General features: G+C 34.3%; 64 protein-coding genes and 1 pseudogene (2 of these 65 running past the window's edge). 11 read left to right on the forward strand and 54 right to left on the reverse strand.

Annotation, left to right across the window (positions count from 1 at the left end; all coding sequences use genetic code 11):
* From B5X81_RS07350 to B5X81_RS07365, 4 genes are all read right to left on the reverse strand, one after another.
* Nucleotides 1-42: the 5' end (the start) of a phosphate butyryltransferase gene (locus B5X81_RS07350; RefSeq protein ID WP_079490582.1), read on the reverse strand. 870 nt of this gene lie to the left of the window's left edge; the window shows 42 of its 912 coding nt (coding positions 1-42); it begins with the start codon at nucleotides 40-42; the stop codon falls past the left edge of the window.
* Between the two features lie 211 nt (nucleotides 43-253).
* Nucleotides 254-1672 carry a Na+/H+ antiporter NhaC gene (nhaC, locus tag B5X81_RS07355; RefSeq protein WP_079490584.1) on the reverse strand — a complete coding sequence of 473 codons (1419 nt, stop codon included), beginning with the start codon at nucleotides 1670-1672 and terminating at the stop codon, nucleotides 254-256.
* A gap of 447 nt (nucleotides 1673-2119) precedes the next feature.
* Nucleotides 2120-4942 carry an S-layer homology domain-containing protein gene (locus B5X81_RS07360; RefSeq protein ID WP_079490585.1) on the reverse strand — a complete coding sequence of 941 codons (2823 nt, stop codon included), beginning with the start codon at nucleotides 4940-4942 and terminating at the stop codon, nucleotides 2120-2122.
* Between the two features lie 414 nt (nucleotides 4943-5356).
* Nucleotides 5357-5761 (reverse strand): hypothetical protein, encoded by a 405-nt coding sequence (locus B5X81_RS07365; RefSeq protein ID WP_079490587.1) that lies wholly within the window; start codon nucleotides 5759-5761, stop codon nucleotides 5357-5359.
* A 520-nt stretch (nucleotides 5762-6281) separates the two neighbouring features.
* Here B5X81_RS07365 and B5X81_RS28570 point away from each other — a divergent pair.
* The 11 genes from B5X81_RS28570 to dprA all read left to right on the forward strand — a co-directional run bounded on the left by B5X81_RS28570 (nucleotide 6282) and on the right by dprA (nucleotide 14900).
* Nucleotides 6282-6767 (forward strand): tyrosine-type recombinase/integrase, encoded by a 486-nt coding sequence (locus B5X81_RS28570; protein WP_208985007.1) that lies wholly within the window; start codon nucleotides 6282-6284, stop codon nucleotides 6765-6767.
* 12 nt (nucleotides 6768-6779) lie between these two features.
* On the forward strand, nucleotides 6780-7145 hold the full coding sequence (locus tag B5X81_RS28575; RefSeq protein WP_330397354.1) for a tyrosine-type recombinase/integrase: 366 nt from the start codon (nucleotides 6780-6782) through the stop codon (nucleotides 7143-7145).
* A gap of 14 nt (nucleotides 7146-7159) precedes the next feature.
* Nucleotides 7160-8053, forward strand: coding sequence for a hypothetical protein (locus B5X81_RS07375; protein ID WP_208985008.1), 894 nt, complete (start codon nucleotides 7160-7162; stop codon nucleotides 8051-8053).
* Nucleotides 8054-8348: 295 nt separating this feature from the next.
* The gene (locus tag B5X81_RS07380; RefSeq protein ID WP_079490588.1) at nucleotides 8349-9872 is read left to right on the forward strand and encodes a hypothetical protein; all 1524 of its coding nucleotides are present in this window, start codon (nucleotides 8349-8351) and stop codon (nucleotides 9870-9872) included.
* 267 nt (nucleotides 9873-10139) lie between these two features.
* Nucleotides 10140-10406: a type II toxin-antitoxin system prevent-host-death family antitoxin gene (locus B5X81_RS07385; protein WP_079490590.1), complete on the forward strand. Its 267-nt coding sequence runs from the start codon at nucleotides 10140-10142 to the stop codon at nucleotides 10404-10406.
* Nucleotides 10393-10713, forward strand: a complete 321-nt coding sequence (locus tag B5X81_RS07390; RefSeq protein WP_079490591.1) for a type II toxin-antitoxin system RelE/ParE family toxin — start codon at nucleotides 10393-10395, stop codon at nucleotides 10711-10713. The genes B5X81_RS07385 and B5X81_RS07390 overlap by 14 nt, the downstream gene beginning before the upstream one ends.
* Before the next feature lie 109 nt (nucleotides 10714-10822).
* Nucleotides 10823-11071 (forward strand): hypothetical protein, encoded by a 249-nt coding sequence (locus B5X81_RS07395; RefSeq protein ID WP_079490593.1) that lies wholly within the window; start codon nucleotides 10823-10825, stop codon nucleotides 11069-11071.
* A 65-nt stretch (nucleotides 11072-11136) separates the two neighbouring features.
* A complete protein-coding gene (locus B5X81_RS07400) occupies nucleotides 11137-11406 on the forward strand; it encodes a hypothetical protein (RefSeq protein ID WP_079490594.1) in 270 nt (89 codons plus the stop codon).
* A gap of 234 nt (nucleotides 11407-11640) precedes the next feature.
* A complete protein-coding gene (locus B5X81_RS07405; protein ID WP_079490596.1) occupies nucleotides 11641-12222 on the forward strand; it encodes a transposase in 582 nt (193 codons plus the stop codon).
* Between the two features lie 3 nt (nucleotides 12223-12225).
* Nucleotides 12226-13767 (forward strand): YifB family Mg chelatase-like AAA ATPase, encoded by a 1542-nt coding sequence (locus B5X81_RS07410; RefSeq protein ID WP_079490597.1) that lies wholly within the window; start codon nucleotides 12226-12228, stop codon nucleotides 13765-13767.
* A gap of 17 nt (nucleotides 13768-13784) precedes the next feature.
* Nucleotides 13785-14900, forward strand: coding sequence for a DNA-processing protein DprA (gene dprA, locus B5X81_RS07415; RefSeq protein ID WP_079490599.1), 1116 nt, complete (start codon nucleotides 13785-13787; stop codon nucleotides 14898-14900).
* 177 nt (nucleotides 14901-15077) lie between these two features.
* Here the strand turns inward: dprA and B5X81_RS07420 are convergent, their stop codons facing one another.
* The 50 genes and pseudogenes from B5X81_RS07420 to B5X81_RS07660 all read right to left on the reverse strand — a co-directional run.
* Complete coding sequence (locus B5X81_RS07420; protein ID WP_079490601.1) at nucleotides 15078-16763, reverse strand: hypothetical protein; 1686 nt, start codon at nucleotides 16761-16763, stop codon at nucleotides 15078-15080.
* A gap of 198 nt (nucleotides 16764-16961) precedes the next feature.
* The gene (locus tag B5X81_RS27760; protein WP_208985009.1) at nucleotides 16962-17138 is read right to left on the reverse strand and encodes a hypothetical protein; all 177 of its coding nucleotides are present in this window, start codon (nucleotides 17136-17138) and stop codon (nucleotides 16962-16964) included.
* Nucleotides 17138-17383, reverse strand: a complete 246-nt coding sequence (locus tag B5X81_RS07430) for a DUF2442 domain-containing protein (RefSeq protein WP_079490604.1) — start codon at nucleotides 17381-17383, stop codon at nucleotides 17138-17140. The genes B5X81_RS27760 and B5X81_RS07430 overlap by 1 nt, the downstream gene beginning before the upstream one ends.
* Nucleotides 17384-17394: 11 nt before the next feature.
* Nucleotides 17395-17661: a DUF4160 domain-containing protein gene (locus B5X81_RS07435; RefSeq protein ID WP_079490605.1), complete on the reverse strand. Its 267-nt coding sequence runs from the start codon at nucleotides 17659-17661 to the stop codon at nucleotides 17395-17397.
* 69 nt (nucleotides 17662-17730) lie between these two features.
* Nucleotides 17731-18486: a hypothetical protein gene (locus B5X81_RS07440; RefSeq protein ID WP_079490607.1), complete on the reverse strand. Its 756-nt coding sequence runs from the start codon at nucleotides 18484-18486 to the stop codon at nucleotides 17731-17733.
* A 12-nt stretch (nucleotides 18487-18498) separates the two neighbouring features.
* On the reverse strand, nucleotides 18499-19356 hold the full coding sequence (locus B5X81_RS07445; RefSeq protein ID WP_079490608.1) for a tyrosine-type recombinase/integrase: 858 nt from the start codon (nucleotides 19354-19356) through the stop codon (nucleotides 18499-18501).
* A gap of 146 nt (nucleotides 19357-19502) precedes the next feature.
* Nucleotides 19503-20186, reverse strand: a complete 684-nt coding sequence (locus tag B5X81_RS07450; RefSeq protein ID WP_079490610.1) for an N-acetylmuramoyl-L-alanine amidase — start codon at nucleotides 20184-20186, stop codon at nucleotides 19503-19505.
* Nucleotides 20179-20586 carry a phage holin family protein gene (locus B5X81_RS07455; protein ID WP_079490611.1) on the reverse strand — a complete coding sequence of 136 codons (408 nt, stop codon included), beginning with the start codon at nucleotides 20584-20586 and terminating at the stop codon, nucleotides 20179-20181. The genes B5X81_RS07450 and B5X81_RS07455 overlap by 8 nt, the downstream gene beginning before the upstream one ends.
* Complete coding sequence (locus tag B5X81_RS07460; protein WP_079490613.1) at nucleotides 20587-21672, reverse strand: siphovirus ReqiPepy6 Gp37-like family protein; 1086 nt, start codon at nucleotides 21670-21672, stop codon at nucleotides 20587-20589.
* The gene (locus tag B5X81_RS07465; protein ID WP_079490614.1) at nucleotides 21673-21888 is read right to left on the reverse strand and encodes a hypothetical protein; all 216 of its coding nucleotides are present in this window, start codon (nucleotides 21886-21888) and stop codon (nucleotides 21673-21675) included.
* Between the two features lie 10 nt (nucleotides 21889-21898).
* Nucleotides 21899-23449 carry a hypothetical protein gene (locus B5X81_RS07470; protein WP_079490616.1) on the reverse strand — a complete coding sequence of 517 codons (1551 nt, stop codon included), beginning with the start codon at nucleotides 23447-23449 and terminating at the stop codon, nucleotides 21899-21901.
* Between the two features lie 14 nt (nucleotides 23450-23463).
* The gene (locus B5X81_RS07475) at nucleotides 23464-24462 is read right to left on the reverse strand and encodes a hypothetical protein (protein ID WP_079490617.1); all 999 of its coding nucleotides are present in this window, start codon (nucleotides 24460-24462) and stop codon (nucleotides 23464-23466) included.
* Between the two features lie 14 nt (nucleotides 24463-24476).
* Entirely contained in the window at nucleotides 24477-25259 is a 783-nt protein-coding gene (locus tag B5X81_RS07480; protein WP_208985010.1) for a hypothetical protein, read from the reverse strand.
* 14 nt (nucleotides 25260-25273) lie between these two features.
* The gene (locus tag B5X81_RS07485; protein ID WP_079490619.1) at nucleotides 25274-26101 is read right to left on the reverse strand and encodes a phage tail family protein; all 828 of its coding nucleotides are present in this window, start codon (nucleotides 26099-26101) and stop codon (nucleotides 25274-25276) included.
* Nucleotides 26102-26110: 9 nt separating this feature from the next.
* Nucleotides 26111-29494, reverse strand: a complete 3384-nt coding sequence (locus B5X81_RS07490; protein ID WP_079490620.1) for a phage tail tape measure protein — start codon at nucleotides 29492-29494, stop codon at nucleotides 26111-26113.
* A gap of 49 nt (nucleotides 29495-29543) precedes the next feature.
* Nucleotides 29544-29699 carry a hypothetical protein gene (locus B5X81_RS27310; protein WP_170917320.1) on the reverse strand — a complete coding sequence of 52 codons (156 nt, stop codon included), beginning with the start codon at nucleotides 29697-29699 and terminating at the stop codon, nucleotides 29544-29546.
* An 11-nt stretch (nucleotides 29700-29710) separates the two neighbouring features.
* On the reverse strand, nucleotides 29711-30010 hold the full coding sequence (gpG, locus tag B5X81_RS07495; RefSeq protein WP_079490622.1) for a phage tail assembly chaperone G: 300 nt from the start codon (nucleotides 30008-30010) through the stop codon (nucleotides 29711-29713).
* A 1-nt stretch (nucleotide 30011) separates the two neighbouring features.
* A complete protein-coding gene (locus B5X81_RS07500) occupies nucleotides 30012-30578 on the reverse strand; it encodes a major tail protein (protein ID WP_079490623.1) in 567 nt (188 codons plus the stop codon).
* The gene (locus B5X81_RS07505) at nucleotides 30578-30904 is read right to left on the reverse strand and encodes a hypothetical protein (RefSeq protein ID WP_079490625.1); all 327 of its coding nucleotides are present in this window, start codon (nucleotides 30902-30904) and stop codon (nucleotides 30578-30580) included. Before B5X81_RS07505 ends, B5X81_RS07500 begins: the two co-directional genes overlap by 1 nt.
* Nucleotides 30901-31263, reverse strand: coding sequence for an HK97-gp10 family putative phage morphogenesis protein (locus B5X81_RS07510; RefSeq protein WP_244282032.1), 363 nt, complete (start codon nucleotides 31261-31263; stop codon nucleotides 30901-30903). Before B5X81_RS07510 ends, B5X81_RS07505 begins: the two co-directional genes overlap by 4 nt.
* Before the next feature lies 1 nt (nucleotide 31264).
* The gene (locus B5X81_RS07515) at nucleotides 31265-31591 is read right to left on the reverse strand and encodes a phage head closure protein (protein ID WP_079490628.1); all 327 of its coding nucleotides are present in this window, start codon (nucleotides 31589-31591) and stop codon (nucleotides 31265-31267) included.
* Nucleotides 31588-31875, reverse strand: a complete 288-nt coding sequence (locus B5X81_RS07520) for a head-tail connector protein (protein WP_079490629.1) — start codon at nucleotides 31873-31875, stop codon at nucleotides 31588-31590. The genes B5X81_RS07515 and B5X81_RS07520 overlap by 4 nt, the downstream gene beginning before the upstream one ends.
* Before the next feature lie 43 nt (nucleotides 31876-31918).
* The gene (locus B5X81_RS07525) at nucleotides 31919-33094 is read right to left on the reverse strand and encodes a phage major capsid protein (RefSeq protein WP_079490631.1); all 1176 of its coding nucleotides are present in this window, start codon (nucleotides 33092-33094) and stop codon (nucleotides 31919-31921) included.
* A 32-nt stretch (nucleotides 33095-33126) separates the two neighbouring features.
* Nucleotides 33127-33843: a head maturation protease, ClpP-related gene (locus tag B5X81_RS07530; RefSeq protein ID WP_079490632.1), complete on the reverse strand. Its 717-nt coding sequence runs from the start codon at nucleotides 33841-33843 to the stop codon at nucleotides 33127-33129.
* Complete coding sequence (locus tag B5X81_RS07535) at nucleotides 33818-35095, reverse strand: phage portal protein (RefSeq protein ID WP_079490634.1); 1278 nt, start codon at nucleotides 35093-35095, stop codon at nucleotides 33818-33820. The genes B5X81_RS07530 and B5X81_RS07535 overlap by 26 nt, the downstream gene beginning before the upstream one ends.
* A gap of 13 nt (nucleotides 35096-35108) precedes the next feature.
* Nucleotides 35109-36713, reverse strand: coding sequence for a terminase large subunit (locus tag B5X81_RS07540; protein ID WP_079490636.1), 1605 nt, complete (start codon nucleotides 36711-36713; stop codon nucleotides 35109-35111).
* Nucleotides 36714-36717: 4 nt separating this feature from the next.
* Complete coding sequence (locus B5X81_RS07545; protein WP_079490638.1) at nucleotides 36718-37194, reverse strand: phage terminase small subunit P27 family; 477 nt, start codon at nucleotides 37192-37194, stop codon at nucleotides 36718-36720.
* 128 nt (nucleotides 37195-37322) lie between these two features.
* Entirely contained in the window at nucleotides 37323-37784 is a 462-nt protein-coding gene (locus B5X81_RS07550) for a gamma-glutamylcyclotransferase family protein (RefSeq protein WP_079490640.1), read from the reverse strand.
* A gap of 110 nt (nucleotides 37785-37894) precedes the next feature.
* A complete protein-coding gene (locus B5X81_RS07555) occupies nucleotides 37895-38788 on the reverse strand; it encodes an amidoligase family protein (RefSeq protein ID WP_079490642.1) in 894 nt (297 codons plus the stop codon).
* A 96-nt stretch (nucleotides 38789-38884) separates the two neighbouring features.
* On the reverse strand, nucleotides 38885-39073 hold the full coding sequence (locus B5X81_RS07560; RefSeq protein WP_079490644.1) for a hypothetical protein: 189 nt from the start codon (nucleotides 39071-39073) through the stop codon (nucleotides 38885-38887).
* Nucleotides 39066-39758, reverse strand: a complete 693-nt coding sequence (locus B5X81_RS07565; RefSeq protein ID WP_079490646.1) for a hypothetical protein — start codon at nucleotides 39756-39758, stop codon at nucleotides 39066-39068. Before B5X81_RS07565 ends, B5X81_RS07560 begins: the two co-directional genes overlap by 8 nt.
* A 144-nt stretch (nucleotides 39759-39902) precedes the next feature.
* The gene (locus B5X81_RS07570; RefSeq protein ID WP_079490648.1) at nucleotides 39903-41141 is read right to left on the reverse strand and encodes a site-specific DNA-methyltransferase; all 1239 of its coding nucleotides are present in this window, start codon (nucleotides 41139-41141) and stop codon (nucleotides 39903-39905) included.
* Nucleotides 41142-41390: 249 nt separating this feature from the next.
* A pseudogene (locus B5X81_RS28665) lies at nucleotides 41391-41657 on the reverse strand (hypothetical protein); the annotation flags it as partial.
* Between the two features lie 190 nt (nucleotides 41658-41847).
* Nucleotides 41848-42267: a DUF1492 domain-containing protein gene (locus B5X81_RS07580; RefSeq protein ID WP_079490652.1), complete on the reverse strand. Its 420-nt coding sequence runs from the start codon at nucleotides 42265-42267 to the stop codon at nucleotides 41848-41850.
* Nucleotides 42257-42625 carry a hypothetical protein gene (locus B5X81_RS28090; RefSeq protein ID WP_244282026.1) on the reverse strand — a complete coding sequence of 123 codons (369 nt, stop codon included), beginning with the start codon at nucleotides 42623-42625 and terminating at the stop codon, nucleotides 42257-42259. The genes B5X81_RS07580 and B5X81_RS28090 overlap by 11 nt, the downstream gene beginning before the upstream one ends.
* Nucleotides 42626-42627: 2 nt before the next feature.
* Nucleotides 42628-43881, reverse strand: coding sequence for a DEAD/DEAH box helicase (locus B5X81_RS07590; protein WP_330397355.1), 1254 nt, complete (start codon nucleotides 43879-43881; stop codon nucleotides 42628-42630).
* Between the two features lie 103 nt (nucleotides 43882-43984).
* The gene (locus B5X81_RS07595; RefSeq protein WP_079490653.1) at nucleotides 43985-44272 is read right to left on the reverse strand and encodes a VRR-NUC domain-containing protein; all 288 of its coding nucleotides are present in this window, start codon (nucleotides 44270-44272) and stop codon (nucleotides 43985-43987) included.
* A 128-nt stretch (nucleotides 44273-44400) separates the two neighbouring features.
* Nucleotides 44401-46629, reverse strand: coding sequence for a phage/plasmid primase, P4 family (locus B5X81_RS07600; protein WP_079490655.1), 2229 nt, complete (start codon nucleotides 46627-46629; stop codon nucleotides 44401-44403).
* A complete protein-coding gene (locus tag B5X81_RS07605; protein WP_079490656.1) occupies nucleotides 46626-47024 on the reverse strand; it encodes a DUF7768 domain-containing protein in 399 nt (132 codons plus the stop codon). The genes B5X81_RS07600 and B5X81_RS07605 overlap by 4 nt, the downstream gene beginning before the upstream one ends.
* Nucleotides 47017-47763 (reverse strand): phage antirepressor, encoded by a 747-nt coding sequence (locus B5X81_RS07610; RefSeq protein WP_079490658.1) that lies wholly within the window; start codon nucleotides 47761-47763, stop codon nucleotides 47017-47019. Before B5X81_RS07610 ends, B5X81_RS07605 begins: the two co-directional genes overlap by 8 nt.
* A gap of 82 nt (nucleotides 47764-47845) precedes the next feature.
* Entirely contained in the window at nucleotides 47846-49861 is a 2016-nt protein-coding gene (locus B5X81_RS07615) for a DNA polymerase (RefSeq protein ID WP_330397350.1), read from the reverse strand.
* Nucleotides 49779-50324, reverse strand: a complete 546-nt coding sequence (locus B5X81_RS07620; protein ID WP_079490661.1) for a DUF2815 family protein — start codon at nucleotides 50322-50324, stop codon at nucleotides 49779-49781. The genes B5X81_RS07615 and B5X81_RS07620 overlap by 83 nt, the downstream gene beginning before the upstream one ends.
* On the reverse strand, nucleotides 50325-51440 hold the full coding sequence (locus tag B5X81_RS07625) for a DUF2800 domain-containing protein (protein WP_079490662.1): 1116 nt from the start codon (nucleotides 51438-51440) through the stop codon (nucleotides 50325-50327).
* Nucleotides 51433-51723, reverse strand: a complete 291-nt coding sequence (locus B5X81_RS07630; protein WP_139380271.1) for a hypothetical protein — start codon at nucleotides 51721-51723, stop codon at nucleotides 51433-51435. Before B5X81_RS07630 ends, B5X81_RS07625 begins: the two co-directional genes overlap by 8 nt.
* Nucleotides 51701-51910 (reverse strand): hypothetical protein, encoded by a 210-nt coding sequence (locus B5X81_RS07635; protein ID WP_079490666.1) that lies wholly within the window; start codon nucleotides 51908-51910, stop codon nucleotides 51701-51703. Before B5X81_RS07635 ends, B5X81_RS07630 begins: the two co-directional genes overlap by 23 nt.
* 77 nt (nucleotides 51911-51987) lie before the next feature.
* Complete coding sequence (locus tag B5X81_RS07640) at nucleotides 51988-52440, reverse strand: sigma-70 family RNA polymerase sigma factor (RefSeq protein WP_079490668.1); 453 nt, start codon at nucleotides 52438-52440, stop codon at nucleotides 51988-51990.
* 407 nt (nucleotides 52441-52847) lie between these two features.
* Nucleotides 52848-54710, reverse strand: a complete 1863-nt coding sequence (locus B5X81_RS07645; protein WP_079490670.1) for a helix-turn-helix domain-containing protein — start codon at nucleotides 54708-54710, stop codon at nucleotides 52848-52850.
* Nucleotides 54711-54829: 119 nt separating this feature from the next.
* Entirely contained in the window at nucleotides 54830-55072 is a 243-nt protein-coding gene (locus B5X81_RS07650) for a hypothetical protein (protein ID WP_079490672.1), read from the reverse strand.
* A 139-nt stretch (nucleotides 55073-55211) separates the two neighbouring features.
* A complete protein-coding gene (locus B5X81_RS07655; protein ID WP_079490674.1) occupies nucleotides 55212-55970 on the reverse strand; it encodes a hypothetical protein in 759 nt (252 codons plus the stop codon).
* A 107-nt stretch (nucleotides 55971-56077) separates the two neighbouring features.
* Nucleotides 56078-57671 carry the 3' portion of a hypothetical protein gene (locus B5X81_RS07660; RefSeq protein WP_079490675.1) on the reverse strand. It continues 470 nt past the right edge of the window, so the window shows 1594 of its 2064 coding nt (coding positions 471-2064); the start codon falls outside the window, past its right edge — the gene reads right to left on this strand; it ends in the stop codon at nucleotides 56078-56080.

Consider the following 57671-nt stretch of genomic DNA (forward strand, 5'->3'; position numbering starts at 1 on the left):
TTCTTTTGCCTTTTCAGCTATTTCTTTAAATATTTTTATCATTTTATCACCCCGATCTATTAGTTTTTTATGGTATATAAAATAAATAAGCAATTTCTATACCATTCTATTTAAACCTATAAAATCAAGGTTTTTAGATATAAGTATAAATGTATTGAATAATAATAGTTAAAATAATGAACATCGGCACTTATTTCTGTTAATTTTTTAAACAAAAGAATAAGCCTAGAGGTATACCTCTAGGCATTATATTTTAAGCTAATTCAGCCTTGCTAGAATCCTTTAACTCATCGTCTGTATATTTCTTTATGGAGAATCCGATATATGCAAATATTAATGCAATAACAGGGTCTATGAAGTTGAAGAAGGCAAATCCTACGTACTGACCATAGGAAACTTGCAGCATTGACATTGCAAACAATGCATTACTGTTCCAGGGAATTAATGGTGCTCCTAATGTAGAGGAGTCCTCTATAGTCCTTGACAGATTCTCAGGTTTTAGTTTCCACTTTTCATAAAGGGGAGACATCAATGTACCGGTCATAACTGCTGCAAAGCTCATGGAACCACCTATCATATTTGCCAAATATGCCACAAGCATGGTGCTTCCAACCAGTCCACCAACAGATTTGATTTTTTTAGCCATAACATCCAATATGGACTGAAGTATTCCACAATGTCTTAACATACCTCCCAGACCTAGACCTGAGACCATGATTGAAGCAATATTTGCCATGCTTAAAAGACCGCCTCGGTTTAAAAGCTTGTTTAGAAATTCGCTTCCAAAATCTCCGGAAAAGCCTGTATACAAAGCTTGAGCTGCATAGGCAGGCTCAAAGCCCTGGTATAAAGTAGCAACAACAAAGCCCGTTGCTGAACCGATTAGTATTGAAGTTACAGGTGATTGCCCCCTTATAAGTAGAATGATTACAAGGATTGCAGGTGCAAGGGATATAATTCCTATATTATATAAACCATCTAAGGAGTTTAAAATTTCTTTTATCATTGAAAGGTCTGCTGTATCACTGCCGTATCTAAAACCAAGGAATAAAAAGATAATAAATGTGATTATATAAGAAGGTACAGTAACATATAGCATATGCTTTATATGGGTTATGACATCTGTTCCTGAAACTGCTGGCGCAAGATTTGTGCTGTCGGACAGTGGAGAAAGCTTGTCTCCAAAGTAGGCACCACTTATTACTGCACCGGCAGTCATTCCAGCAGGAATTCCTAGGCCTGCTCCTATACCCATCATTGCAATACCACAGGTTCCCATGGTTCCCCAGGATGTTCCTGTAGCAAGAGAAACCAAAGAACATAGAATTAATGCAGTTACAAGAAAGAATCTGGGGGTAATTACCTTTAATCCATAATAAATCAGTGTAGGCACTGTTCCAGCACTAATCCATGCACCAACCAACATTCCAACAGCTAGAATAATGGATATTGCCTGCATTCCCTTCCGAACCATGTCATAGGCTGCCAATTCCAACTCGGAAAAAGAGTATCCTAATTTTTTAGCAAAGGGAACAATTATAAGCCATGATAAAAACATCATTACTTCTATTCTTACCTTTAAAAAGTTTATCCCCACTATCATAAAAAGAACTATTGCTCCTAAAGCCAGAAAAGCATATTTAGCAGAAGGCATTATCTTTTCATTTTTCATTAAGCTTTCCTCCTAATATTTTATTTTTCTCTCTATAAATAGATGTTTCATTCTTCTAATATTTTAATCGTTATAAAATTATCAATATTCTTTCTCTTTTTATCTATCTGATCTATAAGTCAAAATTGTAAGGAATATTGTGTCTTTATTTCATATGTCATGGATACGTTTTCCTCGCCTACATTATAATCAAATAAAAAACCCGGGCTATTATTTGTATTACTGATTCTCTAGATGCAATTTATATGCCACTTAATTGCAATAATTTAAATATTTATAAAACTCCCTTATTCCCTTAATCCTATCTTAATTAAAAAATTAGACAAAAAAATAAAGCACTAAGTAAATGTTAATAAATTTAACATTACTTAGTGCCTTGTTTAATTTATAAACTGTTTATGAAATTAATTTAATATTTATCTTAAAAGCAAATCTCCAAAAGTAGCATTAGTATATCCATGCCCTATATATTTCCCCTGTATCCCTATTGACTGCAAATTTTATCTTGTATTCTCCATTTTTTAAAGCTTCTTCCTCCAGAATATCTTCAAGAAATTCAGTAACACTTTTTTTGTCGTTTTCTATTTGAATATATTTTCCTTCATAAATATAGTCAATATACTCTTCCAATTGATATTCTTCTAAATCACCATCCACTTCAATGGTTAGGGATTCTTCTCTACTTGTATCAATTTCCATTAGTGTACCTTCTTCAAGCTTATAGTCTCTGTAATCGGGAGATGATATAATAACAGCCTTTGGATCATTAATGTATACGTCCACCCTATCACCTTTATCTAAAGAGCCTCGGCTTTTCATTTTATTTCCAACTAATATAATACTGTCATCTCTTATTCTATATTCTTCTCCATCTATAGTTATCGTATCTCCATCCATACCATCTATTTCATCGGATATAAACTGAAATTCTTCATCTTCCATAAGCTCCAGCTCATTATCAGTATTTATTTTAAACAATATAAGCCTTCCAGGATATATATTATACTGCCCCTCATGTAATGTATACTGCTTAACCTCTGAGCTGCCATGTCTAACTATATCAGCATAATATTCATGTCCCAATCTATAAATATTTTCCACATATCCTACCTCTGTCTTTTCCTGTATCTTATCCATATCATCCCAAATAACCAATAATTTTAATTTATCGTCATCATTTGCATATATTACCTCTACATCTCCTATTACCTTCTTATCCTGTAATCTTTCCCAATCAATTTTCTTCACATTGTAAGGATTATGATCTGTATAATCAAAATATATGGTATCACTATCCACCTCATATTTATCTCCTTCAATAGTTACAAAATCTTCTCCAAAGTCATCCCCAGCTTTTATAGTACTAGTTTCACTGGTCAATATAATACTTTCATATATATTTGGATCCAAATCCCTTAGTTTTTTAGATTTTCCTATGGAATATTTTATTATGCTTCCCTCAGGAATATCATCTTTTAATCTTTCATATTCTGAAGAATCCTCAAAGGCATATACCTTCCTTTTTCCGTCCTTATTATATATCTGTATTTCTCCCCTAACAGCATCTCCATATCTAACTAAAACGCCATAGGAATCAATCTCTAAATTGAAATTTCCTTCTATATAGGCTATATCCCCCTTATAATCAAGATATAAAGATACATTTTCTTCATAAAAATCCTTAAGATAATTTGTGGCGTTGTAATCATCTCTTTCTCCATTATATATTTTCTCACCATTTTTATAGGAGTATATAAATTCTTCAGCTAAATTATATTCCTTTGAAGGATCTTCTTTCAAAGTTATTTTTATATTCCTCCCATTATAGCCTCCATAGAGCTTATCAAATTTACCCTTAACAACATTTCTAAATGCCAGTATCATCTTTATATCTTTGTTTTCCTGATTATCAGTTATATTTATAATATCTCCCTTTGCCAGTTCTTCAAATTTAATCTCAGTTCTGTCAGCTCCATTGACTAAATAAAATTTATAATTTTCATCATCTTTATTCAGCTCAATTTTTCCATTAGTTCTTTTATCCATGCCTATATAATCAATAGTCTTTTCTTTTATATCTATAGCCTTCACATAATAATTCTCACTATCCCACTGTAGGATATTAGCATATATTAATTTCCCATCTTCAGTTCTAAAAACGCCAAATTGTCCATTTTTTAGATATCTTTTATGATTTTTCTTTTTAACTTCTTCATTATCTATATATATTTTACAGTCTTTATCTATATCTATAAAATCATCCATGCCATTTATCTTTATTTGACCTACGGGAGCTTCTTCATAGCCATTTTCGATAAAGCTATTTCCATATTTTCCATCTTCTCCGCTTTCACCGTTATTTTCACCTTTACTATTTTCAGCATATATTATAGTCTCTTCATCATTTATGTAAACATCCAGCTTATTCCCTGCCAAAAGAATATCTGAAACCTCAGGAACATATTTATATCTTTTTTTCTCCTCTTCCCCATCGATATTCATTCTAATATTAACATAATCTTTCTCGGATATAACTTCCTTGGAAAGAACATATGAATCTTCAAATTTAAATATTCCTAATCTGTCTTCTAAAATTATATCCTCGGCTTCTCTAAATTTCCCCTTTGGAAAACTTGGTATAAGCATCTTCTGATTTAATAAACGGTCAATAATCAATGCCACTTGTCCCCTATTAACTGCTACATCATTTTCCATGACAATTCCATCGATTATCCTAAGCTCCGATGCTTTAACAATAAAATTATTAGGCCAGTCCCCTTGTAAGACCTCGTCTTTATATCCTATTGACCTTAATGCTATTGCACAGGCTTGAGCAAAGGTTATGTTTTCATTGGGCTTAAATGTATTATCTTCATAGCCCTTGATGAATCCACTGCTAGATGCTATATATATGTATGGTGCCGACCAATCTTTAGCATCAACATCAGTAAAATTAAGCTTATCAACATTAATATCCACATATATATCAAGGGCATTTACTATCATTTTTGCAAATTCTGCCCTGGTTATATTCTGCTCTGGATGGTATTGTCCATCATCCTTCCCAGATGCAATACCAAAACCTACCAGTCTATTTACAGCCTTATTAATCTCTTTTTGGAGTTTAGAACCCTGCTGAGGTTCATTCTGCTGAGCAGCATTTTCCTGAGTAGTATTCTGCTGAGCAAAAACTAAACCTTCAAAAGATTGAGATATAATTGTAGCTGCTATTATTAGACAAACTAAAATTCTAAAGTTATTTTTGTTCATTATATACCTCCCAAATCCTATTTAAATAAAACACTATGTACTATTATATCATTTCATCGTGTCAAATTTAATAGGATTATATCAAATAATAAAGAAAATTTGGAGGTAAATTTTCAAAAAATAAATTGCCAAATAATTCTAATTTTATTAATATTCTCTGGCAATTTATTTAATTTAACTTGTTGTTCTTCGGAGTTTTTAATATTTCCTTTTCGTTCATGTAATAAACCTGTTTTTTTATTTAGTTTTGAATGGAAAAACAGGTTTATAAAAATCACTCAAATGAAATATTAAAAACTCTTAAATTGCATTTGAAATTAAATATTTAATTTCCTAGTACAACAGGCTAATTTATAAATCTTATATAGAACCAATAAAAAGGCACAAAAGAACTTTTTCTTTGTGCCTTTTATATTATTTTAAGCTTTTTTCAATACTTTCTTTTAATTCTTTTACAGTCTCTTCTTTAAAATTCTTTCCTGTTATTTTATTGTTGTACTGATTCCACAGATACATGAGATTGTTTTTTGTATCATTGAGCTGTGATACTTTTCCTTGGGCTTCTTCAGGTACATCTCCATTTAAATCTTCCATTGCTGCTCTCGTAAGCCTTGGCACCCAATCCTGGGAAAATGTATCCCAATCTTCTGGAGTCGGATTTTCAGCATATTTAGTTTCAATTTCATTGTACAATTCTTTTAGATCTGATTTGTATTGACCTATTTGTGGATATTTTTCCTCTATATTAGGAGCACATGAAATTGATAAAAGGCCTATTAGACTTAATAATATAGTTATGGATAATCTTTTTTTCTTCATTTAGAAATCAATTCCCTTCATAATATTTTTCTTTAGTATTATTTGTACTTTTTAAATATATTATGAAAAAATTGTACATAATTGTTCAAGAATAAAATAGGCCAATATAATGTTTCTTAAATCTATTGAATATAAAATCCAATTTGTATTCAAAATAATATATATAGTAAAACTTAGTTTGCAAATACTTATTAAAATTTATTAAACCTTAATGTTGTTTACCTTTAAGTTAAGTAACATTTTCTTGTTACAGTTACACAATCTCCCTGTCGTTATTTGAATATATTTGTCGAATATTGTAATTTTAGGTATTTCTTTCTGGCAATCTATTGCTATATTCTATATTACATATTATTATAATATTATGAATTACTGAAATTTAAACCTGTAAACCTATTTATTTTTCTTATTATTAAAGATAAACAATGCTTTTTTTCTTTAATAATTTTATTACTAAATACTTATAATATAATTATAATAAAATTCATTATAATATATGAAATCGAAGGGAGATATAGCAATGCTGCTTCATGAATCTATAGAAAAATATAAACAATATCTTATAACAATGGACAAAAGTAAGGAAACCATAAAGGGATATATGTCAGATTTGTCTTCATTCCAATACTTCCTTGAAAAAAAATATAATTGTCCTTTATATATAAATGAAATTCAAACTATAGATATTGAAGATTATCTATACTGGCTAAAAAAAGAAAAGCACCTTCAGTCAACAAGCAGAAGCAGAAATCTCTATACTTTAAAATCTTTTTGGAAATATGTCCACAACAAAGATTTTTGTATTAAAAATGTGGCTGCTCTATTAGAGCCCATTAAACTGCAAAAAAAGGAAAGGGTCTATTTATCGCCTGGCGAAGTAAATGAGCTTATTAATGCAATTGATCATCCATTGATCAAAGTAGTTTCTCAAACTTTGTATTATACAGGGATGAGAATAGGTGAATGTCTTAATCTCAAGCTAAAGGATGTAAGTCTTGATACATAGGTAATTCATATAATAAATGGCAAGGGAAAAAAGGATAGAACTATACCTATAAGTAATCACCTCATTAAAATATTTGAAAACTATTTAGATAATATTAGACCCGATGTGAATAGTGATAATTTTTTTGCCACTAAGAAAACAGGAAGCCTTAGCGCTGCATACGTTAATAGAGTATTAAACGATACTACTAAAAAACTTAGGTGGAATAAAAATATCAGCGCCCATATTTTACGTCACAGCTTTGCTTCCAATCTTATAAAGAACGGTGTCAATTTAGTCCATGTACAAAAGCTTTTAGGTCACTCCAACTTAAAGGTAACTTCAGTTTATACCCATGCAAATATGGAGGATTTAAATAGAGCTATTAATGTTTTATAAAACTGACTATCATTATGAAAGGCGTGAATTTTATGTCCGAAGACTACTATGATGAGGAATACTTAAAGGAAAATCTATACGATGAAATATCAAATGAAGAAATAGCCGCATCACAGGCTAATAACACAGCTTCCTATGATGAAAACTTTATACTTCAAAAACTAATGGAGGGTATATCAAGGGAAGAGCTTGCTAAAGAGCTTGACCATAAAAGCTATAGAACACTGGATATGTATATGCGTCGTCGTGGATATAAATGGGACAATTACAAGCAGATATATATATTAAAATCACAGTCAAATATTCCATCTGTACATTCCTCCAGCACCTCAAAGGTACAGAGAATATTATCTCTTTTTAAAGCTGATATTGATCCTAAAGAAGTTGCTAAAAGAGTGGGCCTTAAAGACCATAGAACAATGGCTGCATATATGAAATCCAAGGGATATATATGGTCAAGTGAAGATCAGAACTATACCCTTTTAAAGGGACCCATATCCTCTGGAGAAAATCAGGATAGCGCTAACAGCTCACAAACTACAGGGGAAAATCATGAACACAATAATAAGGATTATATTGAAGAAAAAAGAATTGATGCTTCTTCAGAAGGTAATTTATCTAAGCTTGATAGATTAAATAGACTTATACCAATGCTTGAAATGATAGAACGGAATAAGGATAAATTGACTCAGCTCCTTGCCATAAACGATGGAGGCACTATTCCCCGTTATGTTGTGGGTGGCATAACCATAACAAAATCTTTATGTATGTCCCATTCTCTATCGGAACTTGTGAAGGAATTCAGTAAAGAAAAAAACATAAGTCAAAAAGAGATTTTTGAAGTTGCAATAATAGAGTTTTTAGAAAAATATGGTTATGAAAATGAAATCAATGCTCTATTTACATAGTTTTAACTTTTAATTTATTTTACTATATATTATAAATTCTTTTCTGCAAAGACATTTTTTAATGTCTTTCTATTTTTACCATTTATTTTCCATTTTAATGAATAAATTGATTTATATTGCAAACAGTAACATATTATTAGTTATAAATTATAATAAAATTACAACATTGTAAGTAACTTAGTTAAATTATTAATGTTTTATTTAAAATACAATTTTTAATACTATATTAAAATAATATTTTAGTTACAAAGTAACTAGATATAGCAAGGCTTATAATGCTGATGTATACCCCTTTATGCATTTGGAAAAATATAGAATTATTTTTGGTAGAATATGTGCTATTACAGATACTGTAAAAAAAGCACCAGGTCAACAATTAGATTTTTCTATTAACAACGGAAAGGAAATTTCTATAGCAGAATTAAAGTTAGAGGGATATACAGTAGAATTCTTTACTACTGAATCTGCTACACCTAACGTTACAGGAGTAATTAATGCTAGTAGTTTAACTGAATTTGAATACCAAGTTGTAATAACAGACGGAGAAGGCAAAGAAGTTAAATCAGAATGGAAAGAAGTAACAGTAGTAGATGATGAAGCAATAGTAAACGTATCAGAAGTAGTAGTTAACAATGGAAGTGACAATGTAGATTTCATAACAGTTGGTGAAACTAGTAACGTCTTTGAAGTAACAAAAGTAAAACAACTAGATGGTGAAGTAATAAATGCTCCTTCATCAACTTATTCCGTTGATAAAGCTGTAAGCTCAAATACAGATCTAGCTTACTGGGATGGCACTAATATAATACCAGTGTCAGCTGGAACAGTAACATTTGATTTAACAATTAAAGATAATGCTTCACCAGCAAATGAATTTGAATATACAATTGATGTAGTTGTAAAAGCTGGGCAAAAAGTTACATCAGCAGAATTAAAAGATGCTACAGTTAAATATGACCAAGATACAGGTCAAGTAATAGAAATCTTAATCAAAGACCAAAATGGCGATGTTATGAAAGAAGCAACTACTAGTAGTTTAGTAGTAGAAGTTAATGGTGTAGTTGATTCAGCAGCTACTTCAGCTACTAATGGGTTATTAACTGTAACAGCAGATTTCTCAAGTGCTGAAGTTGGTAATCAAACAATAAAGGTATCACAAACAGTAGACAGTAAGAACGTAAAACTAGGCGAATTCACAGTTGAAGTAGTTGACACAGATGCTGTAGATATAGAATATGCATTCTCAGTCGATAAAGACAGTGAATTAGAAAAACTTGACTTATATAAGACTGAATCAACTGATATTGTAACAGTAGCGGTAAAAGCTACTAAAAGTGGAGTAGCAACAACTCCTGAAACTTTAGATGCTACACTAAAATTAGAAGTTAAAGATGGTAACAAAGCTCTAATTGTTAGTACTGATTGGGCAACTGAAGAAGAATTTACAGTAGCTTTAGATCCTGAGACAGAAGTTGGTACAGTAACAGTTGAATTAATTAGAGTAACTGGTGCAAAAGAAGAAGTAATCGAAAGCATAGATATTGCTGTAGAAAACACTGCACCTCAAGTTCTTGGAATAACTCACATTGCCTCAGAACCTGAGCTTGATGTTACAGATGTTACAGCAGTAACATCAGATGAATTACAAGGTTTTGTAGATGGTGGATTTATATTAGTAGAGATGAGTGAAGGTGAATTTGTTGCTTCTGATATGGTAGAAGATATAATCTATATTCTATCTAACAAAGAATTAAAAATCGAAGTTAAAGATTTATATGGTGGAGAAACTTTTACAATTAGCGATGTTACTTTAAAATAGAAAAAACAGGAAGAACCAAAAAACCAAAAGGTACCAACCCAAAGGTACCGGGTACCGCCCGAACCTTGTCGAAAATGAAATAAAGTAAGAAATAGGCACCTCACAGGTAGAAATATTTGTGGGGTGTTTTTCTTATGCATTCATTATTTTATAAGAATTACCTAAAAATACATTTAAAATATGTTGTGAACAATAGTAAAAATAGAAATTGAATTTCTAGCATAATAATGCTATAATTAAGGCATAATAAATCAAGGAGATGATTTTATGCCTCAAATTCGTCCAATAAAGGATCTTAGAAATACAACAGAAATTTCAAAATTATGTCATGAGTCAAAAGAACCAATTTTTATCACTAAAAATGGTTATGGTGATATGGTTGTTATGAGTATAGAAGCTTATGAAAAGTCATTGGCAAAATTAGAACTCTACCAGAAGCTTGCAGAAGCTGAAGCTCAGATTAAAAACGGGAACGAACTATTAGATGGAGAAGAAGTTTTTAAGAAGCTGAGGAGAAAATATGGTAGAAAATAGTTATAAGATTAAGATCACGCCTAAGGCTGACAATGATTTAGATGAGATTTATGGTTATATTACAAATGAACTTTTAAATGGAGATGCTGCAGAAAATCTTATGAATAAAATCGAAACAAGCATCATGAGGCTTAAGCAATTTCCTTTTTCATGTAGCCACGTAGAAGATGATGTGCTTAAAGATAAAGGATATCGAAAATTAATTATTAAAAATTATATTGTATTTTATATTGTAGATAAAATAGAAAAACAAGTTGTTGTTATGCGTGTACTTTATGGGCCACAGAAGTATCAAGATATTATTTAAGTAGTACCAAAGGTACCGAGTACCGCCCGAACCTTTTAATACAAAATGATTTTGACTGATATATGTATTGTCTGATATAATTAGACTAAATAAAGGGGGCGGAGTATAGATGGAGCAAGAAAAAATATTATCTATGATACTAAGCAAACTTGATAATATCGAAAAAGATCAGCAAGAAATGAAAAAAGACCTAAAGGATATGTCTGGAAAATTAGATACAGTTGAATTAAGATTGCATAGACTAGAAGAAGGACAAGAATCAATAAAAAAATTCATGTTTGAATCTGAAAAGGCATTTAAGAAATTTGAGCAAGACCATATATTTATTGAAAAGTTGAAAAAAGTTGTAGGTGAATAAACCCAAAGGTATCGGGTACCATACGAACCTTAATTAGACTAAATAAAAGGGGGCGGAGTATATATATGGAGCAAGAAAAAATATTATCTATGATATTAAGCAAACTTGATAATATCGAAAAAGATCAGAAGGAAATGAAAAAAGAACAGCAGAAAATGAATAATAGGTTTGATAAACTAGAACAAGGACAAGAAGTAATTAAGAAGGATATAAAAGAGATAAAATCAATACAGAAGACAATTCAAGAATTCATGCTAAGTACAGAAAAAGCTATAGAAAAATATGAACAAGACCATATATTTATTGAAAAATTTAAAAAAGTTGCAGGCGAATGAAAAAAACTAACAGGGAGATATCTGTTAGTTTTTTTCTTTTGCTTACCACCCATTCATTTACCTTCAAAAATGCTTTAACTCACCCTATATACCTCCTTCCTAAGCACTATTTCATTTTGATTAAAGGGGCTTTTATGCTTGTAAACAATAGGATAAAATGATAATATTTAACTATAAACAAAAATTGGAAAATATTATATAAAAACATCACATTTGGAAGAAGGAGGAAGAAAAATGGGGAAGAAAAAAAGGATATGGTATCCAGGGGCGGTTTATCATATTATGAATCGTGGTAATAGACGATCTGCCATATTTAAAGATAATGAAGATTACCAAGTATATTTAACGATTTTAAAAGAAACTATGGAAAAATATGAATATATATTATATGCTTATTGTCTTATGACAAACCATATACATATGCAAATAGAAACTAAAAATGTAGAGATATGGAAAATTATGAGATATATAAATTTATCTTATACTAAATACTTTAATAATAAATATAATTTTATAGGACATCTTTTTCAGGGAAGATATAGAGCAGGAATAATTGAAAGTGATGCATATAATCTTCAAACTAGTAGATATATACATCTTAATCCAGTAAAGGCTTCTATGGTAGAAAAACCAGTTGAATATAAATGGAGTAGTTATGGTGTATATATGGGAGAAATAAAAAATGATATTGTAATAGATGAAAAAATATTATCCTACTTTAGAAATAAAAGCAGAAAATTATATAAGGAATATGTGGAATCTAAACTTATGGATCAACAAATAAATAGAGAAATTGAAGAAAGAATGGGGGTATAAAAAATGGCCTCTATTATAAATAGCTTTGCTATATCAGGAATAGAAGGATATTTAGTAGAAATAGAAACGGACACAATATATGGACAACCTTCTATTTCTATAATTGGATTGGGAGATAGAGCCATAAAAGAAGCAAGCGAAAGAATACAAGCAGCTATTATCCATGAAGGCTATGAATTTCCCAAAATGAAAATTGTAATAAACTTGGCACCAGGAGATATAAAGAAAAAAGGATCGCATTTTGACTTGGGTATGGCTGTAGGACTTTTATTACAATCTAAACAATTTGCCCATAAGGATATGGACTTAGATAGTTTTGGCTTTATCGGTGAATTATCATTAAATGGAATAATTAGACCCTGTACTGGTATACTTCCTATGGTTATAGCAGCCAAAAAAGCTGGTATAAAGAATATAATACTTCCCTCAGAAAATGCCCAAGAAGCCTGTTTAGTTAGTGGAATAAATATATATACCTTTAAGGATTTAAAATCTACAATTAACTTTTTAAAGGGTAACAATCATACAAAGCCTATAGAAAAAAGCTTAGGTCTATCAGAAAACGCAAATCATATCCTTGATTTTGAAGATGTTAAAGGGCAAGATGCATTAATAGAATATATTGTGGTTGCAGCAGCTGGAGGACATAATATGCTCATGGTCGGAACTCCAGGATGTGGTAAATCAATGATTGCTAAAAGAATACCAACTGTTTTACCTAAAATGAGTGAAGAAGAAGCTTTAGAAGTAACTAAAATATATAGTGTATCGGGCTTATTAAAGGATAGAAATAACTTAATTACTCAGAGACCTTTTAGAGCACCACATCATAATTCATCATTAAATTCTTTAGTAGGTGGAGGAAACAATGCTATGCCAGGTGAAGTATCCTTAGCCCATAATGGAGTTTTATTTTTGGATGAGGTTGCAGAATTCAGTAAAAAGACATTGGATGCTTTAAGACAGCCTATGGAAGATAAAAAAGTAACTATATCTAGAGTAAATTCTACAAATATATATCCATCTAATTTTATGTTTATTGCAGCCATGAATCCATGTCCCTGTGGTTACTATAGCACCAATAAATGTAAATGTAGTGATTATGAAGTAATAAAGTATAGGCAAAAGATTTCAGGTCCAATATTAGATAGAATAGATATACAAAAATATGTACAACCAGTAAACTTCATTGAATTAACAGAAAATAAAAAAGGAATATCCTCAAAGGACTTACGTGAAAGGGTAGAAAAGGCAAGGAAAATACAAATAAGAAGGTATAAAAATATTAAAGGAATTAATTGCAATGGACAAATGACTCCAGATCTAATAAAAAAATATTGTAAGCTAGAAGATGATTCAAATAAACTTCTTAAAATAGCCTATGACAAATATGGGTACAGCGCTAGAACCTTTGATAAATTTTTAAAGGTTGCTAGAACCTTTGCTGATTTAGAGGGTTCAATTAAAATCCGAAAAAAAGATATTGCAAATGTGTTGTTATCAAGGGATTTAGACAAGGAAAAAACAAGGATGTACACTGTTTAAGTAAAGGAGATATACCAATGGTATATTGGATTTGGTTAACTCAAATAAAGGGAATAGGACCTAAAAGACAAAGAAGATTATTAGAAAAATTTAATACGCCGGAAAATATCTATAAGAAAACTTTAGAAGAATTATTGGAATGTGATGGGATAGGATATAATATGGCGGAAAAAATAATTAAAGAAAGATCATTGAAAAAGGCTGAAAAAATATTAAATAATGTAAAAAAGCAAAATATTAAATTATTGACTTTAAAAAATCCTTTGTATCCTACTGAAGCTAAAAATATTAAAGAAATGCCTGTTTTAATATATTATAAGGGAAATTTAATTGAAAATAGTATGGGGGTTTCTATTGTAGGATCTAGAAGATGCAGTCAGTATGGCAAAAAAGTGGCCACTGATGCTGGCGATTATTTAGCAAGAGAAAATATATGGGTAATTAGTGGAATGGCTAAGGGAATCGATAGTTATGCCCATACTTCATGTATAAAAGCAGGGGGCTATACCATAGCAGTATTAGGAAATGGATTAGATATATGCTATCCACAAGAGCATATAGAACTTATGAAAAAAATAATTCAAAATGGAGCTGTTATATCAGAGTACCCTCCTGGAACTAGACCAGATCCAAAGCATTTTCCAAGAAGAAATTTACTAATTAGCGGATGGTCATATAAAATACTGGTTGTAGAAGCAGGAGCTAAAAGTGGAGCTTTAATTACTGCTGATTATGGGAAAAAATACAAAAGACAGGTTTTAGCTTTACCCGATAATATATATAGTAAAGAAAGTATAGGAAGTAATAGATTGATTGGTAATGGAGCTAAAATTTATTTAAGTAAAGAGCAATTATTAATAAATAATAGATATGAAAGAGAATCTGCCTCTATAGATAATTCATCTGTAAATCATTGTATTTTAAATGAATTGGATGATATGGAAAAAAGAATTATTGAGATATTAATAGCTGAAGGGGAAAAAACATTAGAGCAGCTAAGTTTTTTTACTGGCATAAATACTATGAACTTAGTAGAGAAACTATCCATTATGGAACTAGAAAATAAAGTAATTATTCAAGGCTCAGTAGTAAAGGCAGTATGTCCTCTTGAAACCTTGTCGAAAAGGAAATAGACCGCATTTTCTACAAGATTTGTGCGGTATCTTTGATAAAATAATTATGTGTGGATGTACTTTTTCATCAAATTTGACGAAGAGCCGAAAAAAGCACCCCACAATCATTTCTAAATGTGAGGTACTTATTTTTCACTTTATTTCATTTTCGACAAGGTTCGGGTTGTACCCAGTACCTTATTCTAAGTTTGCTATTGCTTCTACAACTGCAGCTTCAAGTTCTGCTAAATCGTAGAACTCATTAGCAAGTGCATTTTCATTTCTTGTATTGTCATCAGCATATGCTTGTAAATCATCTATTGCTAAATCAATTGCTGCTGCTACTGTATTCTTATCAGTTAATGACAGTGCATTATATGCGTCTAATCCTAGCTCTTCAGCAGTTAGAGCTACTCTTATAGCAGTCGTATCTCCATCAGCCGCATTCACTGCATCCACTGCTGCAATAACAGCAATTTCAGATTCAAGTTCTTGAACTTTAGCTTCTGCTGCAGTAAGAACTTCAATTCCTTCTAAGTCAGCTTCAACTGCACCAGCTGTAACCGCTGCATCAACATCTGTTCTAGCATCAGTTACTTCTGCTGCTAGAGGTGTTGCTGCATCATCAACATCAATTCCGTCACGAGCAGCATTTAATTGGTAATCTTCTACTGGAGTAGGGATTGCTGCAAGTGATGCTTCAGCTGTTGTAATAGCTGCTATTCTTGCATCAATAGTACCAATTGCAGTTGTAACTATAGTATCTAATTCTGTTTCATCATAGATTACTCCAGCTACTGCTTCTGCATTTCTATTATTATCGTCAGCATAATCTTCTAATGCATCTCTAAGTTCAATAACTTCTTCTGCTAACCAAGTCTTTTGTTCTGAAGTATAGTTCTTAGCGTCAATATCTGCTTTTGGTGTTGCTGTAGCAAAATCAGTTGACTCAAGTCCTAATCTCATTTCTACTGCATTTGTTGCTTCATTTACTGCTAATAAAGCAGCTTTTGATGCTGCATTATCTTCATTTGCTTGAATTTGTGCTAGTACAGCATCATCAAGAGCTACTTGAGCCTGTGCTAATGTTAAAGCACCAACAGCACCGTGAACAGCTGTAGCAACGGCAGTTTTATCATCATCACTCATTGCTTCGTATTCAGCAGGGAATACCAACCCTAATGATTCGAGTTCAAATGCAACCAAAACTGCAGCAGCATCTCCTGCAGCATTTAATTGAGCTAAAGCTGCTGCTGGCATTGCTGTATCATCTTCAAAAGCAGCTTCTAATTCTGCTTTATCATAGAATTCTTTTGCAACTGCATCTTCATGTCTATCATTATCTGCACCTGGAGCTGGTAGTGCATCTTTAATTGCAAATACTGCAGCAGCAACACTTGTTTGTTGAGCAGCTGCTAATTCATCATATTCTGCACCTAGTCCTTGTAAGTCTAAGTCAGCAAAATTAGCGTTTATAGCAGTTTCCATCTCGCCACCAGTATTTACAGTTACTGCGTTAATAGCTGCGAAAGCTGTATCGAAGGCATCTGATACAATTGCACTTGCTTCTGCATCAAAAGCTTCTTGGATAGCTGCTAAATCAGCAAACCCAGCTTCTGGTCTTGCTGCTAATACATTTGTAGCTACTGTTTCTTTATTAGTATCTGTGAAGTCAGCATAAGCACCTAACTCTAATCCTAATTCAGGAGCTTCTAAAGCAGCTTGCATTGTAAGATAGTTAGCTGCTTCATTTACTGCTACTATAGCTTCATCAACATAAGCTTCAACTAATGTAGCTGTGTATTCTACTTCTTCATAAGAAAATGTAACTTCTGTTTGCCCGTGTACTAAAGCTTCTGCTAAAGTAACTTCTACTGGTTCCATTCCCTCAAATGTAACACTTAATGTTGTTGCGTTAATAGCACAAAATGACCTGTTTTTATGTATGTGATGAAGCCCTTAACCCCACTGAACTCAAAGGGTTGAGAGCCTCTTATATACCTATTTTACCCCTCATTCATATAATGAGTATCATAGTTCGTACCTATAGTTTTTATAAGCTTATTATTCATAAAGGTTTTATTATAATTTGTGTAACCTAAGCATTTCTATCAATTTTTCTTCTCGTTTTCTCATCTCAGAGATTACATTTTTTGAACTAATATTTAGAGGTTTTATATTTCTACTACCTTCCTCTAATCTTTTAACCGTTTCTATATTTGAGATTTTAAAGCTTTTAGAGAAAGAATCTGTTTTCATTATTGTAAAACACACTCTACACTCTTTTTGTATAAAAACTCTGGATCTATATCTGCTTGGTTGCACCATTCAATACTATCAAAAGATATTCTTACAGTTTTAAATTTATTCTCATCTTTTAACTCTTTATAAATACCTTTGTCCAAATAAGGCTTCATATCAAATATTCTTTTCTCACCGTTTTCAAAAGTTAATTCTAATTGATAATCCCTTAAAGGTTTAACTTCTTTAACTGCTAAATACATATTGCCACCTCCTATTTTAATGGATCAATTCTAAAAGGCAGTTCACTATTCATCGCTATTTCCCAGTTTGCTTTTAGCTCTTCTTGTTTTAGCTCTGCCCATGCTAATACAAGCTTGAGCTGCTTTCTTGGTAACGAGCCTTCTATCAATTCACAAGTATTTATATCTATAGTAGCTGTGTGCTCTGCATAATATGCATGAAAATGAGGTGGGTTATGTTCCTCTGGAGCACAATACATTCTAATTATAATCCCATAAAACATACTAATCGTTGGCATTTTTTCATCAATTCCTTTTAATCTTCTTGTTATTATTATACCACAAACCCACCTCTTTTAAAAAAGTATTTATTCATTTTTTAGAAGAGTTTCTATTTCTCCTTTAAAGCCATACTTTTGCAGGTACTCTATAAGAGCTCCTTCCATTACTTCTCTCTGGGTAATGTTCTTTTCTTTACTAAATTCTCCTGCAAGTTTTGCTATCATGTCACTCATATAAATTGCTTTAGTCCTAACTAGCCCTGGAACTACATATCTTGGAATAGTTCCATCTTCTTTGGTGCCAGATATAAGCTGGTAAATGTCATCTCGCTTTTCATAAAGAAATCTTATAAACGGAATGTACTCATCTATGTCTGTTGGTGGTGCTGATGCAGTCTTTGGTTCTGGTTCAGCTTTTTCTATTTTTTCATCTACTGTTTCTTCTACTTTTCCAACTGTCTTTATATAGTTAGTCTTGTAGGCATTCCACTCATATCCTTTATTGGTCATATATTCTGCCATTTCTTTATGGTCTCTAAAGCCTTCCTTCTTTGCTATAAGTTTTGGATCTGCGGCTTCTTCCTCAAAGGCAGTGATGATGTTCACTACCTTTGAAGGTGCATAGCTTTTAGGGTCTCTATCCAGTTTATGTGCTTTATTCTCCTGTGGTACATACTCATTTGATTCTGCATCAAATCTGAAGTTCTTTCTTCTCATATACATATCTAAACTCTTATAAGTTTTATATCCTAATTCTTCTGCAGCTTCATCTCTAGTTTTAAATTTTAATAGTTCAATTATCTTTCTTACTTTTGAATCATAAATTGGCTTTTTCTCACTCATTCTTTTCCCCTCCTATAGTAGATTTACCGCATCGCTTAATTTACTCATGTCTTGGTGCAGGTATCTTGTAGTTACTGCTAAACTTGCATGGCCTAGTAATTTTTGAATACTTACTACTGAGGCTCCTTTTTCTAAAAGGTTAGTTCCAAAGGAATGCCTTAACACATGGGCTGATACTTCTTTTTCTAGTCCAATTTCATCTACTGCTTCATTAATAAGTCTGTTTACATATGTTGGTGAAACTTTACCTGTTCTTTCTAAGGCAAAGAACCTGTCAGATTCTGCTTCTCTAATGTTTTCTAAATAGTTTTTTAGCAAACTGTGCAGCTTATCGCTTATTGGTATGTCTCTGTCCTTCCCACCTTTCCCTTCTATGATGTGAACCACTCTGTTTTCTAGGTCTACTTCTTCAAGCTTTAAGTCTGTTATTTCTGAAATTCTTCCACCTGTGTAGAAAAGGGTCTGCACTACTGTTTTAATGGTTGGATGCTTTATGGCTGCTGCTAAGTTTTCAAACTCTTCTTCAGTTAAAAACTCCCTTTCCTTTTGCTTCACCTTTACTGGTTCTATTAAAGCTGCTAGGTTTTTCTCTGCTAAGTCCTTTTTGGTGCAATAGTTGTAAAAGCTTCTTAAAATATAAACTGACCTACTTCTACTAGCTGTAGAAATCTTTCTTTTCTTTTGATCTAGTAAATAGTCCTCTAAGTCCTGAAGTGTTATGTCCTCTATATACATTGGGCAGTTGTGTTTTACACTTAAGAAGTCATCAAAATAATTTAGTTCTTTTTCATATCCTGTGATGGTTTGTTTGGACCTGTCAATTAATTTCATATACCTTACAAAGTCCTTAATGCCTTGACTTAACAACATTTCATCTCCTCCTTTAGTCTTCGTGTGTCACATATTACAATTACATCTCACTATTATCAAGTTAATCTTCACTTATAATTAGTTATTGTTTTACATTAGAAATTTAAGTTTTCTAGGGTTAAAAAAATATGCCCTAGGTAAAATACCTAAGGCTTAAATATCATAATAGTAGCATCAAATCCTGATTTCTTTAATTTTGCTACTTGGTTTTCTGCATTTTCTCTAATAGAATAGGAGCCTGCCATTACTCTGTATAGTGTTTGGTTATTTGATGCTGGTGGTGATTGGGTCAATCCCTTATATACAACTCCCAGCTGTAAAAGTATAGCTTTAGTAATTCCTTCAACTATCTCATTAAACTTGTTATCGAATAGTTTATTATCTTGAGTATTATCTATAAACCCTATTTCTACTAACACTGCTGGTGCCTTTGTCTCTCTTAATACATGGAAGTTTGCCTTCTTAATACCCCTATTCCTAAGACCGATAGCTACTAATTCCTTCTGTATCTTATCTGCTAAACTCTTAGCTTTCTCCGTTTGATTTATATAAGTGAAGGTTTCTACACCTTGAGCTGCCTCTGGCTTAAAAGCATTTCTGTGAATGGATATAAAGTAATCATAAGTTTTCTTGTTTTCCATATCACTTCTATTCTTAAGACTTAGAGTACTATCAGTAGTTCTAGTTTCATCTACCAAAACCCCATGTCTTCTTACTTCACTAGCTACTGCAAGTCCTATTCTTAATACATCATCTTTCTCGCACCGAGCTTTATATACTGCACCTGGGTCACTTCCACCATGGCCGTAATCTAGACATATTCTATTCATTCTTTTCACCATCCTTAAGCTGTACCAATATCTCTTTGAGTTTCTCAGGTATAGGTAGTCCTATGTTTGCAGAGTTTTCTAGTATACTTATTCCTTCATTAGATATATAGAAAAATATTACTGCTGTTCTTATTGCACCACCATTTTTGATGAGATATGCATCTATTGTGTGACCTATAGCTACCATTAAAAACACCATTATCTTTTTAAATATTCCTTTAAATCCAATGGCACTTGATACTTTTCTTTTAATTATTGCAAGCATTACTCCTGTTATATAATCAATAACTACAAATGCAATAAGGGCATATAAAAAGCTATCGTGTCCACCTAGTACATAACCTAAGTATCCTCCGATAGCTGTAAATATCGCTTTTATGAAATTTAGTATATCATCCATCTAACCCCTCCTGTCTTCTACCATAGCTTTTAGTTTTTCAGTTAATGTAGGTAGACTATCTCCAAAGACTACATTAAGTTTAAATCCACTGGCTTCATAAACCTCGGTTACTTCTGTAATTCTAACATCCACTGTAATTCCCCACTCCTTATTCTGGACTGTTACAATATCACCTAAGTTCCAGTCTCTTTCATATTGAAATGGTCCAGTAGGAATAACTTCTGATTGAAAGGAAATAAGCCTTTTATGCTCTGATAACTTTAACTTTCCTCTATCTGGTAAATCATTGCTACTTTCCAAGTCTCTAGCATCTACAAAGATAACGTGTTTATCTAGACCTGTTGCATCACTTCCTATAGTTATTATTTCTCTGTTTACACCTTCACCTTGCCCAGCCACAATAGCATAGTTTCCAAACCCCACTAAACTATCTATATATTCCTGGGATTTTACATTATCAAACTCTGGAGAGAAGATAACTGGTGGATTGATATCTTGATTTACTGAAAAGTTCCTTCCATTATATATGTCAAATATCCACTTCTTTAAAGTAGAATCTAAATAGATGTGCCAGCCTAGATTTGTAATTCTACTTATGCTCTCTAATTCTTCAGCTAAATTTTTATACCTACTTTGCCATTTGATGCTTTTCCCTCGATTTTTATTTGGAGCAATCTCAAGGTTAGGAAATTCCATACCAGGGATGAGCAAGCAGTTTCTTTCTACATAATGCTTCATAACTGTTTCTGCATCTGCTTCAATTGTATCTACGGCCTGGTTATCTGGTGGAATAGTAATTCTTTGTTTTGCAATAGCCCCTAGTGTATAACCTCTAACTGTTAAGATTTCCTCTCCTTGTTCATTTGTCTTTACTTCTTTGTGCCTTATAACCCCAACCTTATATTTATCTGCCCCAAGCATGATTAATCTATTGATATCAAGCTTATCAGCGTTTTGTACCTTTGTATTGGTAACCAGCTGAAACTCTCCATAGGAGTAATACTTCCTTAAAAAAGAAAAGGAAAGATAGTTGTCTACCTCTCCTTGTAAATCTAGTGTTGGTGATAATATTCTAATTGGTTTCATTTAGTTATCTCCCAAGTTTTCATCAAAAACAATATCTCCATATTTAAGTTTAAAATGGTGAATATTATTTTGCCAATTTTCACCGGCTAATTCATCAAGTTGACTTTTTTCAGTATCAAATAAAACCATTGCAGGATCGCTTGTTGAATACTTAAGCGTAGCATATCCAACAGCACGGATTTCTCCATCAATTTCCTTTAGTATTAAAGTTACCATGCTTTCACCTCTATTCCTCTAACCAGATTTTATAAATATAGACATTGCTAGTATAGGTGTTTGATGTGCTATCCTTAGCTCTAGCACCAGCTCCTATATGATAAGTTCCTGTGAGTTCACTAATATCTAACTCATCAATCTTCCTATCAAAGCTATTTGATACACTTAGTTTAAAGTTCGAATCATGAACACCCGTAGTTTTAGAATCAATCAATCCAAAATGACCGTACCCATAAACACCGCTGGCAAGACTCTCCCATTCTATCTTCAGCTTACTATACTTTGTTATATCAACCTTTGAATCCGTAACAAATTGTCCTGACCTATATGCAGTGGATGATGGATTGACATATACTCTTAATCTATCAGTCTCATAATAAAAGCTTGCACTGGGCTCTATGTTTATTTGCTCAAAAATACTATCCCTAACACCTATAAAGTTCGTAAACATTTCATCTTTCCACATGTTTATAAACAGTAATGAATATTTTTGTGCATCCTGTTTATACCATTCAATTAAAGTTTCATTGCTTAGAATTAAATTGCTTGTTAATAAACTACTGGTCAAAGCCTTCCTGGCGATATAGTTTTCCAATAATTTATTCATTAGAAATTCTGTTGAAAGGATTTTAAATGATACTACTTCATCATTTACAACATCTTCAATTCCTGAATAGTAAAAAGCATTTAAACCCTTATCATGTTCTTGTTCTGTCCATCCTACTAACATTTTACCCGTCAGCATTTCATTGCTTTGTCCAATGGGATATGACCATAAATCGGCACCGTAATAAATTGCATCTCTAGCTACAGAGCTGTTTGCAACATTAGTGCAGATATCTACATTATCTTTCCAATGCTCATAATTTTCTGCAATAAACCTACCATCGGTTTGTATACTAACGCCATCATATTTAATATGCTCAGGATACTGCTCTGAAAACCAGTAATGGAGAGGAAAACTGGTCATAGAATAAATACAGCCATCTGTTCCTTGAGCAATCCACCCTAATATTACTCTCTTTACCTCTTCCCAATAATACTCTAAGACAATTTCCCCACTTACATCCTCAACTTCTCTACTTCTTCTCAATTTCATAATGTTACTCGGAATATCAAACCAATAGTCCCCAGTTACAGGGTTTTCAGGTTCAAACCTTGAATACGTTAGTTTCTTCTTTATACTATAGCCAAAACTCATAGTCGCACCATCATTATTTAACTCTGCCCAAATGAAATAGGCTTTGTCTGGGCTTTCTGGCATCTCTAAAACATAAGTCCCATAGTGAGCAATCGAACGATTAACAAATAATCCACCCGTTACTCCTAAAGCAAAATTGATAATAAGGCCTACCCTACCACCTGTTATATTAAGCTTTCTTGAATACTCTAAACTCTGCATATAAGACGGTTTGCCATTAGCATAGTGAGGTCCACTTAAAACACCACCACTAACATAAAGTTGATTAGTTAAACCCATATATCCATCAAAACCAAAAGGTAGAGGGGATACTCTCACTCCTTGCTCCATTGTTCCAAGTTCATTTTTTCTAATGTCCACCTGTATCCCTCCCTTTAAGCATCAGCACCGAATGCTGTAAAATCAATGTCTTTTTCAGTTACTTGAGCGATTAATTTTGTGTTTTCATCTAATAGAAGTTTTCTCCCGATAATCTCAAAGATGAAACGAGCATTTAGCTCACCTTCCCAGATTCTACTTTTTAATCCTGTAGTATTAGCCCAGGGTGGGTTCTCACCTAAGTAATCCCTCATCACATCATCATAGCTTGTTGTATTTGCATCTAGTTCTGCCAGTGCGACCTCCGAGTTTTCTATCCTTCCATATACCTTATATCCCCTAGCTCCTATCACAGGACTCCATGATAAATTAATATAATACTCGTCATTCATACTGGGATGGCAGTCTGTTAGAATAACTATTTCTGATGCTAGGGTTTCTCCCGAATCATCTAGAGCTGTTACTTTATAGGCATAATCCTTTCCTTCTACTCCACCGTGGAATAGTTTCTTTATTTCTTCAATTGTTAAAGGTTCTTCCCCAGTACCACTGGCCTCTGCTACAAAGTTTTGCTCTCCACTTATTTGTATATTTTCAATTGCTGTGGCCACAAGGCTTGCTTTATTAGCCTCATCATCTAACAGACCATCACTATTTGTTGCTAAGATAATTCTTAAATCCTTGCTCTCTTCTCCAATAATATTTGCAGTCAAAGGCTGGTCTGTAAGGGGTGTTGTTATAACCTCTATTGTATATTCATTTCCTTCAAGTCCTGGCTTTTTAACCCTTACATCGACTGCTCCATTAATACCAGAACCTATAACTGCTGCAGCTCTTCTGCCATGGCCATGATCACCTACCTTTATGGCCTGAAAGTTTGAAGGTGCTTTTAACATATTTCTGTTTTTAGATGCTAGGGCTATTATAATCCTCGAACTGTTAAAACCTCGATTTAGGATATTAATATCAACAAGAGCTTTTGCTCCTTCATCATTTACCCAATCAAGCCACTCATAGGTATTTGGATTAGTCATGGTGTACGTTTTAAGGCCCATTATTTATCCCTCCTTTAGCCAAATATAATAGCATTTACTATATTGTTGTGAGCCGAGTTATCATCTTCATGTTCTTTAAACTGTGTCCTCGTAATTAAATTTGTTGTGTCTTGTATTTCATTAAACCACTTTTTCCATTCAGTATAAAACTCTCCATCAGGCTCACTTAATTTATCTCCCACCCACTGTATCCATTTAGATACAAACTGTTCGAAGGATAGATTAGCTTCTTGCTTTTTAACGTTAAGATAATTTATCCATTCATTAAATATTTGTGTAGTATCCACCTGTTCAAAAAGATGAGTTGTAATTCCACATACCTCATGATTAAGTCTTTCATCAATAATTTGATAGTCTTCAATAAACGACTTCCCAGTAACAATTTCTACTTGAGCTAATGATATTTCATAGGTATTATCATTTCTAGTTATCTCGGGTGCTACTGGGCTTTCAGCTGGAATACCTTTTAATATAAAAGCCTTGACGTATCTTTTATCTAAAGACTTATCAAGGCGAATTACAATTCTATCTATTCTATTTAACACTGAATCTGCTGCATCAAGTGTCAGCTTTAAATCCTCACTTTCAATTTTATATAAATACCCTTCAATCCAGGCATAGCCTTCCTTTATATTGATGGACATATCTGTTCCAGTAGTAGTTACTCTTAAATTATCTCCACCATTAAAGATACCATTAGATATTAACTGTCTAAAATACTCTGCAAATTCATCTGCTGTATAAAATCTTTCATCTTCTCCATCTATGGAGTCAAAGAACATATACTTTTCAGCCATTAAAGCCCTCCTTCCTAAATATATCTATTTCTCCATTTAACAGTAACTCTAGTTTTTATGCTGTCATTATTACTTTCATAGCTTAGGATATTATCCCCTGGAGTTAGACTCCAAAATACACTATCTAAATCTATATAGTGAAAGGCATTATCTCCGTTAATCCTTACATACTTTTCTCCAAATGTAGTGGAAATAGAAAGCACATCATCTTCACCAAGACTTCTATTAACTCTAATAAATTCTCCTGTAGTCATATTGATAACTGTAGGATTAGTAGCTGGACCATTAAATTCAATAATTACTGGAGTAGCCACATCTCCATCATTAATACATTTCCTTCTAAAGCCTCTATTGGAAAAGTTGGTGGGAAGTCTTAAGTTAAATTTAATACCTCCCATAAGATAAGACATCTCTCTACTTTCAGTAAAACTATCCACCCAAAATGGATTATGACAAATTAAGTGTATTAAATACTTTTGATAGAATAGTCCTCTGCTTCCTTCACTACTTGGAAAGATAGGTGTAGTTTCTACTACAGCTTTTATTTCTTTTCCTTGATGGAGAATAGTTACTTCACCTAACTTAGGATTTAACACCCTCTCCATCTTCCTTTTATATTCAGCCACTTTTCTAGGTTCATTTCTTGTAATAATTATCCCTTCAATGGAGATGGCTCTAATGCCTAGTGTATTGTCAATATATGTGGAGCCATCTTGTTTAGGCGACTTCTGACTTTCTATATCAACTCCAAGGGCTTCGTCTATCTTCTCCAAATAAAACGGAGCCTGATTACCTAATATAATCTGCTCCCCCTTAGTATTTTTAATTATTAAATTTTCCATCTGTTTCACCTACCATTCAAGAGCTAATTCTTTAGATGCATTTTTAATTTTTCTAGCGGTTTCATATGGAGATAATGGAGCAGGGCTGTTGATAACTATATTTTGTGTTATACCCTTATCCCCAGAAAGCATCTTTTTAGTCACATTATCATCATATATCTTACTACCTCTTGGAAGTTCTACAAGCTCTGGACCAAGTTCTCCTACCATAGTAAGACCGCCTTGAAAGAAGCTAGTTCCACTAAAGTTTTTAGCTGGTCCACCTGATACTGCTTGTGATATATTCTTAGTTATGTTTTCAAATACGGTAGTGAAGGTAGCCTTCTTATCCTCCACCTTTTGCTTATTCCAATCTACTAATGCAGATATTCCATCTTTAATAGAACCTACAACAGTAGAAAAGGCTTCTGATACTTTACTTGCCATAGCTGGAAATTTATCTAATGTGGTGGAAAGCATAGAGGAAGTTTTACTAACCCATTCTGATTCCGAATCTGTTATGGAGTCTATTATCTTTCTCTTTATATCATTTGCTTTTTCATTTATTTCAGATTTAATATCTTTCCATTTATTTTCTGTATCAGTTTTAATTTCAGACCATTTATTAGATACATTTTGTTTAATTTCCTGCACTTTAGTGGCTGTATCTGTCTTCATATTAGTCCATTTGTTTGCTAGATCTGTCTTAATGTTTTCCCACTTTTGTGATGAATCTTTCTTTATTTCTTCCCATTTCTTACTTACATCTTCTTTTATTTGTCTTGATTTAGTGGATATATCATCTTTCATCACTTGCCATTTTGTCTTAATTTCACCAGTTTCCCAATCTACCTGATTCACGTGTTCTTTAGCTTGAGCCTTTGCTTCCTTTACTACTTTTTCATGCATCTCTTCAGCTTTCTTAATGGATTCATCTTTCTGACGAGTAGCTTCCTTTATTAACTTATCTGCTTGATCTTTAGTAATAGTTCCAGCTTCATCTCTTTGACGGATAATTTCTTTAATGACATCATTGTATTGTTCTTCAGCAGCAAGGATTGCTCCATCCTTTTGCTCTATACTATTTTTAACTACTTCTGCTGCTTGTAGAGCTGTAATTTCTCCAGCTTGAGCCTTCATCCTTTCCATAATAGCTTTCGCTTCTACTTCATTTTCAGATAAAACCTTAATCCCTGTATCCACCATTTCTCTTTGAATGCTATTTATTTCTTCCTGTTCCTCTTTAGTTAATGCTCTCTTCTCAGTAGATGCTAGATCTAATATTTCTTTTATCCTTGCTTCTCCATCAGCTATACTTTGTTTTCTATTTTCATAGCCTTCTTGCATATTATTTAAAATCTCATCTTGTTCTTCTTTAGATAGGGATGTACTGCTCGTTACAAAGTCTTGTATTTTACCTAAAGATTCTTCATGGTGTGTATCTAGTCCAGCTTGAACCTGCTCTGCCATCTGTGAAAAGTTTGATGTTATCCCATCTGCCATTTCTTTAGTAACTTCCTGACCACTCCAAGAGAGCTGATTTAAAGCTAGAGTTGCTTCATCATTTAGTTCTAGAAACCCACCTACAGCTTTCTTGGTAGATTCCGATACCTCATCTCCAAATAGTTCTATTGCAGGGATATTTTCCTCACTTAAATGTTTATATAATGCAACCCCTCCAACTACTGCAGCTCCAATGGCTAGTGTCCATGGGTTAAGGAGTAAGGCTCCTGCTTTAGCAGCTATTCCTGCAGCACTAAATCCTGTAGCCATTCCACTTGTAGCAACTGTAGCTGTAGCAGCTCCTGTTTTTAATCCAGCCAAAGCTATTGATGCTTTAGAAAAGGCACTAATAACAGTACCTGCTCCACCTATAAGCTTTCCACCAAGGATTAATAATGGTCCTATAGCTGCTGCAAGAGCTGCTACTTTCACTATGGTTTCTTGTGTAGCTGGACTAAGATTTGCAAACCATTCTACTGCAAGCTGTAACTTTTCTACTAGGGTTTGTAGGTGTGGAACTAGGATTTCAAATATTTGTATTCCTACACCTTCAAGGGCTGATTTTAATTTAGTAATCTCCCCCTGAAGATTATCCTCCATAGTTTCAGCCATCTCTTTAGCTGTTCCTGTATACTCCCTTGTGGCCTGTGTTAGTTTTTCATAATCTTCTTCACTTGCATTAATAATTGAAAGCATTCCAGCCATAGCTTCTTTTCCAAATATAGTAGCTGCATATTGGGCTTGTTGTTCCTCGGAAAGATTAGCAAACTTTAATCTTAATTCATCCATGACGTTTTTAAATGGAAGCATCTCTCCGTTGGCATCAGTGATTGATATTCCTAAGTCGTCCATCGCTCCTGCCATATTACTTGTTGGGTTTGCTAAGTTTGCTATGGCAGTTTTTAGTGATGTTCCTGCTTGAGATCCTTTTATTCCTGCGTTAGCCATAAGGCCTAGTGCAAGGGCTGCATCCTCTGCTGAATAATTAAGAGCACCAAAAAGAGGAGCCACATATTTAAATGACTCCCCAAGTAAACCTACATTTGTATTACTGTTTGATGATGCACTGGCTAGTAGGTCTGCAAATTCCCCTGCCTGTCTGGCTTCCATTCCAAAGGCAGTAAGGGCATCGGTGACAATATCAGAAACTGAACCTAAGTTTTCACCACTTGATGCTGCAAGCATCATTACCCCTTCAAGCCCATCTAGCATTTGATTTGTATCCCATCCAGCCATGGCCATATATTTTAAGGCTTCAGCAGATTCAGATGCAGAGAACTTTGTAGTAGCACCCATCTCTTTAGCTTTTTCCTCTAGTTTCTCTAAATCATTACCTGTAGCACCACTAATAGATTGGACTTCACTCATACCTGCTTCAAAATCAGACCCTACTTTAACAGCTGCAGCACCAAGACCAACTAAGGGAAGTGTAATCTTTTTAGTTAGATCCTTTCCTACTGACTCCATTTTCTTGCCCACATCTTGCATCTTCTGTCCAACAGGCTCTAGAGCTTTGGCTAATTGATACCATCCTGAGGATTGAAGTTCTATCTCTTTATTTAGACTATTTAAGTCCTGTTCCATGGAAACTAATCTAGTTCTTGCCTGATTTAATTTTATTTCAAGTTCCTGAGTTGCCTTAGCATCTTTACCCTTAGTCTCTACTGACTTTTGATGTGCTGCTTCTAGAGCCTCTACCTTTTGTCTTTGAAGCTCTGTTTGTTTAGTTAGGCTGTCTGACTTTAATTTCAGCCCATCTAATTCCTTACCATGCTTTCCCATCTCGGCACTTGCAAGTTTAAACTCAGACTGAACCTTCTTCATCTCTCTATTTAGATTACCTATTCCATTTTGAAAGCCAGTAGAATCTAAACCTACCACTACATTTAATTGTCCTATTTCCTTTGCCACTTACACCTCACCACCTTTTGGCATAAAAAATACACCTAACTCCTAGGTGCTATAAAATATCATCAATATATACTTTTTCACTTCCAAGCTTTCTAGTTAATAGCTTCAAATAATACATCATATCCATGGAGTCAATTTCATTTAGTGTCCAGCCTTTATCTAAAAGTGCTAGGTAGAACTTATCTATAAATTCTTGGGGCTCCATGGCATTCCCCTCTATTCGTTTTTTTCATCACCTTTAGTTGTCTCTGTCATTTGTCCAACTACTTCATTGATGCATTTTGTGATAGTAGGAATTAAATCTTTTGATGAAAGGCCATCATAGACATCATCTCTTGTAAATTGATTACCAAACAGCTCAACAATATAGTCAATCAGCTTATCCAACTCTTCAGGTGAAAGACTCTCAAAGTTTATTCCATTTGATACTTCTATAGTTCTTCTAACCATTCTAGCTGATATAAATGAAGCTACATAAGTTTTATCCTTCTTATCTCTTTTTAATATAATCTCCATATTAACCTCCCACTACAGTAGTATCTCCTGGAACACTAGCAAACCATGATTCTGCTCCTAGGAAATCCTCGCTATCTTCATCAGCAGTATGTTTCCATTCTCCATCATGAAGCCTTGGCATAAAGGTTAGTTTAAGCTTAGGTGTTTTATGCTCTACATTGTCCTTTTTTGTCGAATAATCCTCTGCTAAAGGTTGAGATACTCCTTTTAAAAGCCATACATATCTATACTTTCCATTAGACTTTAAGCTCTTGAATCCCAATGCAATATGTGGTGGAACATCAGCCTTATTCTCTATTAATACACCATCCACTATCTTATTTCCTAATATCTTTGCCCTTGTCTGCAATGGTAAATCGGCAGTTTCTACTTCTACATCAATTTTACCTAATGCTGAAATGGACTCCCATAATTGATCATCAGCATAGACTTCTTGGGTATTTACTGTAGGGTTTATGGTTGCATTAATTGCTCCCACTAAATCCTCTGGTAATTCATATGTCAAAGCTTCTTTTGTGTCTTCTGTTAATATTGCAAAATGTAAATCATTAAGTCCTACTTGTGCCATTATATGACCTCCTTAAAAAATCTCATTACTTTGTGATAAGTCTTTGTATCCTCTTCATATAAATCATAAAAGTTTAATTTAGTAAATCCAGCATCTATTATTCTTGTATAAACGGTATCTACTAAATCTGTATAATCTTCCTTACTCCAGATATCTATCTGAACATAATATCCATTAATTAATTCTTTATCATCAGAATGTAGCTCAGGCTTATCTAGATAGATGAAGAAAGTGATATAGGTTTCTTCATCGCCACTATAGGTTTGAAATCTTACTGGAACCCCTATATCTTTTAAAGCTGATATAACTTTCTTATTTATACTCATAAGCCTAGACCTTCTTTTAAATTTTTCTCAATCGCCTCCATGGCTTCCTCTTTAGAGGTTTCATAACCTCTGGACATAAAGGGGTTAGCTTTCATCTTTACAGTTCCAAATTCCACAAACTTCCCATAATATCCATCCTTATCTGGACCTACTTCCACCCTCTTTACTCCATCCTTAGTTTTAACTCTAGATGCAGTAATGCTTTGTTTTAGTTTTCCTGTCCTTACTGGTACTTCTTTTTTTATGGATTCTTTAACTACATCTCCAGCTTCTCTTAAGGCTTTGTTTTCAATTCTAGATCCTTTTTGTCCTAGCTTTTCTATTTCAGCTAGTAGGTTCTCCATTCCTTCAACTTTCATATCAGCCACTTAAATCTACCTCCATAGCCTTAATTTCCATCAATTTATTTTCATATTTTATATTATCTATTGAAGTGATATTGTACTCCTTATCCTTAAATAGAATCCTCATAGATGTGTCTAAATCTTTAAGGTATCTAACAGTAAATTTAACTGTATTCTCTGCTTGAACTGCTGCAGCCTCATAGTATTCTCTACCATGAAGGTTAGTTATACTAGCCCATACTGTTTTTACATCTGTCCATTCTTCTATTTCAAATCCATTTTCATTGGTGGTGGTAGTTAATCTTTGTAGTGTTATCCTATGTCTTAATTCGCCTGGGTTCATTCTTCCACTCCCTCATAACAGTAATTAAGCTGGGCTAACATACTATTAATTACAGGCCTTATCTTATCTCCTACTTTTCCAGCTGTAAGACCTCTGTTTTCATACCAATCTACTACTAGGATTAGACAAAAGAGCCTAGCTAGATTATTTGTATCATCAAAGCTTCTACCTGTTGCATTTTTAAGATATTCTTCTGAAACTTTTATAAGTGTATTTATTAGGGTATTATCCTCATCTCCATCTATTCTTAAATATTCCTTTGCTTCATCTAGGGTAATAAGCATCTAAGTCCCTCCAATAAAAAAGGAGCAAGAAGTATAATACCTCTTATGCTCCAGTTGTTGAAATAGTAAGTTTACCAAATACTGCTGCAGTTTCATCCCATTTAACACAATCATCACGAGTTATAGTTCTAAGTTCAGTTGTATCTCTTCTCCATGCATCTCCACCAATATTTGTAGAAGCTAGTTCATAGGTGCCTTTATTAAATAGAACCATTAATTCTTTAAAATTTCCTACTATAAATGGAGCCTTTACTGTAGTAGTACCTGTGGAAGGTAGAGTTCTATTAGCCACTACTATAATTGGTCTACCTTTAAATATCTTCTTTCCAGGCTGTGTAATATCTTCTTGAAGAAGTGGTCTTCCATTAATGTCTTCCTGTTCATCTAGCCAATGGAATCCATCTTGATTGGTGATAATAGAGCTAGATAAAGAAAAGGCTGGATCTAAGTCTACATTTAATACCTTCTTTATTGCATTTATGTCTTTTAGGTCTTTACTTGATAGAGAATTTAATACAGATAAAATCAATCCGTTCTTAGTTACCATGTGCTTTTTAGCAATCCATTGGGTAATATAGGCTAGGATATTTTGGTCTGTATCCCTTAGTAATTCATTAGTAATTGGAAGGTATCCTGCCCTTTTAATTAGCTTATAGCTTACTGGTGTAAACTTTGGATTGTCTATTTCTTGAATCTCTCCATATTCATCTACAACTTGAAAAGGAACCATATCTTCATCTTTTTCTAAGACCCTAGAACCTGATAGTGCATTTACTCTTTCATTTCTTACATGGACAGATAGATCATTCATAGTTCTCATAATCTTATTGATACGAGTTTGAATATCTTCAGGTACTATAATTCCTAAATCTCCATCAGCATCTGTGCTTACTCCACCTTCATGGACAATACTAGATTTATATTCATTGATAATGCTATAGTCATCTGCTGTTATTCTTTGTCTTCTTAGCCCTTTTAAAAATACTCTTTTGTATTCTGCTTCTAGATCCCTTTCTACATTATTTATTGGTGTTGCATCATCTAAATTAAAAGCTTCAGCTGCTTCTAATTCCTGCTGCATTGACACTTTCTTTTGTAACGCTCTTACTTCTTCCATCATATTTTCAGCTTCACTTACCTTATCCTCAGCTATTAGATTTCTTACCTTCGCCTTCTTTTCTTCTAAGCTTTGAAGTAGTTCTCTTAATTCTTTACTCATAAATATTCATCCTCCTCAAATTAAAAAAGAGCCTAAAGCTCTAGTTCGATTAATAGTTTCTGTTTTATAGATTTTTGATTGTTTTCTTGCACATCATTATCTGGTTTTGGCTCTTGTATTAACGCTTTAGGTGTATTTCTATATCTCCCCAATACATCCATATCTACAGATGCAGCTATTTTCTTTTCCTCTTCTACCACATGACAAAATCCGTATTCTTCGCATTCCTTGGCAGTAAGCCATGTTTCATTATCCATAATCTCTATAATTTCATCTCTTGTTAACATGGATTGGTTTTCATAAGCTGCAATAAGGCTTTCCCTAATCTTATCTAAGTCCTCAGCTAATTTTCTAAAGTCAGCTGCATTACCCATTCCTATTGTCCAAGGGTTATGAATCATCATCATTGAGTTTTTAGGCATAAAAATAGTATTGCCTGCCATAGCTATGACACTTGCAATACTAGCTGCGAGTCCATCAATATATACATTTTTCTGTGCCTTATGTCTTTTAAGGATTGAGTAAATAGTCTGACCAGCAAAAACATCTCCTCCTGGAGAGTTAATGTAGATATTTAATGTGTCTACATCCCCAAGATTATCTAAATCAGCTTTAAATTCTTTAGGAGTTACTTCATCTCCCCACCAAGTTTCATTTGATATTTCACCGTATAGTGTCAGCTCCCCTTGGTTTTTATCTAAGGATTTAAAGTTCCAGAATTTCTTATTCTTTTTCCCTTTCAGTTCCATCACCACCTCTCATATACTGCTCTCCTGCCATTTCAATAGGCATCATGTTTCCATTTATAAGTAGCCTATCTCCACCTTCCTTGGTTTCTAATTCTTCTAATGCCCTAACTTCATTGGCTGTCATAAAGCCTGATTGGATAGCAATTCTATATCCTTCGTATCTTGTTTTAGGGTCAGCACGAAGTATGGCATTTACATTAAACTTAATATAGTAGCCTTCTTCTAACTCTCGCTGTGTAAATAATTTATATGTCAGTTCCTGCTCATATCCTGTTAATATATCCATCAAAGTATCTACATAAAATTCCCTTTGCTGATGCTCTACATTGGTATGAGTTGCTCTATCTAAATCATTAAGTTGATGGTTCTTTACCCCAAAGGCTGCAGCTATTTGCTTAACTGTTAGCTGAGTGTTTTCTATAAACTGTGCATCTGCCATTGTTAGACTCAGTGGTTGGAACTGATATCCTATAGGAAGAAGGGATACCCTATTTGCATTTTTAAGTCCACTTGCCATCTGTTCAAATCTTTCTCTAAACACCCTTTGAGCCTCTGGGTTTAAATCTCCAATATAGTGAATAATGCCTTTAGTTTGAAGTCCAGTTTTAAAACTATTATTTAAATATTCACTAGCAGCACCTGCATTTTCTATGGTGTTCTTTAATTGCTCTAGTGGAGTCATTCCAACTATTCCATCAACCGTTAATCCTTTGAAGTGTAATATTTCATCTGGATCTATTCTATACTCAGTACCTTTATTATCTGTATATACATACCAGAGCTTTCCCTTCTTTGGCAGCAGCCCCACATCATCTATAAATATTTGAACCTTGGTGCTGTCTAGTGGATATATTCCTGTAACTTTACCTGCATCTCTACCTTTAGTTTCAAAATCAATCCAGGCATAGGAATTTCCATAAAGATTTCTTTGTACTTCCAAGGCTTTAAAAAAATCCCTAGAATTCATCCAAGGATTTGGTCTAATCTTTAAAATTGGTGTTAGATAATGACTTGTATCAACCTGCCTTCCATCATTACTTCTGTATACCTTAGTTGGTAATTTACCTATACTATCAGCCAATATTCTGATGCAGGAAAACACAGTTGCTTCTTTTAGGGCATTTTTACCTTTGAAGTTTAATTCTCCTGGTTCAATCCCTAGCATTTCAAGTAGCCTTCTATCATTTAATGATACTGCTTCAGATTCTGCTCTAGTGTTAAACAGTGTTCTTATCTTATTAAATACACTCAAATGCCATCACCCCCTAGCCCCAAAGTTTATCTAACATTTCCTCTGTTGAATTTTCATTTATATTAAACTTACTTCCTTCATTTCTTATTGCTCTATCTAATGCCATAATCATAGCCACAGCTCCATCTATCTTTTCAGTAGACTTCTCCTTATCTGGCTTTATGTTTCCTGCAGGGTCTGTTCTAATGTGTATATTATCCATCATCCAAGATAGTACTGGGTGTCCTCCATGAGCTATTCTTTTTTCAAGTACTAGCTTCATCAACTCTTTTGTAGGTGGACTCATATCCCTATATCCTTGTCCAAAAGGAACTACAGTAAATCCTGCACCTTCTAGATTTTGTGTCATCTGAACAGCTCCCCATCTATCAAAGGCTATTTCCTTGATGTTGTAATCTTCCCAGAGTTTTTCTATAAACTTTTCTATAAACCCATAGTGAATAACATTTCCCTCTGTTGTTTTAAGATGGCCTTCCCTTTCCCAAATATCATAAGGTACATGATCCCTTCTAACCCTTAAATTCATATTTTCCTCAGGTATCCAAAAGTATGGGAGTACATAGTATTTATCATCATCTGGTATTGGAGGAAAAACTAATACAAAAGCTGTAATATCAATGGAGCTTGAAAGGTCTAGTCCACCATAACATTCTCTGCCTTTTAATTTCTCAGCATCTACTGGTGTAGAACACATCTCCCAGTTATGCATTGGCATCCATCTTACTGACTGCTTTACCCACTGATTTAGCCTTAGTTGACGGAAGAGGTTCTCCTCTGCTGGGTTTTGTTTTGCACTTTCACAGGCTATTGCCATCTTTTCTTCCTGAACTGTTACTCCCAAAGATGGGTTAGCTTTTCTCCAAACCTTAGGGTCTGTCCAATCATCTCCTTCATCTGCTGCATAGATAACTGGATAAAAGGATGAGTCTACTTTTCTTCCCTTTATTATATCTTCTGCTTTTTGGTGAACTTCAAATCCAATGCTATGTCTATCATTTCCTGCTGTTGTAATTAGAAAGTTTAAAGGTTGCCTTCTTGCATCTGCTGCTCCATGGGTCATTACATTAAACATTTCTCTATTAGCTACATGGATTTCATCAAAGAGTACTGCATGAGGGTTTATCCCATGTTTACTAAAAGCTTCAGATGATAGTACTTGATAAAATGAATTCATAGCAGGATAAACTATTCTCTTTTGTGAAGCTACTATCTTAAGCCTCTTCTGTAGTGCAGGTGATAAGCCTATCATATCTACTGCTACTTGATAGATTAAACTTGCCTGAGCTCTATCTGCTGCACAGCTATATATTTCAGCTCCCCACTCTCCATCTGCTGTAAGCATATATAAAGCAAGGGCAGCTCCTAGTTCTGTCTTCCCTTGCTTCTTTGGTATTTCCACATATCCAGTTGTAAATTGCCTATATCCATCTTCCTTTATTACACCAAATAGATTCCTGATTATTTCCTTTTGCCAGGGAAGAAGAATAAATGGTTTGTTATGCCACTTACCTTTTGTGTGTTTTAAGTTCTCTATAAAACTAACTACATATTCAGCCCTTTTTTTATCATAGCTGGATGTGGGTAGCATGAATTTTGTAGGAGTGAACTTATCGGTCATACTATCACTTCCCAGCACTTCTTAACATTCTCTCCATTGGATCATCAGTGTCCGTGTTTTCTGTATTTACTTGAATCCTAGTTCTTGATGCAGGGGTAAGCCCAAATTGGGATGCAAAGTCCTTCATAACCTTAAGATAGGTTTGTGCTATGGACACTTGAGGAACCTGCTGAATATATCCTGATGGAGTTTTAAATATGGTTCCATGTTTAGATAGAAATTCTTCAGCTTCCTTCCATCTAGCATAGGCCTGGCAGTAGCCTGCAAAAGCTGTCATATCTATCTCAGTTAATATTCCTATTCCCTCCATAATATCAGCCATTCTTTCCCATTCCTTTTTAGCTTCAGGTTCAAGCCATGACGGACATTCTGGAGCTTTTTTCTCTGGCCTAGGTTCATTTTCATTAAGTGGTCTCTTTCCAGGATTACCTTCTAATATCTTTAGTGCAGTTGGCTTTGGTGTTCTTCCTCTATTCGCCATGCTATCACCTCCAAATCTATAAGAAAAAGAAGCCCAAACTTAGGCTCCTTTGAACTTTTCTATTTAAATTTCCTCGACCCTTTATCCCTAGGCCCCTATTTAAAAGGCTTACAGGGGAAACTGTGGCCTCAGTTTTTCTTAATTTTGCTTAATTCAATGGCTTCTTCAAGATATTTTAAATCAAATCCAAATTCCTCATATCCTTCACTTACTGCATTTAGATAATATTCACTTGGAAGGTTTAAGTTTATTCTATCCTTTATTTTGTTAGTCATAATATAGACCATGGCTTCTACTACTCCACCTGTTTCCAGCTCCACTGGTACATCTTCTTTATAGTAAAAACTGGGGTAGCCTTCATACCTATCCAGGGATATTTCATCTTCTGGTTTTAAATCCCAAATCACAACTGGTACTTCTCTATTTACCTTAGGTTCTATGGTTAGGTAAGCATTATCTGGCCTTCCTTTAAAAAGTAAGTGGTAGCCTTTTAATATTCCCTTTCCATAAACCTTGGCAGTAGGACATCTGTATGTCATCTGCTCTACATTTAAGTTTGAACCATAGGCTATATATAGCCTTTTATCCATTTTCATCTTCCTTTCTCTCGCCACAGTTTGGCCTGTGTGCCCTTTTTATTTAAGCCTCGAGGGTTTATACCCTTCTTTAAGCCTTAAGAGGGGTTTCCCCCCTCCTGTGTTTAAGCTAAGTCCTGAAACCTCCAAGCTGCACTTCCCTCTAGGTGCTTTACTAAATGCTCCCTTGGGTTTTTGAACTCGTCACCTATAAAGCCAATTCTGTTAAGCCAGGTTCTCATTGCAAACTTTGGGTTTTCTATCTGTGGCTTCTTGGTGCTGGCAGACTTTTGGGTTAAGGCTTGGTTGTTCATGGCTAGGGCTAAAAGGATGTATGTTCTAATTTTTCCTGCGTGAAGACTTCCGTTAAATCCCCTAAGTTCTACTGTTCCTACTCCGTTGAAAAAGCTGTGTAAGTTTAGGAAATGGTAACGGCTATCGTGGTAATGTCTGCTTCTTCCTTGGTAGTAGCCTTCGTACCAAATGTCTTCTATTTCTTTAAAGCTAGTTGGCCTTTTCTTTTTCATTCTTTCTACCAGTTTTTCATCTAGGGCTTTGCAATATCTTATTCTGCTTGGTTCTATTTGTAGGCTGTTGTAAAGTAGGTCGTTCCTTGAGTAGATAATGTTTACAAAGTTGCGAAGAGATTTTGGAGTGTGGTCGGCTCCATTTAGGTGAATGTGTATTCCTGCCGAGTTATTTACAAATCCTCCTGCCTTTCTTATTTTCCTTACTAGCTCTTGCAAACTTTTAATGTCTTCTTGGTAGGTTAAGATTGGGCTAACAATTTCTACGCTGTATTCTCTTCCTGCTGATGTCCTCTGGCCATTTACTTTTCTTTGGCATCTTAGGCTTCCGTCATAAACTACCTGCCAGGTTCTTCCGTCTGGTCCTACTACTTTGTAGTTTCCATTTGTCTTTCTAATGCTTCCTTCTAAATGTTCAGCTACAGTTCTTGCTGCTTTTTCTCTTGTTACTCCTGTAAATTCAATTTCAATTCCAAAGTTTCTTGTAAGCACTCTATTTATCCCCTTCCTGTGTGTTTTTTGTTACATACATATATCACTCAGAAAGGGGTAAATAGCAAATACTATTTTCAAAAGAAACACAGTATTTTACACTATTTCAACATATGCAGAAATAACGGCTAAAGCTTCAAGGTAAGAACCTGAAGCCATTACCTTTTCCACCATTTCATCTGCTTTATCTTTCATTTTAGCTTCTTTTAAGGTTTTTGAAGCAATAGCCATAAGGCTAAAAACATTCCCATCTTCACCAATTAATTTGCATTTAGGTTTACTCATAACTTTCACCTGGCTTTCTAAAGGCAGAGTTTCCACTTAAATTTTGGAGAAGCTCTTTTCTAATTTCTTTATATTCATCCCCCACCATTCCTAGTCTTGTTAGCCAAGTTCTAAAAGTATATTTTTCATTATCAGTAGCTTTCACCTTAGCTAAAGCTCTTTTTTGGGCCTTAGCATTTTTATTTATTAATGCAAAAAGCCAGGTAGCTGCTTCTGTTCCTGTATGCTTAAAGATTATGGTTTTATCTTGGAAGTTAAATTTTATTCCTGGATGGTCTAGGTCATCAATATCCTTCATTGCTCTTTCAAGACTATCTATGCTCTTAATATCTGCCTCGTTGATTTTAATAACAAGGTCTTCTTCTACTATGTTTTCTTCTATATTCAGTGCCTTTTTAATTAAAGGCTGTCTGCTGTAAATCATATTCACAATATTCCTTAAGCTTCTTCCACTATGGCCATCCATAGGTATTTCTAATTCATAACTAAGGCTTTCTTCTGGTCCAGCAATTAGTTCTTCAAATTCTATTTCTTCTCCTGCAGGTATCATGATCCTTCCCTCCCTATCAATAGTATAAATTTCTTTAGGTGTTTCAATTTCATATGCAAAACTTGGTGCTCCTAGGTACTTAGGCTTTACACCAAAATGTTCACCTAATAATTTAACTTTCTTCTTTCTATCCATTTGAATCCCTCCTGTGATTTTGTTACTTACATATATCACTCAAAGGGATGTATAAAGCAAGTTTTATTTAAAAAAGCACCAAGGGTTTATTCGAAAGATAAATAAAAAGCCCTTACAGGGGAAACTGTGGGCTAGGATTATTGGTTATTCTTTTGTAATTTCGCTATATTTGATTTTCTTTCCATCTCTTGTTAAATACACATCTTCATCAGTTCCTATAAACTCAATATATCTTTTTACAATTACATCTGTATATTTTTCATCCAGTTCAATTGCATAGCAAATTCTATCTAGCTGCTCACTGGCTATTAGTGTAGAACCACTACCAGCAAAAGGCTCAAGGATTATACTGTTATTAGATGAACTGTTTTTTATTGGGTAAGCTATTAAGGGTACTGGCTTCATAGTTGGATGGAGTTCTGATTTTGTAGGTCTATCAAAATTCCATACAGTGGTTTGTTTTCTATCTGAATACCATCTATGTCTTCCCTTTCCCTTCCATCCAAATAGGATGGGTTCATGCATCCACTGATACGGGCTTCTTCCTAAAACCAAGGATTGTTTTACCCATTGGCAGACCCCTGAAAGATAAAAGCCAGCATCTTGAAAGGCCTTTCTAAAAATATATCCCTTAGTGTCTGCGTGGAAAACATAGATTGAAGCATCATCTGCCATATTGCTTTCTATGTTTCTAAAGGCATCAAATAAAAACTCATAAAACTCCTTATCTTGTAGGCTATCGTTTTGGATTGTACCTGCTGTACCTTCATAGGAAACTCCATAAGGAGGATCTGTTACGCAGAGATTTGCTTTCTTTCCTTCCATTAGTCTTTCGTATGTTTCAGCTTTAGTACTATCACCACAAATCAGCCTATGTTTTCCAAGTAGCCAAATATCTCCTAACTTTGAAACTGCTTCATCTTCTAAAGCTTTATCTATATCGAAGTCATCATCTTCTGTATTTTTATCATGGATTCTAGAAAATAGATCATCTATCTCTGCAGCATCAAATCCAGTAAAGTCTATATTAAAATCCATTTCCTTTAAACTTTCTAGCTCTAAAGCCAATATCTCGTCATCCCAACCAGCATCTAGAGCCAGTCTATTATCTGCTAAAATATATGCTTTCTTTTGGGCATCTGTTAAATGCTCCACTAATACACATGGAACCCTTTTTATTCCTTCTTCTCTTGCAGCCATTACCCTGCCATGGCCAGCAATAATACTTTTATCCTTATCAATTAAAACTGGATTTACAAAACCAAATTCCCTAAGACTACTTCTTAATTTATTAATTTGCTCTTTATCATGAGTTCTAGCATTATTTGCATAGGGTATTAATTCGTCTATATCTATTAATTTTAATTCTTCCGTTGTTTTCAATATTCCACCTCCAAAATTAAAAAAGCACCTAAAATATAGGTCCTAAAATCCTTATACCCCCCCTAGTGAATTTCGCGAATTCTCACACGAAGGGGCCGCCCCGTTCCTGAAGAATAGAGTTTTAAATTATATGACCCGCCCTAGGGGCTAGTAAGTATAAACCCTTCTCCTCCATCTGCCGTCTTCCTTGGCGGTCTTTCTATCATGACAGGACTTGCACAGGGATTGTAAATTGTTAAAGTCATAGAATAGGTTCTCATTTCCTTTGTGTGGCTTTATGTGGTCTACTACCGTTGCTGGTGTAATCCTATTCTTCTTCAAACACTCAACACAGAGTGGTTGTGTATTTAATCTATATCGTCTCAAGTCTTGCCAGCGAGTGCTATTATATAGTTTCTTATGTTTACTCTGCTTTGGTTTGAATTCCATCTCTTCTTTATGCTCTTCACAATAGTATCCTTCAGTTAGATTAGGACACTGTGGATGCTTGCATGGTTTAAGTGGTCTCCTTGGCATCTTTATCAACTCCTATAAATAGGCATAGAAAAAGCCCTAAAAGAATTTAATCTCTTAGAGCCAACATTGCGTTTCCTTGGAATCGTATCGATATAACCTTGGCCTATTCTACAATGCTCTGGTGTCTTTAATTTTCTATACCTTTACATCTTATACTATACTACATATTGGGTGTGCCATTCTATGCCCTTTACTGCCCATTTTGTATTTTTTCTATTTCTTTTAATGCTCTGCCATGTATCTTAAATACTGTTCTGTTATTATAGTCTAAAGCATAAGCTACCTCTTCCCATGTTTTAGCTTCAATGTATCTCATCTGCAGTAATAGTTGACTAACAGGGTCATCAACTTTACTGATGGTTTCTAATATTTCTGCTTTTAATCTTATCAGTTCATCTATATCATCATTTATCTCATGACATAAATCTATTAATTTCACTGTTGCATCTTCCATAGGACTTGTAGTAGCTCTTCCTCCTAATACCTTCTCTTGAGTAAAGTTCACCGTAACTCTTGTAGCTAGTGCTTCCAGCTGTTCCTTCTGCTCTAACTTACTATTTATTCTCTGGTCAAGCCATATAGCCTGGGATAGATATTCTTTAGCATTCATCTAAATTACCTCCCATCTTTCCACCATAGTAGGTTTCAATAATGTGATCCCTTCTATCTTTATCTAAGGACATAATTCTTTCCATTACCTTAATCCTACCAGCTTCGGCTTCTTCCTTTGTTTTATAGAAGTTACAACCTTGACAGTTCTTTACCTTTAAGGCTTTACATCCTCTACTTGTATAAGCAAAGCAATCTTCAACACTTCTGCCTTCTAGCTTTTTAATCTCTTTATTAAATCCTTTACTAGCTCCTTCTATATCACCTGCAATTGCCTGACCTCTTATGGTTTTGAGAGTTTGTCTAGGCATTGTTTCTCTATAGTTTTTAAGTTCTTTAATGATTTTCTCTTTACTCATCTCTATAAGTCCCCCTTTTCTAATCTAGCTTTAACAGCTTCTAGTAATTCTTCTTGACCTACATTCTTTTTATTAAGTGCTTTTATAACATTCTCATCAATAGTTCCTTTAGCAATGATGTGGTGAATTACTACCGTTTCATTTTGACCTTGCCTATATATCCTCGCATTGGTTTGTTGATAAAGCTCTAATGACCAAGTAAGAGAAAACCATATGAGAGTTGATCCTCCAGCTTGAAGGTTAAGGCCATGTCCTGCAGATTGTGGATGGATAAGACCAACTGAAATATTTCCCTCATTCCAATCCTTGATATCCTTAGATGTTTTTAACTCTCTTACATCAAATCTATTTTTTATTCTTTCAAGGTCATGTTTAAACCAGTAGGCAACTAGTACTGGTTTGCCATTAGCTCCTTCAATTAAATCTTCTAAGGCATCAAGCTTTCTATCGTGAACTTGTATAAAATTCTTATCCTCATCATAGACTGCACCACTTGCCATCTGAAGGAGTTTATTAGATAGAGCAGCTGCATTGATAGCATCTATTTCTTTATCTTTAATACTTACAACTAATTCCTTTCTTAATGTTTCATAGACTTCTCTTTCCTTTTCTGAAAGATGAACTATTAGCTCATTAGTTATAAGAACAGGCATATCTAAATAGTCTTCTGATTTCATTGAAACTGTAATATCTGATATCTTTTCATAAATAGCATCTTCAGCAAAAGCTAGTGGTTTGTAAGAATAGACGATTGCTCCATTTCTTTTATCTGGTTTAAAGTAAGTTTCTCTATACTGTCCAATAAAGCGACCAAGCCTTTCCCCCATATCCAGGATTCGAAACTCTGCCCACAAGTCCATCAAACCATTAGAACTTGGAGTTCCTGTTAGTCCTACCATCCTTTTAACCTTAGGTCTAACCTTCATAAGTGATTTAAACCTCTTTGACCTATGGGACTTAAAGCTTGATAGCTCATCAATGACAACCATGTCGTAATCAAAGACAAGTCCACTCTTATTAATCAGCCAGTCTATATTCTCCCGATTGATAAGATAGATATCTGCTTTGGTCTTTAAAGCTTTTAACCTTTCTTCTTTACTGCCAATAGCAAGTGAATAGTTAATAATATCTAGGTGTTCCCATTTTTCTATTTCAGAAGGCCATGTAACTTTCGCTACTCTTAAAGGAGCTATAATTAAAACTTTTGATACTTCAAATGAGTCAAATAATAGATTTTTAATCGCTGTAAGACTGATTACGGTTTTACCTAACCTAAGCCCATATCAAGTAGAATGGCAGAGATAGGCTTGTCTTGAATATAGTTAATAGCATATCTTTGGTATTCATGTGGTATGAACTTCACTGGGCATCACCTCCGATTTCATCAAGTATCTTTTTAATATCACTTTTATTATCAAGAACAAAAACCTTAAATCCTAATTCCCTTAATTCTTTTATTCTCTTTATCTGAATAGGTCTTGGTCTTTTACCTGGACCCTTAACTTCTACAAAGCCTATCTTTCCTTCTGGGAGTAGTATGATTCGATCGGGTATCCCCGTCAAAGATGGGGAGATAAATTTAAGACACATCCCCTGACAGGCTTTAGTTTCTTTAACTAGTTTTCTTTCTATATCTTTTTCCAACACTTGAGTTTTCTTCCTCTCATCAGATGATGTGTAGGTCTCTGTAACCTATATATATAACTATTTATTATTATTTTATTTTTTTATTTATTATAAAAAGTTTTATATATAAGCTTCATTGACCTACATTTTTATATAAATTCAGACTTTAACCTTATACCTAGAACAAAACTACCTTTGCTTGTTCTCTTTCTTTCAAAGCCTTCAGTCTCCAGTGCATTATAAAAGTCAGAAGTGCTTCTGGCGTATTCACCTGTTCTCATACAGAAAGCTCTATACTCGCTATAAAACTCCCCAGACTTAGATGAGAAAGATTCATCAATCTCACAACAGTCCTCAAAGAATCTAGATATCCAGTCATTATCTGACTTGTATTTATTGATGGCACTTTCAACTTTTACTGGAAGCTTAAACTTATAGTCATCTTCAATAGCCTTCTTAGCTCCATCAATAACCCATTTAAGAATTGCACCCCCAGCATTATGGAAGAGATAATCACTATAGTTTTTAATATCTGATTTTCCTTCAATCTTTGCTTCAAAAGGAATAACTATAAGTCTTCTCCATGTTCCTTCATCCATTGCACCTACCTTTGGTAAATGGTTTGTATAAAGTACTAAGGTGTGGGATGGAGTAAACTTAAATGGTGCCTTATATTTCTTTTCAGCATGTATCTCATCTGTAGAACTAAGCTGTTTTACATTGGATGTAGAAAGCCTCATCCCTTCTTCAAGTTCTGCAGCAATAAGAAGTCTTTTCCCTCTAGCTTCAGCCAGCTCAGGTTTTGCATTTCTCTTACAACCTACTGTAAGAATATCTGCAGATATTGACCCACTGTAACTTCCAAGAACTCTTGCTATTACATTCCAAAATGTGGACTTACCATTCCTTCCTTCCCCATAAGCAATAATCAAAGCTTCTACATAGACTTTTCCTATGGTAGCAAGACCTGCTACTTTTTGAACATAGTTCATGAGTTCATCATCACCACAGAAGAATGTACCAAGGGCTTCTTCCCACAAACTTTTACCTTCGTCACTTGGGTCTACCATTGTTTGTTTGGTAATGAAATGAAGTGGATCATGTTCCATTTTCTCTCCCGTTCTTAAGTCAATGGTATAAGATGGAGTGTTTAATAAGAACTCGTCTTGATCTAGTTCCTTTTGTTCTATTTCTAACATAGGCATTGCCTCTTTTGTAGTTGCATGAATTGCTCTAGTGTCACCTCGTTTGATAGCATATTTCTTATAGTTTTCTGCCATCAGGTACTGGTTATATGAATGAGTCTGCTCTTTGCTAAAGAGTGAAACTGCTTTTTTGGTAGTTAGGCTTTCTAGCAAACCTAAAGCTCCATTTTTCCTCATTTCATCTCTTGCTTTTTTAAGTGCAATATCAGCTTCTTCAACTTGTCTATTAGCCAGGTCTTGAGATAAGCCATGTGCTTTTAAATCAGACTCCTCCCAGTAGCCATCGTTATATACTAAATATTTTGTTGATGGAGAGTAGCGAAGTCTGTCTTCATACTCTCTTACAAATACCTCAGCTTGGCCTACATCGGAATACTCAGATGGTTTTAAGTTAAACTCCGTATTATACTTTTCAGGTGGGATGTAATCCTCATTTGAGCTAATCTTTTTTCCAAACTTTAAGGCACTCTGCCAGATTTGTTCAAGTTCTTCATCTGGTAACGGAGGACTACAAAGCTCTGCCTTTTTATTAAATAGCTCTTTTGCTTGTTCTGTATTGCCGTATCTAATAAGAACTCGTCCAGCATAATGGCTCATAGTATTGTTACGATTGCCTTCTTGGATTTCATCTTGGGCTGCATCCCAAGCTTCAAAGTCATCTTCTAAAAGTTCAGTAACAAGCTTTCTACCACTAACGATCTCTACTACTGGATTTTCTACACCAAAGAAGAGTCTGGCTCCATCTAGTGCATTTCTATCAAAGAATGGATAGTAGTAAGCTAGTCTTTCTTTTAAACTTTCATATTCTTTGATGTCTGTAACCCTTGGAATAGGAAAGTAGATATGAAGCCTTGGCCTAGGAGCCTTGTTTTCTTTTTCCTTCATATGGTTTCTGCTATATACAACAGCAAACTCTACATCTTTAAATACATCCTTTAAATCCCCAATATCTTTCCAGTCTTTTGGATTATCGCTATAGTCATTATCTAAATCCATTGCAATGCAGTCTGACTCAACGAAATTACCTTTTGAGCGATAATTGTTTTTATATTTAGCCATGACATGGTCATGTTGAGCAGCCTTTTCCAAAGACCGAGTATCGGTGACTATAACTTCATTAGAATAAAGGCAGTTTTTTATATCTCCTCGAGTGTTTGATACATACAATTTCAATCTAATACCTCCTCTAGAGTAAAATATCTAATGGTCTTTCTGTATTTTTCTGCAAGCTTAATCTCTTCTTGCATGCCTTCAGAAATATATCCATCTAAAACCCAGATTTCTTGACACTTTCTTAGAAAAATTGAGTTCATAAACATAGCAAGATCCCTTTCTTTATCATTGTCATCATCCATAAATTGAGGAAAGAGAAGATGTGGAGCAAAGGGTATTGCATTCTTATCTACAGCAAACCTGGAAAAAGCTCTTGCATTTTTAACATTTTCTTCTACTTCACCACGATATGGAGAGCAGATATATACCAGAGGACGAAAGCCCTCTGAACGAATCTTACTTAAAGCATAGTAGGGTGTTAAGTCCAGATAACCCTCAGAATTATATTTATTCATGGCGACCTCCTAAAAAATATTCAATAAAATATTGTTGACCTTTACCTGTTACCTTTGTAGTTTTTGAAATAGTTACATGGCCATCAGAATGAGTGATAGCTGTTTCCTTTACTCTAAAAAGTCCTAGTTCCATAGCTCTTTGTGTTGGAGCATTATAGTCCGTTCCTTTTCTCTTGATTAAAAACCCATCTTGACGCAGCCTTTCAAAGAGCCTATTCTGACCAGTATCCATACCATTTGCCTTTAGGATTTTTGCAAGTTCACCAATTAATATGGTTGTATTACTAGTACTTACAGCATCTGCAAAGAGCTCCTTTGGCTTCATTTCTTCAATACGAGCATTTCTCTGTTCGATGGTCTTCTGAGCAATAAGCAGTGCCTTTGAAAGAATTTCCTCATTAGAATCATCATCCTTAACCTGAATGTATCCACCAGTCTTTCTTATAGATGGTAATACCTCATGAGTAATCCAGCGTTTAAATTTCTTTGCACTAGGTTTTCTGCTTGCAAGGATAAGATTATAAAGACCAAACTCATTAACACAGTTAGTAGCCCCTCCAGATAACCCTATGTTCAACATAGACTTCTCATCATCATCCAACCTGCCCATGGCTTGAGTAGTATTTGCGATATCAAGTGACTTACATATATCACTCGCTACAAACCATGGTTCGTCTTTCTCAGTCACCATCCTTACCTGTCCAAATTCTTCATTTTCAAATATCTTTAGTTCATTCATCTTATGAACCTCCTATAATTTATTAAGAGGAAAAACCCTCTCGCTATAATCCATAGGAGAGGGTCAATTCGGACGGGCAATATTAATCTTTTTGATAAAATTCACATTCAAAACCATCTGCATCAAGTATTAGTCCTTTTGCCCAGATAGGCTGAACTTTCATAATTTCATTTACTTCTTCAATACTGGATCTTCCTATTGGTGCTTCTATTACTACCTCATCATGGACATGCATTACAATTTCAAATCCTTCTTTACTTAATCTCATCATGGCTTCTGCTAAAATATCCCTTGAGATAGCCTGTACAATATTCTCTACAAATTTAGCACCATAGCTTTCTATCCTTTCCCACTTGTTTCCGAGGCCTGTCCCTTCATAGGTGATGGACTCACCACCAAACCTGTTCGTTCCCATTCTTGGTTTGACGTATGAAAGCCTTCTACCACTAGGAAGCTTAATAAAGAGAATACCTTTTTCATAAGAGAGAGCTAGGTTTTTAAATTTGATTTTGCTTCTTGTCTTTATTACATTTTTAATTGCCTTATCTATATCCCACCAAAGTTGGACTATGTTAGGATTGGCTTCTCGCCAGGAATCAACTATTGTCTGTAGTTCATCTTCCTCAATTCCCATTTCAATTGCACCCATTGCCTTAAGTGCTCCAATAGAACCACCATAACCACAGCCAAGCTCAGCTTGTTTACCTTTTTGTCTTAAGTGGCCATTTACACCATTCTTTTCTACTGGAACACCAAACATTCTAGATGCTGATTCACAATAAATGTCTTTGCCATCTTGAAAGGCATCCATTCTCCACCTCTCGTCTGCAAGCCAGGATAGGACTCTGGCCTCAATAGCTGAGAAGTCCGATACTATAAACCTGTAACCTTCTTTTGGAATAAATGCTGTTCTTATAAGTTGAGATAATACATCTGATGGGCTATCAAATAAAAGTTCAATGGTTTCATACTCACTATCTCTTACAAGACCTCGAGCAAGCTTTAAGTCTTTTAAATTGTTTCTTCTTAAGTTTTGGACTTGTATTAATCTGCCTGAATACCTTCCTGTTCGATTTGCACCATAGAACTGAATTAGGCCTCTAACTCTTTTATCATTTCCCCCAACATTTTCCATAGATGTGTATTTCCTAACACTAGACTTGGAGAGTTCCTGTCTTAATTCAAGCACTTCTTTTACATCACCTGTAGCTGTTTCAAGTGCAGCCTCAACTTTCTTTTTAGCTAATGAATCTATCTCTAATCCTTTTTTATTTAACCACTCTTTTAATTGCATTGGTGAATTTGGATTTTCAAGCCCAGTAAGTTCGATGGCTCTATTCATGTTTTCTTCTCGTAGCTTATCATCAAAGCAAATTGCTTCTTCTACTAGAGTGTTATCAATTTCAATTCCTCTATCATTTATCTCTTGGTCTAGATGATAATGATCCCATTCATTATTAGGAAGTGGAAAATGTGATAACCTTTCATGGATGGCAAGTTCTGTCTCTACATCTCGTTTGTTATATTCCTTAAAGGTCTCCCACTTTATTGGGTCATGGCTTGGAAGATTTCTAGTTCTTTTACCATTAGTTTTAGTTGGTTTACATGGCATACAAAAATATCTAATGAGGTTTTTACCTTCACTTAATTTTTGTTTTTCTAAACCGAGTACTTTACTTACATTTTCAAGAGATAATGGAAGTCCTAAATATAGAGACCAAACCATAGTGCAATACCATGAATCAGGATTCAACTTCTTACCTAAATACCTTGAAAGACATATACGTTCAAAGTTTGCATTGAAGGCCCATTTTTCTACTGAATCATCTTTTAATACATTTAGTATTTCTCTTGGAATCTTCTCACCACTAGCTAAATCAATTACACTTACCTTGCCACCATCAACAGAATAAGCAAAGAGGAGGATTTCAAAATCCTCACTCTCTGCATATTTATATACTCCACATTTAGATAAATCTGTTGATGAAAATGTTTCTAAATCAATGAATATTCTTTTAGGATAAAAAGTCATCATCATCATCTTCAAGACTTTCAAAGTCGTCTGCTGCACTGCTTCTTCCACCGAGTGGTTCTCCATCTTTTACCTTTTGGATATTGCCTAGCCCACAAGCCACACCTTTGTTCCCATTTACATTAAATGCATAGAAGCTAATAGACACCCTAGCATAGACACCACTGTATACTTCAGAACGATCTAGGATAGGTTCCACATTTCCATCTACAATCTGTGGTGCTGTTATGGAGTTTGCATTTACAAAATATGAATCCTTGTATGCTGCATCATCTTTTTCTACATCCCCATCACGAAGAGGAAGTTTTAAAGCTGCCTTCTTTGGTTTCTTTCCTCCAAATCTACCTATGCCTTCCTCAATAGCAGCATCAATGGCATTTTCAATCTTTTCAATGGTCTTTGTATCTGACTTTGGGATAATTAGTGATACAGAGTATTTTTCTTTGCCTCCTTGCACTGAATGTGGTTCCCACACATGGGCATATGATAGTCTTACTACTCCTGTTACTACCTTCGTTTTATTTCTCATTTATATTTCCTCCTTTTGGAATTCATCTTTTACAGTTTCAATCTCTTGTCTTTTATCTGACCTAGCTACTAGGGTTGTTTTTCCCTTTGGTTTCTCAAGTAGACCAGATAGTAAATCATTAAATTTCTCTTTACCTAATAACTTAGTCATAGATGTAATGCCTTTGAGCTTTTTCTCATAGGGGTCAAAACCTTCTGCTTCTACTAGACGAGCAACTTTATCTTCATCTATATATCTTCTATTACTGCGTCCTTCTACAAGTTTAAAGTCAGTCCATTTCCTACCTTCAAGTGCTCTTTTAAAAGCATAGTCTTTTATGTCTTTAATCCAAGATTCGATCTGGTCTACATGTTTTAGAGCCTCTTCTACCTCTTCATCTGATAGAAGGGGTGGAAGTTTAAACTCACATCTAGCAATTTCTAGTGCCACATTTGCTCTTTCCCTACAGATGCTCTTTGCTTTACAAAATCTGCACCAGTCTCCAGACTCAAACTCACCTTCACCATTAAAGGCTAATTTAGATTTAGGAATAATTACTTCTTCAGCCCACCTATAAAGCTTGTCTGCTACTATTTCAAAAGTTGAGATGTTCTCTCGTCTTGGCTGGTAGATGTGCATGGTCACTTTTTCTATGTCATAGATTCCATCAAATAGATCAAGTGCTCCAAGACCATAAAGCATTAGCTGGGTATTTTGATTTGCATCTACTAAAATTCCTTGACCATGCTTATAGTCAATTACATGGAGCTCTCCATCTGTAACAATGATTGCATCAGCTGTTCCATAGCTTTCTTTGGCAAACTTAGATAAATCAAGTCTCTCTTCAATTAGAACTAGAGGTTCTCTATACCTTGATATGACTTCCATTACATAAGTGGCATAGCTTTCTGCACAATCTTCCATCTCTTCATTGTAGAACTCTAAGTTTTCAGTTGGGTCTTTGCTTTCAAGTCCTAAGAGTTTTTTAAGCTTATGTTCACACAGAGCATGGGCTTCTGTTCCTTCCCTTGCATAGGAGCTAAACTCTTCTTGAAATTTTTCCGATAGCTTTATTGATGGTGGACAAGATATCCATCTCTCACTAGATGAAGGAGATAGATATGCATGACTAGTCATGACCGATCACCTTGGCATCCTTCATCAAGTCAGCATACCTAGATGATTCAACTTCAGATAGCTTGTTTGCTCCATAATCTTTAATGAGCTTTCTAACATCATCTGTAAAACCACTCCGACTTAAATCAGCGAGAACCGCTCTTACTTCTTCCAAGGAATAGGCCTTTTCAGCTTCCTTCTTTGGACTGTTATTGGACTCAAGCATAGCAATTAGTTCAGACAGAGAATCTATACAATCCTGTGCTTGGCTTACTACTTCATTAATAAATTTCATTCGTGACATTTTCTCCTCCTTCCTCTTCTTCAGTAATAGATAGTTCCTGTACTGTATCACCTGGAATGATTACGGTGACTCTTTTACTCTCACCAAATAAGAGATTAAGAAATTTCTCTCTGATGGATGTTTTCTTACATCTTACAAGGCGAGTAGTGCCTTCATCAGAAACACTTATTTTTAAATTGTGTTTCATACTTTTTCCCCCTTTCGAAGATGGCTTATTTGCCCCTTCGCTATAAACCATCTGAAAGGTAATATTCGGACGGCCTATTATAAATTTCTTTTTATTGTTGCAATAGCACGATTAATTGTTCTTCTAATTGCAGATTCATCTACACCTCGCATCTTAGCAATTTCCGTTTTTGAATATCCTTCAAGATAGTGAAGAATTAATATTTCTTGCTGATTTTCAGTACAAAGGGAAATGAGGGAATTTATCCTTTCCTTTTCTTCTAGAATTTCATGAGGGTTACATCTGCTAGAAAAATATTTTGCATCTTCATAAGTGAATGATTCTAATGATGAATGCCTATCTTCCCTAGATTCTTTCTGATTGTTCAATCTTTCTTCATAATGGGAATCCAGATAAGCTGTTTTCCAATCTGCTTTATAATTAGGATCTTGAAGCTGTGTACGAATTTCGATATCGTCTGGGCAATCCTCGATAAATAAATTAATTTCCTTTCTCTTACCTTGGTATTTAACAGTTAAAGGTCTTTGCATAAAAATGCTCCTTTCCCAGATGAGAAAAGAGCATGACAATCAGCCAAAAAACTCACCTTTTTTTTATTAAGTGAGCCTTTCGGCTGCTTTGAATATCTTTAGATTAATTGTTTAATAGGAAGGTTTAATTCCTAATTAATAAATTTACCCCCTATTATTTAAATAGATTTAAACTTCAATTTTTACTATTTGCTTTAGAACATATTTTCTTTTTTCTACCTCTACTATTAGTTTAGGTCATTTAATAACCCCCATGTCGGACACTTCATGCCCGCTTTGTAATGGCTAAAAATGCACAAAAAAAGAGCCATACATAAATCCTTTAGTTGGATTCATGCATAGCTCTTTGAAACTAAGCATTAAAAACGGACATGCCATGCCCGATTTTATAGAAAATAATTTAATTTTTATAATGGATCTGCATTAACAGATAACAAGAAATCCCTTATACTATTCATTGATTCAGGAAACTTGTGAGTAAGTACAAAGTCATACCATTGATGACTTGTGTTATTATGTATATCTAATGAATGTGGCGAACAATTAATTATATGGGAGCTAATTTTAGGTGGTAATTTAAGTGCGAGACATAGTGCGACTATTGAGTTAATAGATCCTTTAGTCTCACCTTTCATTATCCGTCTAACTGTTCTTTCATTTAATAGTACCTTTTCACCTAATTCTTCGTAGGTGATACCTCTCCAATCTTTAACTATTTCAAAGCAAGTCCTATAGTCTGTTGTCAATTGCCTATATATACGATATTCTTCCAAGACCTGCTCTTTAAGAAGTTTACTTTGTTTTTCAGGACTTGCATGCTGGTAGCCATCATTATATGAAATATCAAATACTACTGCAGAGCTTTCATCTCTATTTAAATAACATTCTGTGTAATACCTTTCTTTAACACCATCAGACTTAATTGCTAGGTCAAATATTAAACAGCATTCATCCATATGGGTTAGGGCATATCTAGTTAATACAGTTTCACCTAGTAGATTTTCTCCTACATATTTAGGATGGTTAAATACAAAATGTGAATCTACATATATATAATTTCCTTCTCTAATTTCTGGATTAATTAAACTTTGAATTGCAGCATCTTCTGCAGGAATAGAAAAGGTTTGATTTCTTTTTAGGGTTCCTTTCTTAAAGCTATGTGGCTTTACATATTGGCCATTAATATATAAAAATGCTCCTGCTGCTTCTTCATAGCCTGAATCAATCATTCTAATTTTAGCTGCTAGTCTTGATACACAGAAAAAGATTGCTAGTTCATCTATTGCAGGTTGTATTACATCAATAATTTCAGGAGTTTCTAGCTCTTTTTTAAATCGCTTTATAACTTCAAAGGCCTTAGTTTTAAATGATGAAAGTGGCATTTGAATTCTAGGTGCTAGTGCATTTGCATGCCATTCCATCCATCCTGTGGCATCTTTTTCTCCATCTTTTATGCCTCCTACTACTTTACATTTTATTTTGGTAGCGTTTTCATTATATAGTCTTTCTAGTTCAAAAGCTTTTCTATGCTTATCCCAATGAACGCATTCATGAACTATAGTATTATTTACCGCTCCTAAATTTCTTAAAAAATATGCCTTTGGATCTACAAATATTGTTCCTGCTTTAACTTCTTCAATTACCATTTCATCTATATGAGGGTCATAAAGCTCTGCCTGTGAATTATGAAAATATATCTGCCCAAAGATAGACATATCCTTGGTTATTTCTCTTACTTCTACTTTAAGTTCCATCTTATCAGCAAGCTCTATTGGATCTAGGGGCATGGGTCTTTTTAGCATTTCAGGATAGTATCTTTCTAAAAAATCTCTAGCAACTGAATCTAGTTCTTCCTTATTAATATAAGGTACTAGAGCATCTGATAAAGGTTTTTCAATTTTATTTCTTTGAGTATATACTTCTATACCTATAATATGAAAGTCATCTAAGGACTTTTCTAGATTGCCTTTACAGTTTAATAAAAACCATTGATTGCATAAATCATAATCATCATAGTGATAGTCACCTTCAGAAACCTTAATCTCAGCATCTATTACAACATCAAATTCAATTTCCATCCCTGGTAAATCATTGATTGATGCCATTTTAATTTCCATATCTGTAAGAATAACCTCTCCTACATTATGAACATTTTGTATGTCTAAATCTAAGTTGTCATGGTTTCCCTCTATATGTTCCTCTAAGTAGGAGTAAAAATCATTATAAAATCTATCTGATATATAATTTATAAAAGAACGATTTTTTACCATAAAATCCCCTCCCCTTTAGATAAATTATAACATAAAACGATATGAATTTTCAGACAAAAAACACCCCAGCTCGACAGCCTCTCTAATCCCAAGAGAAGCTAATCCAGCCAGGGTGCTTTTTACTTATCTACTTCTAATACTACTTTAAACTTTACTGAAAACGAATTAGCAGCCTCCGACTCTGGAAGTCCATCAACTATTTCATACTCTTCATCAAACTCATCAAAGAAATTCTTGTAATCATCATAGCTTGGAAATATTATGCCATCCATAGATCCCTTTCTAATCTTACCTTTAATATAATCTGATAAACAATACATTAAAAACTCCTGATGTTTTTTACTAAGTTCTTCAAATCTCATTTTTATCCCCTCCTACTTTATATATAGAAATAGGGTGGGGATTTTACTATGCATAAAGCTAAATATTTCTTATACTACCTGCAGATACTAGGATACAAAAATGGATTCTAAGACTTAAGGTTTCTCTCTTGGCCAACTGCTATATTCCAACTTCAATGCCATTAAAAAAATCGTCAACACTTACAAGTCTTGACTTAAAGCCTTTCTCAATATCAAAAGTCTTAGGATTAGTTATAGTAATCTCAGGAACAACAAATCGAAATTCCTGTTGTTGTATAAAAAAATCATCTTTGCAGTACAAGTGTCTATAAACATTGTCTGTTGTCATTGTAAATACTCTCTTATTATTGAACCTATCAGATGCCCCCGTCAGATATTCTAATCTATCCATTGTTAATATCGACATATCATAATAACGGACTAATTCTGAGTAGCACTTTTCTTCAAAAGCTTGGGTAACACACCTTATAAAATCTTTTGGTGTCTCTATCACTAATGCAGAATCTGCATCTCCAAAGTGTTCTCTAATTATTCTTTCCTTCTCCTTGTCAAATTTTATTTTATATCTATTGGCAGAATAATAGTATTCACAATCTGTAATGAATCCAGAAGTTAAACAAAATACAGGCATTTTATTCACTCCGTCAAACCCCATATTCATGATTGCTTCATCTATTCTATTTATTACTTTATCACTTTCATGGTCTCTTATTACAACATCAGTAGCATTTATTAACATTCTCCCATCTAAAGTATCGCCCTGACCTTTTTTCAGTTGCTCTTTTTCAATATCGTTAAAGCGGCCACTGTTAGAAAAATATACTTTTCCATTCTCAAGCTCTACTAAATGTTCCCTTCTACCAAACTTTACAAGGAATAATATTTCTTGACTCCCCATAATCCCCTACCCTCCTTTTTACCCAATTATACAACAAAACCCCCAAGGATTAAATCCCTAGGGGTATGCTTGTATCAACTCATTACTGAGTTAGTTATAATTCTTAATTATAGTCCCATTGCTGCTTCAATTTCAGCAATTGTTTCTAGGTCAGCTTTAACTTCAAATACTACTCCAGCTATATCTGCTTTAGCTTCTGCACCAAGTGCATCATAATCTTCGCTGATAGCTTCTAAAGCTGTAATCATAGCTGCTATATCTGCTGCTCCATTTACATCGCTGATTAAAGTTGTATAATCTCCTAAATAACCAGTAGTAAATATCGCAGTTTGTAAAGCATCAAAGTCTGCTGGAGCTGTTGCTTCTTCAGCTAATGCATCAATTACGTATTGAGCAAATTCAGCTTTAGCTGCGTTTGGAGTTAAGTTTGTAAATTCGTTAGCTGGTTGTAAATCAAATAATAATGTTCTCATTTCAGCTGCAGATTTTGTATTCAATGCGTCTGCATAAATAACTAATTTTTCTGTTTCTGCTCCTAGATGTTTAACACTTCCAGAAGTATTCACATCAGCTTTTAGTGCTGCAAGAGCAGTAGCATCTGTAGGATCACCTTCTAGAGTTGTAACACTACCAGCCAATGCATCATATGATGCACTACCAGTAGTATAATCTTCATCATATGCTACTTTCCAAGCTGCTTCAAAGTCTGCCATTGCATCTTTAGCATCTTGTACTATAGTTAAATCTAACGTTTCAGCTTCAAGTGCTGCAATTGCAGGAGTCAAAGTTGTAAGAGCAAGTTCAGTTTTTGTTAAGTCTTCTTTTTCTAAAGCTTCAATTGCTGCTACAAGATCATCATATTCAGTTACAGCACCTTCTGCTGGAACTTCACCATTAGCTGCTACAAAGTCTGCCAATGCTGTTTCAGCTTTTACGATTTCAGCATCTGCTGCTTCACGAGCGTCAGCAATTGCTTCTAATTCAGCATCTATTGCTTCTATAATCTCCGCTTTAGTATCTCCATTACTATCTGTAACTTCATCATTTACTAATACAAGTGCCTCTAATGCTGATTTGTATGCATTTAGCTCAGATGGTTTTGATCCATCTATGCTTCCAAATACAATTCCGTCGTCTCCAGCTACAACTGCATCAAGGTTGATTACATCAATTGCATCTGATATAGCATCGAAATCAGTCATAGCTCCATCAAGAGTATTTAAATCAGTATCAAAGATTGGTCCAGCTGTATCCATGTATGCATCCATATTTGCATCTAATACGTTGCTGAATTGTCCTTTTAATACTAGGTATTTAGCATATTCACTGGTTACTTCAGCATCTGTTAACTCTTCTTCAAAAGCATCAAATTCTGAATTTGCAGCAACAGCATCTACAACATCTTCTTGAACTTCTGCTACAGTGCTAAGAGGCTTAGCAGCTTCTTTTGCAGTATAGTAAGCATCAACTTTAGCTACATCAAAGCCTGTGAAATAAGCTTCATCAGCTAAAAGAGTTGCTAATTGAGCTGCAGTAGCTGCATTAATATCAGCAACTAATGTTTCAACTGCATCAAATTCAAGAGCTACATTAACTTCTTGTGTTGCTTCACCGATTGTTACTTCAACAACATATTCATCATCACCAAAAGTTTTGCTGCTAACATCAAATGTTACAACATTATCTATGATTTCAGCAGAA

The sequence above is a fragment of the Maledivibacter halophilus genome (assembly GCF_900167445.1).
GTDB classification, from domain to species: domain Bacteria; phylum Bacillota; class Clostridia; order Peptostreptococcales; family Caminicellaceae; genus Maledivibacter; species Maledivibacter halophilus.

Excerpts from the sequence above, each read along its gene's own strand:
- B5X81_RS07475 (WP_079490617.1), bottom strand. The coding sequence starts at position 24,462 with ATGGGCCTTAAAACGTACACCATGACTAATCCAAATACCTATGAGTGG.
- B5X81_RS07615 (WP_330397350.1), bottom strand. The coding sequence starts at position 49,861 with ATGGAGAACCACTCGGTGGAAGAAGCAGTGCAGCAGACGACTTTGAAA.
- B5X81_RS07460 (WP_079490613.1), bottom strand. The coding sequence starts at position 21,672 with ATGAAACCAATTAGAATATTATCACCAACACTAGATTTACAAGGAGAG.
- B5X81_RS07450 (WP_079490610.1), bottom strand. The coding sequence starts at position 20,186 with ATGAATAGAATATGTCTAGATTACGGCCATGGTGGAAGTGACCCAGGT.
- B5X81_RS07360 (WP_079490585.1), bottom strand. The coding sequence starts at position 4,942 with ATGAACAAAAATAACTTTAGAATTTTAGTTTGTCTAATAATAGCAGCT.
- gpG (WP_079490622.1), bottom strand. The coding sequence starts at position 30,010 with ATGGAGATTATATTAAAAAGAGATAAGAAGGATAAAACTTATGTAGCT.
- B5X81_RS07480 (WP_208985010.1), bottom strand. The coding sequence starts at position 25,259 with ATGGCTGAAAAGTATATGTTCTTTGACTCCATAGATGGAGAAGATGAA.
- B5X81_RS07500 (WP_079490623.1), bottom strand. The coding sequence starts at position 30,578 with ATGGCACAAGTAGGACTTAATGATTTACATTTTGCAATATTAACAGAA.
- B5X81_RS27760 (WP_208985009.1), bottom strand. The coding sequence starts at position 17,138 with ATGAAAACAGATTCTTTCTCTAAAAGCTTTAAAATCTCAAATATAGAA.
- B5X81_RS07430 (WP_079490604.1), bottom strand. The coding sequence starts at position 17,383 with ATGTATTTAGCAGTTAAAGAAGTTAAACCTTTAAGGGATTATCAATTA.
- B5X81_RS07485 (WP_079490619.1), bottom strand. The coding sequence starts at position 26,101 with ATGGAAAATTTAATAATTAAAAATACTAAGGGGGAGCAGATTATATTA.
- B5X81_RS07645 (WP_079490670.1), bottom strand. The coding sequence starts at position 54,710 with ATGGTAAAAAATCGTTCTTTTATAAATTATATATCAGATAGATTTTAT.
- B5X81_RS07510 (WP_244282032.1), bottom strand. The coding sequence starts at position 31,263 with ATGAAAGTTGAAGGAATGGAGAACCTACTAGCTGAAATAGAAAAGCTA.
- B5X81_RS07630 (WP_139380271.1), bottom strand. The coding sequence starts at position 51,723 with ATGTCACGAATGAAATTTATTAATGAAGTAGTAAGCCAAGCACAGGAT.
- B5X81_RS07550 (WP_079490640.1), bottom strand. The coding sequence starts at position 37,784 with ATGGATAAAAGGCTATATATAGCCTATGGTTCAAACTTAAATGTAGAG.
- B5X81_RS07545 (WP_079490638.1), bottom strand. The coding sequence starts at position 37,194 with ATGGCGAATAGAGGAAGAACACCAAAGCCAACTGCACTAAAGATATTA.
- B5X81_RS07520 (WP_079490629.1), bottom strand. The coding sequence starts at position 31,875 with ATGCTTATTACCCTAGATGAAGCAAAGGAATATTTAAGAATAGATGGA.
- B5X81_RS07650 (WP_079490672.1), bottom strand. The coding sequence starts at position 55,072 with ATGAGATTTGAAGAACTTAGTAAAAAACATCAGGAGTTTTTAATGTAT.
- B5X81_RS07565 (WP_079490646.1), bottom strand. The coding sequence starts at position 39,758 with ATGGATAGAAAGAAGAAAGTTAAATTATTAGGTGAACATTTTGGTGTA.
- B5X81_RS07435 (WP_079490605.1), bottom strand. The coding sequence starts at position 17,661 with ATGCCAACGATTAGTATGTTTTATGGGATTATAATTAGAATGTATTGT.
- B5X81_RS07605 (WP_079490656.1), bottom strand. The coding sequence starts at position 47,024 with ATGAATAAATATAATTCTGAGGGTTATCTGGACTTAACACCCTACTAT.
- B5X81_RS07625 (WP_079490662.1), bottom strand. The coding sequence starts at position 51,440 with ATGACTAGTCATGCATATCTATCTCCTTCATCTAGTGAGAGATGGATA.
- B5X81_RS07540 (WP_079490636.1), bottom strand. The coding sequence starts at position 36,713 with ATGACCGATAAGTTCACTCCTACAAAATTCATGCTACCCACATCCAGC.
- B5X81_RS07515 (WP_079490628.1), bottom strand. The coding sequence starts at position 31,591 with ATGAACCCAGGCGAATTAAGACATAGGATAACACTACAAAGATTAACT.
- B5X81_RS07465 (WP_079490614.1), bottom strand. The coding sequence starts at position 21,888 with ATGGTAACTTTAATACTAAAGGAAATTGATGGAGAAATCCGTGCTGTT.
- B5X81_RS07375 (WP_208985008.1), top strand. The coding sequence starts at position 7,160 with ATGAAAGGCGTGAATTTTATGTCCGAAGACTACTATGATGAGGAATAC.
- B5X81_RS07635 (WP_079490666.1), bottom strand. The coding sequence starts at position 51,910 with ATGAAACACAATTTAAAAATAAGTGTTTCTGATGAAGGCACTACTCGC.
- B5X81_RS07525 (WP_079490631.1), bottom strand. The coding sequence starts at position 33,094 with ATGAGTAAAGAATTAAGAGAACTACTTCAAAGCTTAGAAGAAAAGAAG.
- B5X81_RS07580 (WP_079490652.1), bottom strand. The coding sequence starts at position 42,267 with ATGAATGCTAAAGAATATCTATCCCAGGCTATATGGCTTGACCAGAGA.
- B5X81_RS28090 (WP_244282026.1), bottom strand. The coding sequence starts at position 42,625 with ATGAGTAAAGAGAAAATCATTAAAGAACTTAAAAACTATAGAGAAACA.
- B5X81_RS07390 (WP_079490591.1), top strand. The coding sequence starts at position 10,393 with ATGGTAGAAAATAGTTATAAGATTAAGATCACGCCTAAGGCTGACAAT.
- B5X81_RS07410 (WP_079490597.1), top strand. The coding sequence starts at position 12,226 with ATGGCCTCTATTATAAATAGCTTTGCTATATCAGGAATAGAAGGATAT.
- dprA (WP_079490599.1), top strand. The coding sequence starts at position 13,785 with ATGGTATATTGGATTTGGTTAACTCAAATAAAGGGAATAGGACCTAAA.
- nhaC (WP_079490584.1), bottom strand. The coding sequence starts at position 1,672 with ATGAAAAATGAAAAGATAATGCCTTCTGCTAAATATGCTTTTCTGGCT.
- B5X81_RS07445 (WP_079490608.1), bottom strand. The coding sequence starts at position 19,356 with ATGTTGTTAAGTCAAGGCATTAAGGACTTTGTAAGGTATATGAAATTA.
- B5X81_RS07365 (WP_079490587.1), bottom strand. The coding sequence starts at position 5,761 with ATGAAGAAAAAAAGATTATCCATAACTATATTATTAAGTCTAATAGGC.
- B5X81_RS07620 (WP_079490661.1), bottom strand. The coding sequence starts at position 50,324 with ATGAGAAATAAAACGAAGGTAGTAACAGGAGTAGTAAGACTATCATAT.
- B5X81_RS07455 (WP_079490611.1), bottom strand. The coding sequence starts at position 20,586 with ATGGATGATATACTAAATTTCATAAAAGCGATATTTACAGCTATCGGA.
- B5X81_RS07640 (WP_079490668.1), bottom strand. The coding sequence starts at position 52,440 with ATGCAAAGACCTTTAACTGTTAAATACCAAGGTAAGAGAAAGGAAATT.
- B5X81_RS07530 (WP_079490632.1), bottom strand. The coding sequence starts at position 33,843 with ATGGAACTGAAAGGGAAAAAGAATAAGAAATTCTGGAACTTTAAATCC.
- B5X81_RS27310 (WP_170917320.1), bottom strand. The coding sequence starts at position 29,699 with ATGGAGCCCCAAGAATTTATAGATAAGTTCTACCTAGCACTTTTAGAT.
- B5X81_RS07440 (WP_079490607.1), bottom strand. The coding sequence starts at position 18,486 with ATGAGTGAGAAAAAGCCAATTTATGATTCAAAAGTAAGAAAGATAATT.
- B5X81_RS07420 (WP_079490601.1), bottom strand. The coding sequence starts at position 16,763 with ATGGAACCAGTAGAAGTTACTTTAGCAGAAGCTTTAGTACACGGGCAA.
- B5X81_RS07380 (WP_079490588.1), top strand. The coding sequence starts at position 8,349 with ATGCATTTGGAAAAATATAGAATTATTTTTGGTAGAATATGTGCTATT.
- B5X81_RS07560 (WP_079490644.1), bottom strand. The coding sequence starts at position 39,073 with ATGAGTAAACCTAAATGCAAATTAATTGGTGAAGATGGGAATGTTTTT.
- B5X81_RS07400 (WP_079490594.1), top strand. The coding sequence starts at position 11,137 with ATGGAGCAAGAAAAAATATTATCTATGATATTAAGCAAACTTGATAAT.
- B5X81_RS07505 (WP_079490625.1), bottom strand. The coding sequence starts at position 30,904 with ATGAGTATAAATAAGAAAGTTATATCAGCTTTAAAAGATATAGGGGTT.
- B5X81_RS07405 (WP_079490596.1), top strand. The coding sequence starts at position 11,641 with ATGGGGAAGAAAAAAAGGATATGGTATCCAGGGGCGGTTTATCATATT.
- B5X81_RS07610 (WP_079490658.1), bottom strand. The coding sequence starts at position 47,763 with ATGAATGAACTAAAGATATTTGAAAATGAAGAATTTGGACAGGTAAGG.
- B5X81_RS07395 (WP_079490593.1), top strand. The coding sequence starts at position 10,823 with ATGGAGCAAGAAAAAATATTATCTATGATACTAAGCAAACTTGATAAT.
- B5X81_RS07385 (WP_079490590.1), top strand. The coding sequence starts at position 10,140 with ATGCCTCAAATTCGTCCAATAAAGGATCTTAGAAATACAACAGAAATT.
- B5X81_RS28570 (WP_208985007.1), top strand. The coding sequence starts at position 6,282 with ATGCTGCTTCATGAATCTATAGAAAAATATAAACAATATCTTATAACA.
- B5X81_RS07655 (WP_079490674.1), bottom strand. The coding sequence starts at position 55,970 with ATGGGGAGTCAAGAAATATTATTCCTTGTAAAGTTTGGTAGAAGGGAA.